The sequence below is a fragment of the Halalkalibacter oceani genome (assembly GCF_023715705.1).
Taxonomy (GTDB): domain Bacteria; phylum Bacillota; class Bacilli; order Bacillales; family Bacillaceae_D; genus Halalkalibacter; species Halalkalibacter oceani_A.
Genome location: NZ_JAMBOS010000027.1, coordinates 1 through 57,321, shown reverse-complemented (window position 1 = coordinate 57,321; position 57,321 = coordinate 1). Strand labels below are relative to the sequence as shown.

Annotated in this window: 49 protein-coding genes, 17 tRNA genes and 2 rRNA genes; 9 read left to right on the top strand and 59 right to left on the bottom strand. The window is 45.5% G+C overall.

Going from position 1 to position 57,321, the window contains the following annotated elements:
• Positions 1 to 310 precede the first annotated feature (310 nt).
• On the bottom strand, positions 311 to 841 hold the full coding sequence (locus M3212_RS18410; RefSeq protein ID WP_251195422.1) for a methylated-DNA--[protein]-cysteine S-methyltransferase: 531 nt from the start codon (positions 839 to 841) through the stop codon (positions 311 to 313).
• A 70-nt stretch (positions 842 to 911) separates the two neighbouring features.
• Positions 912 to 2,051 carry a tRNA epoxyqueuosine(34) reductase QueG gene (gene queG / locus M3212_RS18405; RefSeq protein ID WP_251195421.1) on the bottom strand — a complete coding sequence of 380 codons (1,140 nt, stop codon included), beginning with the start codon at positions 2,049 to 2,051 and terminating at the stop codon, positions 912 to 914.
• A 143-nt stretch (positions 2,052 to 2,194) separates the two neighbouring features.
• Here queG and M3212_RS18400 point away from each other — a divergent pair, with 143 nt between their 5' ends.
• Both M3212_RS18400 and M3212_RS18395 read left to right on the top strand, forming a co-directional pair.
• Positions 2,195 to 2,869 (top strand): B3/B4 domain-containing protein, encoded by a 675-nt coding sequence (locus M3212_RS18400; RefSeq protein ID WP_349774206.1) that lies wholly within the window; start codon positions 2,195 to 2,197, stop codon positions 2,867 to 2,869.
• Positions 2,870 to 2,936: 67 nt separating this feature from the next.
• Positions 2,937 to 3,377: a Dps family protein gene (locus M3212_RS18395; protein WP_251195420.1), complete on the top strand. Its 441-nt coding sequence runs from the start codon at positions 2,937 to 2,939 to the stop codon at positions 3,375 to 3,377.
• Between the two features lie 444 nt (positions 3,378 to 3,821).
• Here M3212_RS18395 and M3212_RS18390 read toward each other — a convergent pair whose 3' ends face one another.
• Both M3212_RS18390 and M3212_RS18385 read right to left on the bottom strand, forming a co-directional pair.
• Entirely contained in the window at positions 3,822 to 5,228 is a 1,407-nt protein-coding gene (locus M3212_RS18390) for an NAD-dependent succinate-semialdehyde dehydrogenase (protein WP_251195419.1), read from the bottom strand.
• Positions 5,229 to 5,321: 93 nt separating this feature from the next.
• The gene (locus tag M3212_RS18385; RefSeq protein ID WP_251195418.1) at positions 5,322 to 5,930 is read right to left on the bottom strand and encodes a DUF3298 and DUF4163 domain-containing protein; all 609 of its coding nucleotides are present in this window, start codon (positions 5,928 to 5,930) and stop codon (positions 5,322 to 5,324) included.
• A gap of 197 nt (positions 5,931 to 6,127) precedes the next feature.
• Between M3212_RS18385 and M3212_RS18380 the strand changes: the two genes are divergently transcribed.
• Positions 6,128 to 6,937 (top strand): sensor histidine kinase, encoded by an 810-nt coding sequence (locus M3212_RS18380; RefSeq protein WP_251195417.1) that lies wholly within the window; start codon positions 6,128 to 6,130, stop codon positions 6,935 to 6,937.
• Between the two features lie 163 nt (positions 6,938 to 7,100).
• Here M3212_RS18380 and M3212_RS18375 read toward each other — a convergent pair whose 3' ends face one another.
• From M3212_RS18375 to M3212_RS18280, 20 genes are all read right to left on the bottom strand, one after another.
• Positions 7,101 to 7,607, bottom strand: coding sequence for a ferritin (locus M3212_RS18375; protein WP_251195416.1), 507 nt, complete (start codon positions 7,605 to 7,607; stop codon positions 7,101 to 7,103).
• A gap of 145 nt (positions 7,608 to 7,752) precedes the next feature.
• Positions 7,753 to 9,039: an MFS transporter gene (locus M3212_RS18370; RefSeq protein WP_251195415.1), complete on the bottom strand. Its 1,287-nt coding sequence runs from the start codon at positions 9,037 to 9,039 to the stop codon at positions 7,753 to 7,755.
• A 36-nt stretch (positions 9,040 to 9,075) separates the two neighbouring features.
• Entirely contained in the window at positions 9,076 to 10,572 is a 1,497-nt protein-coding gene (gene glpK, locus M3212_RS18365) for a glycerol kinase GlpK (protein WP_251195414.1), read from the bottom strand.
• A gap of 253 nt (positions 10,573 to 10,825) precedes the next feature.
• The gene (locus tag M3212_RS18360; RefSeq protein ID WP_251195413.1) at positions 10,826 to 11,158 is read right to left on the bottom strand and encodes a DUF3870 domain-containing protein; all 333 of its coding nucleotides are present in this window, start codon (positions 11,156 to 11,158) and stop codon (positions 10,826 to 10,828) included.
• 83 nt (positions 11,159 to 11,241) lie between these two features.
• The gene (locus M3212_RS18355; protein WP_251195412.1) at positions 11,242 to 12,501 is read right to left on the bottom strand and encodes a lactate racemase domain-containing protein; all 1,260 of its coding nucleotides are present in this window, start codon (positions 12,499 to 12,501) and stop codon (positions 11,242 to 11,244) included.
• A 239-nt stretch (positions 12,502 to 12,740) separates the two neighbouring features.
• Positions 12,741 to 13,724 (bottom strand): quinone oxidoreductase family protein, encoded by a 984-nt coding sequence (locus M3212_RS18350; protein WP_251195411.1) that lies wholly within the window; start codon positions 13,722 to 13,724, stop codon positions 12,741 to 12,743.
• A gap of 555 nt (positions 13,725 to 14,279) precedes the next feature.
• Complete coding sequence (locus M3212_RS18345) at positions 14,280 to 16,334, bottom strand: serine hydrolase (RefSeq protein ID WP_251195410.1); 2,055 nt, start codon at positions 16,332 to 16,334, stop codon at positions 14,280 to 14,282.
• A gap of 93 nt (positions 16,335 to 16,427) precedes the next feature.
• Positions 16,428 to 17,708: a GHKL domain-containing protein gene (locus M3212_RS18340; protein WP_434084062.1), complete on the bottom strand. Its 1,281-nt coding sequence runs from the start codon at positions 17,706 to 17,708 to the stop codon at positions 16,428 to 16,430.
• On the bottom strand, positions 17,695 to 18,450 hold the full coding sequence (locus tag M3212_RS18335) for a LytR/AlgR family response regulator transcription factor (RefSeq protein ID WP_251195408.1): 756 nt from the start codon (positions 18,448 to 18,450) through the stop codon (positions 17,695 to 17,697). The genes M3212_RS18340 and M3212_RS18335 overlap by 14 nt, the downstream gene beginning before the upstream one ends.
• 315 nt (positions 18,451 to 18,765) lie before the next feature.
• A complete protein-coding gene (locus M3212_RS18330; RefSeq protein WP_251195407.1) occupies positions 18,766 to 19,053 on the bottom strand; it encodes a thiamine-binding protein in 288 nt (95 codons plus the stop codon).
• A 140-nt stretch (positions 19,054 to 19,193) separates the two neighbouring features.
• Positions 19,194 to 20,189, bottom strand: coding sequence for an ABC transporter permease (locus tag M3212_RS18325; RefSeq protein WP_251195406.1), 996 nt, complete (start codon positions 20,187 to 20,189; stop codon positions 19,194 to 19,196).
• Positions 20,186 to 21,697: a sugar ABC transporter ATP-binding protein gene (locus M3212_RS18320; protein WP_251195405.1), complete on the bottom strand. Its 1,512-nt coding sequence runs from the start codon at positions 21,695 to 21,697 to the stop codon at positions 20,186 to 20,188. Before M3212_RS18320 ends, M3212_RS18325 begins: the two co-directional genes overlap by 4 nt.
• 80 nt (positions 21,698 to 21,777) lie before the next feature.
• Complete coding sequence (locus M3212_RS18315) at positions 21,778 to 22,941, bottom strand: sugar ABC transporter substrate-binding protein (RefSeq protein ID WP_251195404.1); 1,164 nt, start codon at positions 22,939 to 22,941, stop codon at positions 21,778 to 21,780.
• A 107-nt stretch (positions 22,942 to 23,048) separates the two neighbouring features.
• Positions 23,049 to 24,488 (bottom strand): aldehyde dehydrogenase family protein, encoded by a 1,440-nt coding sequence (locus tag M3212_RS18310; RefSeq protein ID WP_251195403.1) that lies wholly within the window; start codon positions 24,486 to 24,488, stop codon positions 23,049 to 23,051.
• Between the two features lie 15 nt (positions 24,489 to 24,503).
• Positions 24,504 to 25,646 carry a zinc-binding dehydrogenase gene (locus M3212_RS18305; RefSeq protein WP_251195402.1) on the bottom strand — a complete coding sequence of 381 codons (1,143 nt, stop codon included), beginning with the start codon at positions 25,644 to 25,646 and terminating at the stop codon, positions 24,504 to 24,506.
• 21 nt (positions 25,647 to 25,667) lie between these two features.
• Positions 25,668 to 26,744: a zinc-dependent alcohol dehydrogenase gene (locus M3212_RS18300; RefSeq protein WP_251195401.1), complete on the bottom strand. Its 1,077-nt coding sequence runs from the start codon at positions 26,742 to 26,744 to the stop codon at positions 25,668 to 25,670.
• A gap of 235 nt (positions 26,745 to 26,979) precedes the next feature.
• Positions 26,980 to 28,536: a response regulator transcription factor gene (locus M3212_RS18295; RefSeq protein WP_251195400.1), complete on the bottom strand. Its 1,557-nt coding sequence runs from the start codon at positions 28,534 to 28,536 to the stop codon at positions 26,980 to 26,982.
• The gene (locus M3212_RS18290) at positions 28,511 to 30,265 is read right to left on the bottom strand and encodes a cache domain-containing sensor histidine kinase (RefSeq protein WP_251195399.1); all 1,755 of its coding nucleotides are present in this window, start codon (positions 30,263 to 30,265) and stop codon (positions 28,511 to 28,513) included. The genes M3212_RS18295 and M3212_RS18290 overlap by 26 nt, the downstream gene beginning before the upstream one ends.
• Positions 30,266 to 30,330: 65 nt before the next feature.
• Entirely contained in the window at positions 30,331 to 31,455 is a 1,125-nt protein-coding gene (locus tag M3212_RS18285) for a sugar ABC transporter substrate-binding protein (RefSeq protein ID WP_251195398.1), read from the bottom strand.
• A 429-nt stretch (positions 31,456 to 31,884) separates the two neighbouring features.
• On the bottom strand, positions 31,885 to 32,766 hold the full coding sequence (locus tag M3212_RS18280) for a LysR family transcriptional regulator (RefSeq protein WP_251195397.1): 882 nt from the start codon (positions 32,764 to 32,766) through the stop codon (positions 31,885 to 31,887).
• Positions 32,767 to 32,879: 113 nt separating this feature from the next.
• Here M3212_RS18280 and M3212_RS18275 point away from each other — a divergent pair, with 113 nt between their 5' ends.
• Positions 32,880 to 34,106, top strand: coding sequence for an MFS transporter (locus M3212_RS18275; RefSeq protein WP_251195396.1), 1,227 nt, complete (start codon positions 32,880 to 32,882; stop codon positions 34,104 to 34,106).
• Positions 34,107 to 34,372: 266 nt separating this feature from the next.
• Here the strand turns inward: M3212_RS18275 and mbcS are convergent, their stop codons facing one another.
• The gene (gene mbcS / locus M3212_RS18270) at positions 34,373 to 35,965 is read right to left on the bottom strand and encodes an acyl-CoA synthetase MbcS (RefSeq protein WP_251195395.1); all 1,593 of its coding nucleotides are present in this window, start codon (positions 35,963 to 35,965) and stop codon (positions 34,373 to 34,375) included.
• Between the two features lie 144 nt (positions 35,966 to 36,109).
• Positions 36,110 to 36,823: an ATPase gene (locus tag M3212_RS18265; RefSeq protein WP_251195394.1), complete on the bottom strand. Its 714-nt coding sequence runs from the start codon at positions 36,821 to 36,823 to the stop codon at positions 36,110 to 36,112.
• Between the two features lie 113 nt (positions 36,824 to 36,936).
• Between M3212_RS18265 and M3212_RS18260 the strand changes: the two genes are divergently transcribed.
• Both M3212_RS18260 and M3212_RS18255 read left to right on the top strand, forming a co-directional pair.
• Positions 36,937 to 37,197 (top strand): hypothetical protein, encoded by a 261-nt coding sequence (locus M3212_RS18260; RefSeq protein ID WP_251195393.1) that lies wholly within the window; start codon positions 36,937 to 36,939, stop codon positions 37,195 to 37,197.
• On the top strand, positions 37,194 to 37,388 hold the full coding sequence (locus M3212_RS18255) for a DinB family protein (protein WP_251195392.1): 195 nt from the start codon (positions 37,194 to 37,196) through the stop codon (positions 37,386 to 37,388). The genes M3212_RS18260 and M3212_RS18255 overlap by 4 nt, the downstream gene beginning before the upstream one ends.
• 83 nt (positions 37,389 to 37,471) lie before the next feature.
• Here the strand turns inward: M3212_RS18255 and M3212_RS18250 are convergent, their stop codons facing one another.
• Together M3212_RS18250 and M3212_RS18245 are read right to left on the bottom strand one after the other, a co-directional pair.
• Positions 37,472 to 38,329 carry a DUF3221 domain-containing protein gene (locus M3212_RS18250; RefSeq protein ID WP_251195391.1) on the bottom strand — a complete coding sequence of 286 codons (858 nt, stop codon included), beginning with the start codon at positions 38,327 to 38,329 and terminating at the stop codon, positions 37,472 to 37,474.
• Between the two features lie 298 nt (positions 38,330 to 38,627).
• Entirely contained in the window at positions 38,628 to 39,497 is an 870-nt protein-coding gene (locus tag M3212_RS18245) for a pirin family protein (RefSeq protein WP_251195390.1), read from the bottom strand.
• Positions 39,498 to 39,706: 209 nt separating this feature from the next.
• Here M3212_RS18245 and M3212_RS18240 point away from each other — a divergent pair, with 209 nt between their 5' ends.
• Positions 39,707 to 40,357, top strand: a complete 651-nt coding sequence (locus tag M3212_RS18240; RefSeq protein WP_251195389.1) for a helix-turn-helix transcriptional regulator — start codon at positions 39,707 to 39,709, stop codon at positions 40,355 to 40,357.
• 86 nt (positions 40,358 to 40,443) lie between these two features.
• Here the strand turns inward: M3212_RS18240 and M3212_RS18235 are convergent, their stop codons facing one another.
• The 8 genes from M3212_RS18235 to M3212_RS18200 form a co-directional block, all read right to left on the bottom strand.
• A complete protein-coding gene (locus M3212_RS18235) occupies positions 40,444 to 41,922 on the bottom strand; it encodes an aldehyde dehydrogenase family protein (RefSeq protein ID WP_251195388.1) in 1,479 nt (492 codons plus the stop codon).
• 379 nt (positions 41,923 to 42,301) lie between these two features.
• The gene (gene eutH / locus M3212_RS18230) at positions 42,302 to 43,579 is read right to left on the bottom strand and encodes an ethanolamine utilization protein EutH (protein WP_251195387.1); all 1,278 of its coding nucleotides are present in this window, start codon (positions 43,577 to 43,579) and stop codon (positions 42,302 to 42,304) included.
• Positions 43,580 to 43,861: 282 nt separating this feature from the next.
• On the bottom strand, positions 43,862 to 44,158 hold the full coding sequence (locus M3212_RS22170) for a potassium channel family protein (protein ID WP_349774207.1): 297 nt from the start codon (positions 44,156 to 44,158) through the stop codon (positions 43,862 to 43,864).
• Between the two features lie 559 nt (positions 44,159 to 44,717).
• The gene (locus M3212_RS18220; protein ID WP_251195385.1) at positions 44,718 to 46,001 is read right to left on the bottom strand and encodes a hypothetical protein; all 1,284 of its coding nucleotides are present in this window, start codon (positions 45,999 to 46,001) and stop codon (positions 44,718 to 44,720) included.
• 362 nt (positions 46,002 to 46,363) lie between these two features.
• Positions 46,364 to 48,310 carry an FtsX-like permease family protein gene (locus tag M3212_RS18215; protein WP_251195384.1) on the bottom strand — a complete coding sequence of 649 codons (1,947 nt, stop codon included), beginning with the start codon at positions 48,308 to 48,310 and terminating at the stop codon, positions 46,364 to 46,366.
• Positions 48,300 to 49,064: an ABC transporter ATP-binding protein gene (locus tag M3212_RS18210; RefSeq protein ID WP_251195383.1), complete on the bottom strand. Its 765-nt coding sequence runs from the start codon at positions 49,062 to 49,064 to the stop codon at positions 48,300 to 48,302. Before M3212_RS18210 ends, M3212_RS18215 begins: the two co-directional genes overlap by 11 nt.
• A gap of 88 nt (positions 49,065 to 49,152) precedes the next feature.
• The gene (locus M3212_RS18205) at positions 49,153 to 49,362 is read right to left on the bottom strand and encodes an ATP-binding protein (protein ID WP_251195382.1); all 210 of its coding nucleotides are present in this window, start codon (positions 49,360 to 49,362) and stop codon (positions 49,153 to 49,155) included.
• 10 nt (positions 49,363 to 49,372) lie between these two features.
• Positions 49,373 to 49,672 carry a hypothetical protein gene (locus M3212_RS18200; protein ID WP_251195381.1) on the bottom strand — a complete coding sequence of 100 codons (300 nt, stop codon included), beginning with the start codon at positions 49,670 to 49,672 and terminating at the stop codon, positions 49,373 to 49,375.
• Positions 49,673 to 50,041: 369 nt separating this feature from the next.
• On the opposite strand from M3212_RS18200, the gene mntA reads away from it, so the two are divergent.
• Both mntA and hepT read left to right on the top strand, forming a co-directional pair.
• Entirely contained in the window at positions 50,042 to 50,443 is a 402-nt protein-coding gene (gene mntA, locus M3212_RS18195; protein ID WP_251195423.1) for a type VII toxin-antitoxin system MntA family adenylyltransferase antitoxin, read from the top strand.
• Positions 50,433 to 50,837 carry a type VII toxin-antitoxin system HepT family RNase toxin gene (gene hepT / locus M3212_RS18190; RefSeq protein WP_251195380.1) on the top strand — a complete coding sequence of 135 codons (405 nt, stop codon included), beginning with the start codon at positions 50,433 to 50,435 and terminating at the stop codon, positions 50,835 to 50,837. The genes mntA and hepT overlap by 11 nt, the downstream gene beginning before the upstream one ends.
• Positions 50,838 to 51,517: 680 nt before the next feature.
• Here the strand turns inward: hepT and M3212_RS18185 are convergent.
• From M3212_RS18185 to M3212_RS18075, 23 genes are all read right to left on the bottom strand, one after another.
• Entirely contained in the window at positions 51,518 to 51,997 is a 480-nt protein-coding gene (locus M3212_RS18185; RefSeq protein WP_251195379.1) for an RNA polymerase sigma factor, read from the bottom strand.
• A 525-nt stretch (positions 51,998 to 52,522) separates the two neighbouring features.
• Positions 52,523 to 53,728: a M56 family metallopeptidase gene (locus tag M3212_RS18180; RefSeq protein ID WP_251195378.1), complete on the bottom strand. Its 1,206-nt coding sequence runs from the start codon at positions 53,726 to 53,728 to the stop codon at positions 52,523 to 52,525.
• 1 nt (position 53,729) lies between these two features.
• Positions 53,730 to 54,098, bottom strand: a complete 369-nt coding sequence (locus M3212_RS18175) for a BlaI/MecI/CopY family transcriptional regulator (protein WP_251195377.1) — start codon at positions 54,096 to 54,098, stop codon at positions 53,730 to 53,732.
• A 507-nt stretch (positions 54,099 to 54,605) separates the two neighbouring features.
• Positions 54,606 to 55,073 carry a hypothetical protein gene (locus tag M3212_RS18170; RefSeq protein ID WP_251195376.1) on the bottom strand — a complete coding sequence of 156 codons (468 nt, stop codon included), beginning with the start codon at positions 55,071 to 55,073 and terminating at the stop codon, positions 54,606 to 54,608.
• 130 nt (positions 55,074 to 55,203) lie between these two features.
• A tRNA-Leu gene (locus M3212_RS18165) sits at positions 55,204 to 55,288 on the bottom strand.
• A gap of 13 nt (positions 55,289 to 55,301) precedes the next feature.
• A tRNA-Arg gene (locus M3212_RS18160) sits at positions 55,302 to 55,378 on the bottom strand.
• A gap of 22 nt (positions 55,379 to 55,400) precedes the next feature.
• Positions 55,401 to 55,486: transfer RNA gene (locus M3212_RS18155), tRNA-Leu, on the bottom strand.
• Positions 55,487 to 55,501: 15 nt separating this feature from the next.
• A tRNA-Cys gene (locus M3212_RS18150) sits at positions 55,502 to 55,576 on the bottom strand.
• Between the two features lie 13 nt (positions 55,577 to 55,589).
• Positions 55,590 to 55,661 (bottom strand) — tRNA-Gly (locus M3212_RS18145).
• 4 nt (positions 55,662 to 55,665) lie between these two features.
• Positions 55,666 to 55,740: transfer RNA gene (locus M3212_RS18140), tRNA-Gln, on the bottom strand.
• Between the two features lie 13 nt (positions 55,741 to 55,753).
• A tRNA-His gene (locus M3212_RS18135) sits at positions 55,754 to 55,829 on the bottom strand.
• Positions 55,830 to 55,846: 17 nt separating this feature from the next.
• Positions 55,847 to 55,920: transfer RNA gene (locus M3212_RS18130), tRNA-Trp, on the bottom strand.
• Positions 55,921 to 55,923: 3 nt separating this feature from the next.
• A tRNA-Tyr gene (locus tag M3212_RS18125) sits at positions 55,924 to 56,008 on the bottom strand.
• Positions 56,009 to 56,073: 65 nt separating this feature from the next.
• Positions 56,074 to 56,146, bottom strand: a tRNA-Thr gene (locus M3212_RS18120).
• Between the two features lie 43 nt (positions 56,147 to 56,189).
• Positions 56,190 to 56,265: transfer RNA gene (locus M3212_RS18115), tRNA-Phe, on the bottom strand.
• 22 nt (positions 56,266 to 56,287) lie between these two features.
• Positions 56,288 to 56,364, bottom strand: a tRNA-Asp gene (locus tag M3212_RS18110).
• Between the two features lie 7 nt (positions 56,365 to 56,371).
• Positions 56,372 to 56,445: transfer RNA gene (locus M3212_RS18105), tRNA-Met, on the bottom strand.
• 38 nt (positions 56,446 to 56,483) lie between these two features.
• A tRNA-Val gene (locus tag M3212_RS18100) sits at positions 56,484 to 56,559 on the bottom strand.
• 50 nt (positions 56,560 to 56,609) lie between these two features.
• Positions 56,610 to 56,684, bottom strand: a tRNA-Glu gene (locus M3212_RS18095).
• Positions 56,685 to 56,710: 26 nt separating this feature from the next.
• Positions 56,711 to 56,804 (bottom strand) — tRNA-Ser (locus M3212_RS18090).
• A 5-nt stretch (positions 56,805 to 56,809) separates the two neighbouring features.
• Positions 56,810 to 56,884 (bottom strand) — tRNA-Asn (locus M3212_RS18085).
• Positions 56,885 to 56,919: 35 nt separating this feature from the next.
• Positions 56,920 to 57,035, bottom strand: a 5S ribosomal RNA gene (gene rrf / locus M3212_RS18080).
• A 199-nt stretch (positions 57,036 to 57,234) separates the two neighbouring features.
• Positions 57,235 to 57,321, bottom strand: a 23S ribosomal RNA gene (locus tag M3212_RS18075); the annotation flags it as partial.

The following is a 57,321-nucleotide window of genomic DNA, read 5'->3' as shown; positions in this document are numbered from 1 at the left end:
ACCACCTCACCAGAGGGTGAGATGGCTGGCAATCTTCTTTTATGAGTAATTTCTTAAATCCTAGAGAAAAAAGCAAAGGCAAAATAGAAACCCCACTTTTCAGAAGTGGGGTTTCTCGACAATCTGACGAAACCGCTATGCGGTTTCGTAGAATCGGCGTGCGAGGCCGACGCCCTGCCCCGATTCATCCTGAAAATTAATATAATTTCTTATCTTTTTTAGAAAACCACACAGCGGTTTTTCTAATTTGTTCGATCTTCAATCTATTGAAAAAAAAGATGCCCTGAACAGGACACCCTCATTGCGTTTGCTATGAAATTTGTTCAATGGCTCCTTCGAGGCCAAGAAGGATTTCCTTTTTATCAAGGCCGCCTCCATACCCGACCATGTTTCCATTGCTACCAATAACGCGGTGGCAGGGGATGATGATCGGAATCGGATTTTTGTTGTTGGCTCCACCAATCGCCCTGATGGCTTTTGGAGCTCCTATTTCCTGGGCAATCTGTTTATAGGACTTGGTCGTTCCATATTCAATCGTTCGGAGCACATTCCATACCTTCTTCTGAAAAGGGGTGCCACACAAGTCAACCGGAAGATCGAACTCAATACGCTTTCTTGCAAAATAATCCTCAAGCTGCTCACAAACCGGGCGGAGATGATCTTTCGAACGGATCAATTCACCTTTTCGGCCGTTTTTCTTCAACCATGTTTTTATGTTTACCGTACTTGCATCCAGTTCGCCAAAATTGATGTGACAAACGCCTTGATCCGTTGCAACGATTGTAAGTTTACCTATGGGACTATCCATTTCGTCAACAAAATGTGTCAGCTGCGTTGTCATGATATCCCTTCCTTCCAATTGTCCAAGCTTGTTCTAATCTTACCTTACCATATCATGAATTGCTCGCCGCTTACTGTTTATTTTCCAACAAATTTATCGCTTTTTCCAGCTCTCGCACGACTTCTTTGTCTGTTTCGCTGTTTTTCACTTTTTCAAGCTGATTTTTCTCATTTACCGTCCCGATTTCTCCTATTGCCCAAGCTGCGGTTCCTCGAATAACCGGGCGTGGATCCTCCGTGAGCAGCGTACTTAACAAAGGCAATGCTTTTTCGTCTTTGAAATGGGCAAGTGCGATAATCGCATTACGCTGAATCGGCTTTTTCCCACGCCAGGAGCCTGAAATATGACCAAACTTCTCTTTGAATTGCCGGTTCGTCATCGTTAATAACGGCAACAATTTCGGCTTGGCGATCTCTGGATCGGGCTCCATTTCCTCATGTATATGAAAATCTTTTCCTTTGTTTTCGGGACAGACCTGCTGACATGTGTCACAACCGTAAAGCCGGTTTCCCAGCTTCTTTCGATATGGCTCCGGGAGGAATCCTTTTGTTTGTGTAAGAAACGCAATGCACGCCTGGGAATTCAGCTGTCCTCCTTGTACAAGGGCGCCAGTCGGACAGGCATCAATGCATTTTGTACATGAACCGCACTGCTCCGTAATCGGAACATCAGGCTCTATTGCCAGCGTCGTAATAAGCTCACCCAAGTAGACGTAGCTTCCAAACTCCGGGGTAATAATCGCGCAATTTTTCCCGCTCCAGCCAATACCCGCCCGCTCGGCGACAGCCCGGTCAGCCAGCTCGCCTGTATCAACCATCGAAAGTGTCCTTTCGTCAGGAAAGCGTGCCTGGATGAATTGCTCAATTTTCTGTAAACGCTCACGCAGCACATCATGATAATCCTTCCCCCACGATGCCCGGCAAAAAATGCCGCGCCGTTCCTCCTTTGTACTCTTAGGTGGATTTTTCATTTTTGATGGATAAGCAAGCGCAATTGAAATAATCGTTCGGGCTTCCGGCAAAACCCGCCTTGGCTCGACCCGCTTTTCAATATCCGGCTCTTCAAAGCCAGACTGATAGCCAAGCTCCTGTTGCGTTCGCAGGCGGTCCTTCAGCTTAAGAAATGGGTCAGCAGTCGTAAACCCAATCTTATCCACTCCTATTGACTTACTATATGCAATAAGCTCATCCTTAAATTGGGCGTTTGTCATAGCCCTCACCTTTCTTCTATCTTTTTCTATAATTATGCTACAATAGGCGATGTAGCCACTATCTTCCTTGATCTCCTACATACAGCGGACCGTTATCGCTTTTAGAATAATCCAACCTAGCAAGTAAAGGAGGTTCTCTTTCTGTGATTCATGTACATATTCACCAATCACTCAGTCAAATCCTTTCCGGCTTTAAAATCGGGGTCGTCCATTACGAGGACATCGTCGTTAGTGACTCCCCTCAAATGCTAAAAGGACGATTACAGTTTTTTCAGGAGACGATCCGCGTCGAGTTAGAAAACAAGTCCTTATCCGATGTTACTGGAATTTCTGACTGGCGACAAGTCTTCAAGCAGCTCAAAGTTGACCCGGGCCGCTATCGTCCGTCTCACGAAGCGCTTTACCGCCGCATCGCAAAGGGCCAGCCGCTGCCCCTGATTAATTCAGCTGTTGATTTGAATACGTTTTTTTCATTAGAATATACAATCCCGCTCGGCATCTATGACGTGGCCCACATTGATGGCAACGTGACGATCCGCCTTGGGAACGAAACGGATCACTATGAAGGAGTCAATGGCCGAGACAATCAGATGGCCAATAAGCTTGTCAGCGCAGACGAACTTGGCGCGTTCGGGAGCCCAATCGTTGATTCAAAGCGAACGATCGTCACACCGACGACGACCTCAGCGCTGCAGCTCTTTTATTTACGGCCGGCCACCTCAATCGAAGAAAGCGGCAAACTGCTTACCGCGGCAGCGAAGATGTTCACCCAGATTCATGGTGGTGAATTTGCGACCAGTGTCATCAGCGATGAGTAAATAATGTTTAGAATCATTATAAATAGGGAAATAGTATAACTGAAGACAATAAAAGGAGGACTTTCTCATGAGTCAAGAAAAAGTAGCAGCCATTCTTAACAAACAAATTGCCAATTGGAGCGTCCTATTCGTTAAACTTCACAACTATCACTGGTATGTGAAAGGCCCTCAGTTTTTTACTCTACACGAAAAGTTTGAAGAACTCTACAATGAAGCCTCAGTGCATATTGATGAACTCGCTGAGCGTCTGCTTGCCTTAAAAGGCCAGCCTGCCGCAACAATGAAGGAATATTTGGAGACCGCTTCCGTCAAAGAAGCACCGGGCGGCCAAGATGCGGAAGCCATGGTGGCCGAGCTTGTTTCCGATTTTGATACATTAATTGAGGAGCTAAAAGGCGGCATGGAAGCAGCCGATTCACTAGGTGATGAAACAACAGCCGATATGCTTTTAGCGGTACACCAATCTCTCGAAAAGCACAATTGGATGCTTCGCTCATTCTTGAAATAAAAGAGCTTTTACAGAGCTTGAGACAAAACTAGCTTTGGACCTACTGGCAATGGCTTCACACGCCACAAGCCCGTTGTGAGAAACCCACTCACATCGGGCTTTAAAAGATCGTGGCGGTTCCGCTCATTGCTTAAAGGCTGTGACGAAAAGGTAAAAAAACAACCTTTTATCACAGCCTCTTTTGTGGCTTCAAAAGGTGGGGCGGCCGCTCCGTCCTGCACAAAGTGAGAAGGAAAGTGGGTTTCTTTCCTTCTCACTTTCAAACCCATGTGCAGACTCCACTGTCCGCTTCGGCTTGTGCTGGTTCTTCAGAAGAACTGGTCTCGAATCCGCTCACTGCTCGTCAGCTGGGATACGTGGCAACGGCTTCTTCCTGCGCAGACTTCGCACGCTGCTTCGAGGTTGTCTAAAAAGGTCAAAAGCGTACCTTTTTAGACAACCTCTTTAAAACGCGACGGAGATGTATTTGACTTCGACGAATTCTTCCATTCCGTGGTGTCCGCCTTCGCGGCCGATGCCGCTTTCTTTCCAGCCGCCAAACGGCGCCTGGGCGGAGGATGGAACGCCATCATTGATGCCGACGATGCCGTACTCCAGCTTTTCACTTATCCGGATCGCACGCCCGATATCACGGGTGAAAAGATAGGCGGCAAGGCCGTACGGACTGTTATTGGCGCGGCGGATGACCTCCTCCTCTGTTTCAAAGCTTGAGATCGGAGCAACCGGGCCAAAGGTTTCTTCCTGCATGCATTGCATCTCTTCCTTCACCCCGCTGAGCACAGTCGGTTCAAAAAACAGCCCATCGATCTTCTTTCCTCCGACTACGACAGACGCCCCTTTTTCGGTCGCATCTTTAATATGCTCCTCAACCTTGTTGAGCGCATCTTCATCGATCAGCGGACCAAGATCATTTTCCTCCATTCCGTTTCCGGTTTTCAGTTCACGCACAGCTTTGGCGAATTTCTCGGTAAACTCATCCTTTACCGCTTCCGCGACATAGAGACGGTTGGCGCAGACGCATGTCTGGCCAGCATTGCGATATTTCGAGGCGATCGCCTGCTCGACAGCAAGATCAAGATCAGCATCATCCATGACAATGAGCGGGGCATGTCCGCCAAGCTCAAGGGAAATTTTCTTTACCGTCTTCGCCGCACCATTCATTAAATGCTTCCCTACTTCGGTCGAGCCTGTGAACGTCAATTTCCGTACCCGTTCATCCTCTTGCCACGCATCGACGATCTCACTTGACTTTCCAGTCACAACATTAATCACACCCGCCGGAATTCCGGCCTCCTCCGCCAGTTCAGCCAGCCTTAACGCCGTAAGCGGTGTCTGACTCGCCGGCTTAATGACAGTCGTACAGCCTACCGCCAGCGCCGGGGCAACCTTCCGCGTAATCATCGCCGCAGGAAAGTTCCACGGTGTCACCGCCGCGACAACACCAACCGGCTGACGCTGAACAAAAATCCGTTTATGTTTCGCCGAAGCGGGAATCGTCTCACCATAAAGCCGCTTTCCTTCTTCGGCATACCATTGAATAAAGGCACTTGCGTATTTCACCTCTCCTGTTGCTTCCTTCAATGGCTTCCCCTGCTCCGTCGTCATCAGCTCAGCAAGCTCCCGCTCATGCTCTTTAATCAATTGAAACCAGGCCATGAGCAGCTCACTGCGTTCATTTGCGGTTTTGCCCGACCAATCGGCAAATGCCTCATAAGCAGCATCAACAGCCTGCTGCGCCTCTTTCCTCCCACCATTTGGAACGCGATCAATTACTTCTCCTGTCGCCGGGTTAAGGACGTCCTTTTGCTCTAACTCCCCACCAGTCCACTGGCAATTAATGAACAACTTCATGCAAAAATCCTCCTCTTAACCATGATGTGAACCTTTACCACGTTTGAGAAAAATTAAACCTGTCCCGGCGTCTTTTACACGATCAACAGCAGGTCAGTCGAACATTTTTCCTAAAGGTCCATCTTCCGCGGCAATATTCTGAAGCTCATAGACTGGGATGACAAAGTAAGGAATACCAGCGGCATAGGGAAGCAGTTCGTACAATTGAAAATAAAGAACGAGCGCTTTATCAGCGAGATAAAAATATTGATTCGGTGCAATTCCCTTAAACTCAGACAGCAGCGGCAAATCTCTCTCTTTTATTTGCCTTTTGATAATCGCATTTAACGCCTTCGTATAAGTAGCCCCCGGCTTAAATAAATCCTTTAACGCATAAGTGTCCCCAGTCACCGTATTCATCGTTAGTGAGCGTTGCATCGTTAAACCATGCGCCCCTCCCGAATAGGCATAATGGTTGTTTGTTAAACTGATGATATCGCGTTGGTTCGTTTTCACTTCAAAGCCGCCTGTAATTACCGTCTGCGGCTCTTTTTCGTAGCCCTGCTTCTGAATCATCGTCATTACCTGTTTTACGATTCGTTTATTCAGCTTTTCCTGAACCTGCTGATTCGCCAAGCCTGACAGCTCAGGGTAATAAATATCAAGGCGCGGTTGAACAAGGTGGCGAGCAATAACCTGCGCAGGTGATTGCCAAGTAGTCATCTCACGTTCCCTCCTCCTGTCGATTCTCTAATATATATGACAGACAAACGTCCTGTAGGTTTAATTTTTTTTCTGATTAGGAAGGAAATTGGCAAATCAACTAGAATTGTTAAGGTAAGGTTAAGAAGAACGTTTATTCCATCGGACTCTTTTATAAGTGGAACGATTATTATTCAAGTAGGAGCGACACAACTTCAATGAACCTATCATTTATAAAAAAATGGTTTTCCAGAAAAAGTGAGAATCAGGACCACGAGGAAAAACATGACGAAAAGCAAAGTGATACTTCCTCAAATGAATCGGCGCAGCCTGCAAATGAGAACTATCACGCCGTCATCGGCAGAATGTCAGCTTTCTTTGCCCACGAAATTCGCAATCCATTAACATCAATTATCGGGTTCGCTGAATTTATGGAACAGCACCCCGCCATTAAAGCCGATCCAAACATCGCTCACTATACGTCAATTATTCGCGAGGAAGCATTGAAGATGGAACTGCTGATCCAGGAATTGTTAAGCCTGTCCAAATCACATCTGGATCACGATAATCTCTCCATTATCGACGTTAAGCAAAGCGTAAACAAAATCATCACCATTTATACGATGAAGGCTGATAAGCAAAATATCACCTTCCAGACTCATATTGAAGAAGATGTATACATAACCGGCAATGCCAGTCGCTTTGAACGAATGATTATCAATTTAATCAATAATGCGATCGAAGCTATTCAAGAGGAAGGGACCATCGAAATTCGCATTGTAAAAGAACATAAGCATGTGTACATTTCGATCATTGACAGCGGTCCAGGGATCGACCCTGATCAGCTCGAACAAATCTTTTATCCTTTTTATACAACGAAGGATGAAGGCACGGGCATCGGGCTGCCGATTTGCAAAACGATTGTTGAAACATTAAATGGAACGATGGACATTACGAACCACCCAACAAAGGGCGTTCACGTAAAAATGAAAATCCCCTACAGCGAACACGCCACCCGTAATAACTGAATGGAGCTGGGTAAAAGGTTGTTTTTCACCTTTTGCCCAGCTCCTAAGCACTGTGCGGAGCCAGTGCCCTTCCTCGAATCAACCTGAATATTTATAAACTCTCTAAAAAAAAGCAATGCCAGTAAGGGAAGCATCCCCTCTGACATCACCCTCATTTTTTTGATTAATCATCGCTTGCCGTAAAAGATCGCTTGGAAAATTCATTATCCAGCATAAAAAAGGCGTTGCTGTCATTGTCAATGCGCTTCAGCTTCTGAATAATACTGTCAAATAAATCCTCCTCTTCGACCTGCTCCTCAATAAACCATTTCAAAAAGTTTATCGTCGCATGCTCGCGCGCGTCCCACGCCAAATCCGATAAGTGGTAAATTTTCTTTGTCACTTCTTTTTCCTGAACAAGCGATTTTTCAAAAGCATCGAGAATAGAGGTGAATTCATTATTCGGGGCAGGCAGCGCCTGAATGATCGCTCTTTCTCCAAGAACATTAATAAAGTTGTAAAACTTCATCGCATGGAACCGTTCCTCTTCAGCCTGGACGAGAAAGAAGTTGGCAAATCCATCGAGGCTTTGATCAGAGCAGTACGCTGCCATCGCCAAATAAGAATGGGCGGCATAGAATTCGTAATTCATCTGATCATTTAAAGCCGTTAGCAGCTTATCATTTAACATGTTCGTCCTCCTTTGTTTTACTCAGGTTAACTGTTACATTACCCACTTCTTTTTATTTAAAGCCGTTAGCAGCTTATCATTTAACATGTTCGTCCTCCTTTGTTTTACTCAGGTTAACTGTTACATTACCCACTTCTTTTTATTTCTAAACCCGGCTTGCTTTTTCCTGCTTCGGCAAAAGAAAGCTCATGCATGAGGCGAAAACACAAAGCCCAATCGCCATATAAAACGTCACATCATAACCACCCGTCAGATCAAAAAGCACGCCCGGTACGTACGCTCCTAAAGCCGCTCCCACCTGATGGCTAAAAAAGAACAGACCGATAATAAACCCGAGCGCCTGCGGGGGAAAATAAAGGGATGCCAGCTTCATCGTCGGCGCAACAGTCGAAAAGTCAACAACACCAAATGAGACCGAGAACAGCATCAATAAGAAAGAATGACCAAGGGCAAAACCAAACAAAACCGGATCATGAACAATCACTAATAAAATGACAATCGTCAAAGCGCGTATACCATACAAGCCGCCAAGCATATAGCGGCTGTCCCATTTGTCAGAGAGATAGCCAGAAAGAATCGTACCCCCAAAATTAAACAGAGCCAACGTGCTTACCGCCGTACCGGCTACTGCCGCCGAAAACCCGCAAAACTCGGCAAATGGAACGAGGTGCGTATCAATTAAACCGCTCGTTGTAAAGCCGCAGACGAAAAAAGGAAGCAACAGGAACAAAAAAGCCCGTCTCCTGAATAACCCGCCAAGCACGGCAAAAAGGGAAGGCCGCTCTCCCTCCTCCGTCCCGGCGTGGCGTGGATCAGTCTGCTCTCCCGTCCCGCCATATGGCCCGAGACCCCGCTCCTCCGGCAAAGAAGCATAAAAGAAATAAATGACCGGCACCATGACGACCAGCAGCAGAAGACCTAACATCATGACCGCCTGACTCCAGCCAAAGAGATGAATCAGAACAATCGATAACGGCACGATCAAAAACTGTCCCGACGCGGTTCCCGCCGTCATCATGCCGATCGCCAACCCCCGCTTCACCGAGAACCACTTTGTCACGACGACCGTCCCCAAGACATTCGACGCCCCGCCAAAACCGATCGAGGCAATGACCCCGTAAATCAGCATTAAGTGCCACGGCTTCGTCACCAACGCTGTTAAAAGCATTGAAAGCGAGACGACAAGTACACTGAGCATTAGCACTTTCTTGGCGCCGATTCGATCAATCAAACGGCCGATAAAAGGCTGAAAGAGGCCGAATACGAGATAGCTGACGAGCGCGACTGCCGAGATTTCAGCGCGGCTTGACTGGAATGCTTCCTCCCATGGCGTCAAAAAGGCCCCGAAGGAAAGACGGATCCCCTGGGCCAGCATCAGGGAAGCGAAAGTAATCAGCAAAATGATCCACGCATAATGTATATTTTTTTTCATAATGTTCTCTCCTGTCTATTCCTCTCCAGAAACGCTCTATGATTTAAACACCATCGCTGCTTCCACAGCCTTTTGCCACCCTTGATAAAGCGCTGACCGCTCGGCCGCTTCCATCTCCGGTGAAAAGGTCCGCTCCACCGCCCATTGCTGGGCGATTTCGCTTTTATCCTTCCAAAAGCCGACGGCGAGCCCTGCCAAATAGGCCGCCCCAAGCGCGGTCGTTTCCTGGATCATCGCCCGTTCAACCGGGACATTGAGCAAATCACTTTGAAATTGCATCAAAAAATTGTTGGCGACCGCCCCGCCATCAACGCGCAGCGTCTTCACCGCTATACCCGAGTCAGCCTCCATCGCTGTCAGCACATCCTTTGTCTGATATGCCAGCGACTCTAACGTCGCCCGAATAAAATGCTCCTTGCTCGTTCCGCGCGTCAAGCCGAAGACGGCTCCGCGGATATCACTGTCCCAATATGGAGTGCCGAGACCGACAAAGGCCGGAACAACATAGACACCGTCAGTCGACGTGATCCGCGTCGCATAGTGCTCACTATCCTTCGCTGCTTTAATCATTCGCAGGCCGTCCCGAAGCCATTGAATCGCCGAACCGGCGACAAAGACGCTTCCCTCTAGCGCATACTCTACCTTGCCATCAACGCCCCATGCCAATGTTGTCAGCAGACCGTGCTTCGACGTGACCGCTTTTTCACCCGTATTCATCAGCATGAAGCAGCCCGTACCGTATGTGTTTTTTGCCATTCCCTCCTCGAAGCATGCCTGCCCGAACAAAGCTGCCTGCTGGTCCCCGGCTGCCCCGGCAATCGGCACCTGCAGCCCGAAGAAATGATAGTCTGCCGTCTTGCCATAAATCTCGGAGGAAGGCCGAACCTCAGGCAGCATAGCTTCAGGTACATCAAGCATGGCGAGCAGATCGGCATCCCATTTCCGCTCATAAATGTTATACATTAACGTTCTCGAAGCATTTGAATAATCCGTCACATGCACCTTTCCGCCCGACAGCTTCCAGATCAGCCACGTTTCGACCGTACCGAAGAGAAGCTGCCCTTTCTTCGCCTTTTCCCGCGCTCCGGCAACATGATCCAAAATCCACTTCAGCTTCGTTCCCGAAAAGTACGCATCAATCAGCAGGCCGGTTTTTTCTTTGACCATCTGCTCATGACCCTGCTGCTTCAACTGTTCACAGATCGCCGCCGTTTGCCGCGATTGCCAGACAATCGCCTGATAGACCGGCTGTCCGGTTTCCTTATCCCAGACGATTGTCGTTTCCCGTTGATTGGCGATACCAATTGCCGCGATCTCATATTCCCTCACATTCGCTTTCAGCATCACGCCTGACATCACCGCGAGCGTCGAAGCCCAAATCTCGTTCGCATTTTGCTCAACCCAGCCCGGCTGCTGATAAATTTGCTTAATTTCCTTCTGCTCCACCGCCATTTTCCGACCGGACTGATCAAATAAAATGGCGCGTGAGCTTGTCGTTCCCTGATCCAATGCCAAAATATATGACTTTTTCATTTCCTTCCTCCTATCTGCGTAAGAAAAATGCAACTACTGTATTTACCTGCCTGTCGAGCGAAGTCTATTTCAGGAGCGACGGATTCCCCTCTTTTCATTTATTCGGATAGTCAGATAGAAAATACATTTGACCAAGCTTCGTTTTTTCTTAGATCGAATCAACACGCAAATTTTTATCCTTTCGAAATGAACCATGTGAAAAAGCTATTAGCAGAGCGCGATTCGTCGCTAATAGCTTTTTCCTTCCGCCTTCTTATTGGGTTGTTTCCTCTATTTGCAGCTGTACAAACTGCTTATGTAAATCCTTCATCGCCGCCACGAGCGCATTCGTCGCTTTCCCTTTATAATGCCGTATAATCAGCTCGACCGGCTCCTCAACCCCATCCTTCAGACTGACTCCCCGCAGGATGCGGTCAATGTATTGGCGACTATGCTCGGTTGCCAACGTACAGGAAGCCTGAATAATAACCCCGTATTTCCGATCAACTTCGGCGGTGATCGTTAGCGTTTCGAATACACTTTTCGCCGCCATCCCTTGCGGTAGTCGGGCATGACCGGCAATAAATATCGTATTAATCGTGATCATCACTCCACCTTTTCGTTATCATTCTTCTTCCTATCGCTACTTCTACAGATCCATTTCCATTTCCTGCTTTCGTGATGGAATTCTCAAGCAGATGTCAGCTTATACGCCAAGCTGCCGTACGTATCGAAGCGGAGCTGTCTCTTTGCTTCGATTTCAAACTGGACAGCGGACCTTTCCATTTGTTCAAGCACTGGTCTGGAAACGAGAAGATGGTCAAGATGCAAAGTATTTGGTACTTGCACCAGCCTGACGCGAGTGAGATCGACCTCAGGACCTAAGCTGTCGCAGGCACTTTCAATCGATTCCCGTTCGTCATCATAGATAAACGGCAGCATCGCCCTTTGTAAGTACGTGCTCGTGATTGAATTGGTATACGTCGCTTTCCGGTCAATCCGGTCAACAAGCCGTTGGGTCGTAAAATCAGCAAGCCCGACCCCTTGAGCATTGCCAAAGGACTGCTCCGTCAAATCCAGCACCACGATTCGTTTGACGTCAGGTTTTTCCGGTTCTGGCACACCTTCAATCCGCCAGCGCCCGATAATGTTCGGATCCATCCCCGTCCCGCTGAAAATCTTCCCCATCTCTTCGACAATCAGGACATCAATCGTATCGACGGGAAGCCGCGGCATCATTTCTTTTGCCCGCTTCAGCAGCCCAGCTTCCACCTCGAACCACTCTTCCGTTCCGACCCCGACAATGTCGGCCGTTTGATCATAGCCATTCTCAATAATCGCCAGTCCCATCACTATCGGCGAATGCCGGAGCGCGCTGGCACAGACTGTCTCAATGTTTCTCGCCATATGCAGAGCGCCATTAGCATGGACAAAGCTCGCGCCTTTTCGCTTCCCCAGTCCAATTGTCACCATTTTGCTAAGTCCGCTCTCAACCCGGCCGCGAAAGGCCGTATGCGCTTTGATCCGATTGATGACAATGACACCGTCGGCCCCGTAGGCATGCGTATCCATATAAACCGGAACACCATCGGCCGTCTTGGCGATTTGCTCAACTTCCATGGAAGAACGGATTTCAGCTCCGACGGATTCAGCCGTTATCCCGAGATGATGAAGCACCTCCACCTGGCCATCCGCCGTCGCTCCACCGTGGCTGCCCATCGCCGGCACAAGAAAAGGGCGATACCCGAGACTCTTTAATGTCGAAACCGTTTCCCGCAAAATCAGCACAATATTGGCGATTCCTCTGCTCCCTGCGGTAATCGCCACCTCCGCTCCCTTTGGCAAAGCAGCCAGCGCTGAATTGTTCATCAGTTCTCTTTGAATCGTCCCGCTAATATCGGCAAGCTTGTCATCGCGAAATTTTTGCCGTATTTCATACATTTCCATCATGTTATCAGCTCCTTTCCAGCTGGCAGAGGGACTGTCTCAAACGCTCATTAAGAAAGAATATCTGCCCTTCCTTCACGCTCAAAAGAGGTAACCTCCCAGTCCTTCACCACTAAAAAAACTCTCTACTCTTCTTTTAAGTTAGGAACTCTACCAGCTATTTTACCATGAGAAGCTGCTTCCGAATTGTTTATGCAGCTGTTACACCGTTAACAGGCCAGACTAATAAAACGCTTACAAATTTAAGGGATTAGCAGAATCTTTCCCGTACTCTTTCTACTCTCAACATGGGCTTGTGCCTGCCCGGCTTCCGCCAATGGAAACCGTTCGGAAATTTGCATCTGGAGCTTTCCCCCGACTAATAACTGAATCAGCTGTTCAGCACTGTCTCGCAGAAAAGCGGGTCTTCTTTTCCGGTACGTACCCGTACTGTAGCCAATTACCGTCCGGCAGCTCGAATGCAGGGCATTCGTCTTCACTTCGCCGGGATGAGATCCGTCATTGGCATGACCGAAATTAACAATCCGTCCGAAATGGCTTAGACATTCCATACTCCGGTTGAAATTGTCGCCGGCAACCGTATCAAGAATTACATCCACACCTTCTTCCTTCGTTAGTTTCATCACTTCATCGACAAAGTTCTGCTCGCGGTAATTAATAACATGATCAGCTCCAAGCGATTCGACAAGCTGTTTTTTTTCGTCGCTGCCAACCGTGCCGATGATGGTTGCCGCTCCGAAAAGCTTTGCCAGCTGAACAGCCGTCGTTCCGATTCCGCCCGCTGACGCATGGATCAAAATCGATTCGCCTTTCATGAGCCCTGCCATTTTCTTTAGCACATTATAAGCGGTAACGCCAACCGTTAACGAAGCGGCAGCTGTTTCACTGTCCAATTCATCGGGAAGTGCGTATGTCAAAACAGGATCAGCACAGACATATTCCGCATAGGAGCCGCCTTTTGGAAAAGCCATAACCCGCTGCCCTTCTTTTAAATCACGAACCTCCTCGCCTGCCTTGACAATCACCCCGGCACAATCTAGTCCGGGAGTAAAAGGGAATCCGGTCTGTCCATGATACTCGCCCACCCGCGCTTTAATATCAGCGAAGTTGACACTTATCGCTTCAACCTTGATCAATACCTCTGTTGCCGAAATTTCAGGAATCTCCCGATCTTCAATTCGCAACACATCAGGTCCACCATGCTCTGCCACAACAACCGCCTTCATCCTTTTCACCCTTTCCGATTTTCATTCTCTCCAATTGTAAGTATAGCGGTTATTATTCTGAAAATAAATCATATTCTGAATAATAACCTTGAAAATAGCCTGGTCTACATGCTTTATACTGACGCAGCTACTACTCTTTCTTCTTAAATATAAATTCAATTTTTCATGAATTATACCTTTAAATCTTTGTTTTTTTGAAGCTGCTGAAAAAGTACGATTTTTACTTTTTCAGCAGCTTTTCAATCATGAGCGTAGCCGTTGCCTGATTTTGAAAGCCTTGCTACGAGTAGATTTCTCGTAGCAAGGCCGCAACGTGCGGAGCCATGACTCTTCTTCGAGTTACGAAAAAGGGACTTTTTCAGCAGTCTCGTTTTTTCGAATGAATTTGCATAATAGTTTGATTCAACGTTTTGCACCCGGAGGCTTCCTGTAAATTGTTCAAAAAAAAGTAAAGCCACCTGCCCCCTCGACTCTGAGGAGATCAGGTGGTTCACTCACTTATCACTTTCCTAATTGTTCTACTCTATGTCACCATCCATCCCTTACTAAACTTCCTTACTCACTCATCCGAATATGAAAGACATCTCCTGCATTTCCTCCGAAGACAACTTTTCCCCCCGTTGACAGTTCAACCGCAGCTTCATCACTGATAAGGGACGAATACAGCAATGTTCCGTCTGCATCATAGACGAGATAACCACCATTTCCTTGAATGTCAACGATCATTTTTTTATCAGCGGACTCTTCATCAATCGTATACCATCTTGCATGACCATCTGACAGGATCGTTGTGATCGAAGACTGACCTCCGTAAATCGGATTGATGGAATCCTCACTTATGAAAGATTGGCCATTAACCGTCAAGTACTCGGCATCATTCCCTTCATGGAAATGAAAATCAAAGGCGTCTCTTCCGTTCATATTTGGTATTTCAACAGCATTCACCGAATGGTTCGCATCCACGATCTTTGTGGCATTCGCATAACCTTGTTGCAAATCCAGAGATACGGTTTTATTCAGTAGTGATGAGGATAAGTAAAACAATGAATTGATCTTTTCTTCAAGGGCATAATACGTTTTTCCGTCTCTCGCTTGCCATTTCTCTTCCACTGCCTCATTCAGAGGGTTTACGTCCAGCTTTTGATATTCATAGGATACCATCCTCATTTGAGAAAGCCCGGGAAAGTTCAAATAGGCGTCCAGCTTCAAATAAGTATGGCCGTTGCTCTCCTCGACAAAGCTAATGGAGGCACTTCCGTCGCTGCTCGTAAACCGTCCATCGCCTGCATACATGTAAGTCTGCGCTGGAATGACGCCGCCCAATTGCGCCGGCATCTCCACCTCACCTTGTTGAATGTTTACCTCAATGGTTTCTCCCACTAAACCATACACTCCCGAATAAGCTTGGATCTCCTCGCTTGGCTGTTCTGCTTTTTCTGGAATGTCAAAAGCTTGATCCGGTTGAAGCTCGTCAACTATCTCTTTTTCGATCATGTATTGGAGTAATGCTGCAGTCGCGAATGCATTATTATATAACGAGCTTCCTCCCGATGATAACGCCACGATCGAAATATTATATTCCGGAACGGCGATCAGAGCAGCATGATACATTACCGTATCGCCGCCTTTGGACAATGCAGTGATCCCATAGTCGCTGAACGGCGACAAGCTTACAGAATCCCAGCCGAGACCATAGTTGAAAATATTCGTCTCCTCTTCAACCCAAATTCCATTTCGATATTCATCATTTTTCATTACGTCTGCGGATCTTTCTGATAATAAATCCGGCCGGTTCCCCATTAACAGTTCGGCAAACTTTGCCACTTCCTCGGCCGTGGAATAAATACCGCCAGCGCCAAGAACATTGGCATTCTCTGCCGGTAGCGCTTTGTCTATCCCGGGAAAATACGTTTTAGCAAGCCTTTCTCGATCAAAGGTATCAAGCGGTGTCTTCGTCGAATGTAAGTCCAGCGGTGTACTGATATACTGATCAACAAATTCGTTATAGGTCATCCCGCTCACCCGTTCCACCAATATTTCCAGCAACGTAAACCCGTCATTGCAATAAACAGAATACTCCCCCGGGTCAGATTTCAGATGTTCGGTTCTCAGTTTCTGCAAAAGCTCATCATGGCTTTGCGTATCATTATCATCAAACAACATAATGTTTTCATAGTGAGAGCCATATAAGCCTGACGAGTGGTTTAATAACATCCGTGGTGTAATTTGCTGATAACGCTCATCCGCCATTTGAAAGTCCTTAATATACGAGGTCAATGGTTCATCGAGGTCCACCAGGTTTTTATCGACGAGCATCATCGTTGCCGCTGATACATACATCTTACTTACCGAACCGATGCCATACATCGTGTCCTTCGTAACAGACTCTCCCGTGGCCTGGTCGTTTACTCCGGCATGATCAGATAATTGAATCTCTCCTTGATCCATAATCGCGTACTGCAAACTGGACACGTCATAATCGGCTATGACCGTAGAAGCAAGAGCGTCAATTTTCTCCTTAAACGGCTCATCTTCATGTGCAAAGCTTCCTCCTGCTGTCGGGGTCAATATGAACAGACCAGCCAAGAGTCCTATCAGATATTTCTTCAAACTCGTTTCCTCCTTGTACCTATTTTTGATTAGGTACTAAATCTTACATTAAAGAGAGGAAGTGTGGGGTGGAACCGCCCTGAAACGCAAAAATCAACCCCCGAGTGGCAAAACCGCCATTATAGTAAACGTTGTCTTGCTCGTTTCGATGGCCATACTCCCACCATATTTATCACAAATATTAGAAATATTCGTTAGGCCGATCCCATGATACTCTCGGTTTGGCTTTTTACTTTTGAAACTGGTAACCTCCCCCTCTGTATGATTCATTACTTGGATTGATAAGGCGGTTTCAGTTGAATGAATCCGAACCAGAATGTAGCGATCCCCCACTCTTCTCACTCTCTTAGACGCTTCCATTGCATTGTCGAGCATATTGCCGAGGACGACACATAAATCGTAACGTTCAATGTTCAATTGCTGAGAGTGTAGACTCAGCTTCGTATCCACTCTGATCCCGCTTGTCTGTCCAATATTCAAGGCATTTGTAACGAGAGCGTCGATTACCAGATTGCCTGTGTTTACTCGATGATACGTGTCTTCCACTTTGTTCAATGTAAGCCTAATATGGTCTACAGCCAATAAAGGTTCATTTCTCTTGATACATTCTTCGATATATAAAAAATGGTGATTTGTATCATGGATAATTTGTTTGATCGATTTGAAGTTATGGACGGTTTTCTCGTAGTTAGCTTCTTGGTATTCCATCTGTTTTTTTAATTTATCCTTCTCTTGCCCAAGCCGTAATTTCTCCATCATTGTTTCAAACATATAAATGACAAACATATTCAAGAACAGCAGCCCAATTACCGAAATGAAAAAATGCGTATTCTTCTCGCTATAATACGCCAATACATTTACCAGATAAATGCTTATCCCCGGTATAAACAGAAACAAAAAGTAGTAGCGATAAGGTAACGGAGACAGCTGTTGCTTGACCATCAACCGTATGAACTGAATGACGGCAAACATCAGAATACAGCTAAGCAGGAGAGACTTTCCGGTAGTCGAAAGATTGACCGGTTCAAAATTAAAAAAACTATCGGAATCGATTATAAACAGAATATAAATAGAGATAAAATTCACAATAGACATCAAAACCGCGTACAAAATGGAGTGAAGGATTTTGTTTTTCAACTCAACCTGATATAAATCGGCAAGACTATATACTAAAAACAGAGCCAGAAAAGAGGAAAAAACCGCCCCCAGATCAATTGCCAAATAAAGCATACTTAATAGCCCGAAGACAGTGAAGTGAAAAAGCCCTCGTCGCTTTCGAGCATAGCTGCCAAAAACCGAGTCAAAGTAGAGCAGGAGTTGAAAACCCAGCGCAAAGGTTATACTCAAAAGAATGGGAAAATTAAAGGGAGCCAAATGAATTCCCCTTCAGGACCATAAATTTCGTGTAGCATTCTTTCACTTCTTTGACTTTTGATCGGCCAATCGGCATTCTTTCACCATTGGACATCAACACGTTAGGTCCGGCGAATTTCACGACATGAACCAAATTAATGATAATTGCGCGATGGATCTGCAAAAAATTACTGCTCTTCAACGTATCCGCATATTTCGAGATTAGCCCTTTGCTCTCAATAGTTTGATGAACTGTTATGAATTTTAATTTGTTTTTTACCGTTATACTTTTGACTGATTCGATTGCTATGATATCGTCGTATTTCAAAACCACTTTTTCCGGTCCCGACTTAATCACCAGAAGCTTTCTATCCATAGCTTGGAGATATGTACATAGCATCCCTACTTTCTCCTCAAGAACCTCAGGTGCCACAGGCTTTAGCAAATACTGAAACGTAATGACATTAAAGCTTTCCACCATGTATTCAGGGTAACTTGTTAAGAAAATGATTTGTTCATCCAAATGGCCCAATGCTCTTATCTTCTGGGCAGCTGCAATTCCGTTCATTCCGCCCATTTCAACATCTAAAATGAGAATATGGAACGGCAGAGAGCCTCTCTCGTAGTGAGCTACGAGCTGCTCCCCCGATTGAAATAACTCAATTTCAAAATCAATACCGGCTTTGACCGACAAAGCAAGCAATAGCTGCTTAACATGCTCCCGTTGTCGCTCGTCGTCATCACAAACAGCTACACGAAACATTCTCAAACCACCTCCAGCCTTTATAGCAAAAACAGTTGTAATACCGAGTAAAACCCTGCTTTCCTTGGCTATTCATCGCCCCCGTTTTCCGTTCTACTCATACTGTATCACCACTACCCATGTTTTTACAGACATCCAGTCTAACTTCTTTCAGCTATGCCCTCCAAGAATACTAGACACCTGGCATATTGTCTTCAACTACGTTTAACCGCTCCACCTTTTTCCATTCCACAAAAAAGCCCTATAGATAGACCGCTTTATTTGCGTCTACTCTATAGGGCTCTTGACCTCATCTCCAAGCTGGAAGACTAGGACTTAATTAACATGCGTCATCTTATCTTCAATCGAAACGCCGTCGGGATTGTAATGGATCTTAATGTTCGTCAAAACCTCAGAGGCGCCAAGCTCGACTCCGAGCTCCTGTGTTCGTTTCAGCAGGCTAAAGACCTCATCAATGTTGCCCTCAACGACCGTCTCCATCGGTCCGACGTGATAGCGCAGTCCCGACTCCTTCACCACATCAACAATTCGTGGAATCATCCCATTCGTATCGACATCCTGTCCATTCGGCAGTACTTGAAAACCGGCTGTCACATTATTCATCTTCATCGCTTCCTTTCTTATTTAAATAAGAAATCCTCTAGTATACCGTTTCCTTTCCGCCGTAAAATTAAACATCCCCTCCATTCCAATCGAAGATAAAAGGCTATTCCGAATCGTTGAACGGAATAGCCTTTTTATCTTTAAAAGCGCAAATATCTTGTTTTTAACGCATCAACCATAACGGCAACGAAGATCATCGCCCCTCCGACCATCGTGACAAAATAGGAGGAAATGCCAAGCACTTGCAGTCCAACCTGGATCACTGTCAACAGCAGGACGCCTCCAAGCACACCGGAAATATTGCCGCGTCCTCCGGTCAGACTCACGCCGCCGATCACCGCGGCAGCAAGTGTATACATTAAGAAATCCTGACCAAATGTCATCGTTACGGCGCCCATATAGGCAGCGAGCAAGTAGCCGGAAAAGCCGGCAAGCGTCCCAGAAATTGTAAAGGCGTAAATTTTGACGCGGTCGACCGGAATTCCACTTACATGAGCGCTTGTCGTATTGCCTCCCGTCGCAAACAGGCTGCGGCCGAAGACGGTTTTTTTCCAAATGAAATAAATGAGCACATAGCAAAGCAAAAAGGGGATCGGCAGCACCGGCATGCCTAAAATAGAGCCTTTGCCAATCCACGTAAAGGCTTCAGGAAAATTAACAATCGAACGCCCCTGCGTTAAGGCCATTAATGCCCCTTGAAGGATCAGTCCCATCGCCAATGTCTCAATCAACGCCGCGGCTTTCAGCTTCGCTATCAAAATGCCGTTAATCAGACCGATCAGCAGCCCGAAGAGAACGATGACGATAATAGCAATAAACCAGGGTAAGCCATTATTCATTAAGAAGGTTCCAAGCCCAGCACTGAAAGCCAGCACACCGGTAACCGACAAATCAATTTCACCGATAATTAACACGTGAGCCAGACCGGCGGTTAACACTCCTAAAACGGCGGTTTGCACCAGAATGTTTTGCAAGATGGAAACCGAAAAGAAAATCGAATTGATCGAACCCATAATTAAAATGGCCGCGATTAAAAGGAACCAGACAATATTATTCGCGCTAAATTCCAGCCAGTTGCGATTTGCCGTTAAACTCTTCTGCTGCTGAACGGCAAGATTTGTTTCTTTGACACTCATGACGCCTCACCTTCCTTTGCTTCATCCCTGATTCCAATCACCTCATCCGTCGTCAGGTTGAGATTCACCCTTTCCGTCACTACCTTTCCACGGTCAAAGAAGAGCAGCCGGTCAGCAATTCGTAATAATTCATTATAATCATTCGTTAAATAGAGCACGGTCAGTCCTCTCACTTTCGTCAATTCATGAATTAAAGCGAGAATTTCTTCCCGGCTTTTAACATCGATTCCGACAGTCGGTTCATCAAGAATAAGCACTTCGGGCTGACAGCTGAGCGCCTTTGACAGGACGACCTTCTGCTGATTCCCACCGCTCAACTGACCGACAGCTTCATTGACGGAGCCGGCGAGGATATTCAGCTTTTCAAAGTATTCCCGCGCGTTTCTGTCTTCCTGTCTTTCATCTATAAATCCGAACAGCCGCTTCAATGACGATTCCAGAATCGACAAACTCATATTTTTCTTGATCGACAGCAGTTGGACGACACCTTCCTTATGACGATCATAGGAAACATAAATGATCTTCTGCCTGACAGCCTGAGCCGGGTTTTTAGGGAGCGGGATGTCGCTGCCATTGAGCTTGATGTGCCCGGCGCTGATCGGATGCAGGCCGCTGAGCGCACGTGCCAGCTCTCTTGCTCCAGAACCGGGGAACCCTACCAGTCCGAGTATCTCGCCCTTGCCTGCTTCAAACGATATCCCTTGCATTCCCTTCCCGCTAATAGTTTCGCAGACGAGCAGCGGTTCCTTTTTCTTCATCCGCTCCTCCTCTGGACGCGAGCTGAGTTCGATGTTTTTCCCGACGATTAATGTCGACAGTGTTTCTTCATCAACTTCGCCCTTCTTATAGCCCGTATAGCACTGGCCGTCACGGTTGACCGTAATGGTATCGCACAGCTTTAAAATTTCCTCCAAATAGTGCGAGATCAGAATAAAGCTCGTGCCTTTCTTCCGTAGCTCCTCAATAAAATCAAAAAGGCTGTCTCTTTCCTCGGCCGATAAAGCGGTCGTCGGCTCATCTAAAATAACGAGCTTTGCCTTACTAAATAAGGCCCGGACAATATTGAGCTTCCTCTGCTCCACTAAGGACAGCTTCTTCCCTTTCATCGCCGGGTCATAAGGGAGTCCGTATTCTGCCAGCGCTTTTGCGGCATTTTTATAAAGCTCCTTCCAATTGACCTGCCCGAACCTATCCCGCGGCCAGGTGCCTAAAAAGATATTTTCAGCGATGCTAAACTCAGGAATGATCGCCGCATGCTGCGGCACAACATAGATTCCTTCCTGCTGTCTTTCAATTACCGAAAGATGGTTAATCGTTTTATCATTGAACAAAACATCACCTTCATAATCGGTCAGCACCCCGGAAATGATTTTCACGAGCGTTGTTTTGCCGGCTCCATTTTTCCCGACAAGACCGTGAATTTCCCCGTGATCCACCTCCAGATTATTATCAAAAAGGACCCGCTTGTTACCGTAGCTTTTATAAACATGATTCACCTTAAGCAGCATCTATCTCCCTCCTGACCTTGCCAAAAGAGAGCCCCAGCTTTTTCCCTTGGGGCGCCTCTCTTTCAGCTTGCTTTACCGCCTTAATAGCGAATCCCATACTCGTTCCAGGCTACATTTCCCCAATGAGTAGGATCATCGACATTGCTTGCATCAATCACATATGGATCTATCACCATATGAGGCCCGGCTTCGCCTTCGATAATGTCAGCTGATTTCCAGTAATATTTATCATTTTCATACGTGGTGCCAACCGGAACTTCTTTCCCTTGCAGTGTATATTCAGCCAGCATCTCCAGCACAATTTCTCCATAAGCGACACAATCCTGATTGATCGTCGCATCATAATAGCCTTCCTCCACCCGTTGGAGTGCAATCGGCTCAGCATCAATTGTGACAAAAATCACATGCCCTTCTTCGCCAACCTTTTTTAAATGACCGGTCTGCTTTAATGCTTCATACAATCCCATAGCCGGAGTGTCACTCGGCGCATGGACGGCATCGAGGAAGCCATGCTGGGCGATCGCATTTAAGGCGGCATCCTGTGTAAGTCTCATATCACCTTCAGCTGGCATCGCCAAGTAAGTGATATTGGGATACTCCGCCATGACAGCGTCAAAGCCTTCCTTACGCGCTCTCCAGGCAGAGCTCGACATCGCCCCGTAGGCATTAAGAACGGTCCCTTTCGCTTCACCGTACTTCTCCACAAGACGGTCGACAATTTCCTGAGCCGCCATTTCTCCAGCCTTATAGTTATCAAAAGCAATCGTAAACGCGACATCCCCGCCTGTTGTCGGCGTATCAAAGACACCGACAGGAATCCCGGCATCCCGGGCCTGATCAATCGCAGTAATTAATCCTTCACTATCATTTGGATCTGAGATAATCGCCAACGGTTTCTTTGAAATAAAGTTAACGAATTGATTCATTTGCCGCGCTGAATCGAAATCGGCGACGGCCGATTCAAATTGCCAGCCGTATTCCTCCGTTTTCTTCTTGGCCGCTTCCTGCATCGCTACAAAAGCATAGTAATCAAGACTTTTATGAGATAGGGCAATCAGCCCGTCATCCGGCAGCTCACCTGTCGCCTGTTCAGTTTCATCGCCACCTGCCGGTTCCTCTGTTTCCCCTTCTGGTGTCGGCGCCTCTCCTTCGCCTGTGCTCGCTTCTTCCCCGCCGCATCCAACTAAAACGAACGCTAGCAGCAACGAAAGAAGGACAGCCGTTAATCCTTTCGTAAACGTCATCATCATCCCCCCATATTCTTGATTTCAGCGGGACTTTGGCAAAAGTCTGATCGCTTCCCTTTTGCCCAGTCCCGTCGCTGTGGCCTAATGACCTGATCCACTTCGTCTTAGTTCATCACTCCACGCAGAACAATGCTCTTCAGCTGAGTCAGCTCCTCAAGCGTATACGCCGATCCTTCACGGCCAATGCCGCTTTTCTTATAACCGCCGAAGGCACTGCAAAGCGGTCGGTAGCAAGTTCCACCGTTAATCGAGACGATCCCCGCCCCAATCCGATTGCCAGCCTCTATCGCTTTGTTCATATCACGGGTGAAAATCGAAGAGTTCAGGCCGTACACCGTATCATTGACAATCTCAATCGCTTCATCAAACGTTTTAAAAGAGATGATTGAAAACACAGGACCGAAAATTTCCATATTCTTTGCCACATCCATCTCTCTTGTCACACCTGTAAGGACAGTCGGTTCAATAAATGTACGGTTGATGCGGCGTCCTCCGAAAATCAACTCGGCCCCTTGCTGCACCGTTTGCTGAATCTGCTGTTCAACCCGAACTGCCGCTTCTTCGCTGACTAGTGGACCAACATCTGTATCCTTCTCCAGCTGATTGCCGATCTTCTTCGTATGCAGCTTCTCCGTTAAACGGTTTTGAAAGGCCTCTAATACGCTTTCATGAACAACAAGCCGCTTATTGGCGCAGCACACTTGACCATTGGCAAGCAGGCGCCCTTCTATCGCATGATCGACCGCACTTTCAATATCGCCATCCTCGCAGACGATCAGGGCATCATTCGCCCCGAGCTCAAGAAAGACACGCGACAGGTTTTTGGCGCCACTTTCGTATATTGCCGTTCCTGTTTCCGTACTTCCGGTAAAACTGATCGCGTCAACGAGCGGGCTTTTTGTTAAATAAGCCCCTACGTCCTCCCCGTAGCCCGTCACAACCTGCAGCACATTTCCAGGCACTCCCGCTTCATGGAGCATCTCCACCATTTTGATAATTGTCAACGGATCATCCTCCGGCGGTTTGATCACAATTGCGTTTCCGGCGGCGAGCGCCGCCCCGGCCTTATGAGCGAACAACTCGACCGGGAAGTTAAACGGCAGCACCCCGACTATCACTCCTAACGGCTCGCGCTTTGTAATCATCAGGTCCGCTTCAAGACCTTCCTGGATTTCAAGTGGAATGGTCTGGCCGAAAAGCCGCTTCGATTCCTGCGCGAACTCGTGAAAAAGATTAGCCGCGACGCCGACTTCCCCAATCGCCTGAGCGAGAATTTTGCCGTTTTCGGCACTTAACAGCCGGCCAAGCTCCTCCTGCCTCTCTCGTAAAGCGCTTACAAAACGTTCAATGATTTCCACTCGCTTATAAATTGGCGTCGCTGCCCAGAGCTTCGCCCCTTCCCGCGCCGCTTCCAACGCCTCCTGCGCGTCTTCAATTGTTGCCTGCGGCACTGTATCAATCAGCTCCATCGTCGCCATATTGCGGACTTCAATCACTTTTTGTGAAGCGGCAGCTCTTTGCACGCCATTGATGATCATTTGCATACTATCTCCTCCTTCTTATTGATTCGCCAATGCCTGCCAAGGGTCGATCGCAATTTTAATCACTTGCTCCTTGCCATCAAGAGAGTACCCTTTTTTGCTCATCGCCTGAATCGCATCTCCTATCCGGTCAAGCGGCAGCTTATGAGTCACAAGCTGGTCATAAGGTAGCTCAAGCCGTTCGATAATTGAAAGCGTCATCTCCATATGCTCAACATCACTTCCCCAAACGCCGCGAATATTGGCATTGTTCCGCAATATATGCCAATGCGGATTGATCTCAACACCGCCAACATCCGTAAAATGACCCAGTTCAATGTATTCCGCGCTGTCCCGAAGATAGCTCAAGCCTTCCGGTACGGCTCCCGGGAAGCCGGCGCATTCAACGACCATATCAGGCCCGCGTCCACCCTTTGTTTCCGACTTGACCAATTTGATTCGTTCCTGTGGATCTTTCACATCGTCAATATCAATCACCACATCGGCCCCCATCTGCTTCGCCAGTTCAAGACGCCGCTTTGGTCCGCCGACAGCAATCACTTTTGCCGCACCCGACCGTTTTGCAAAGGCAATTGCCCCAAGACCAATCGCTCCCGTTCCCTGGACGAGCACCGTGCTGCCAAAGCGGACACCACCCGCGCGCTGAAAGCCGTGGACACAAATCGAAAGCGGCTCGGTTAGTACAGCGATATGCGGCTCCAGCTCCGTTTTGAAAAATGATGTATGTTCATACTTGATATGAACATATTGACTGAACCCCCCTGATAGTAAGTGCGGTTCCCGATTCGGCAGGAAGCCATAAGCTTGAACATGACTGCAACGGGTCGGCGTTTTGGCGATTTTGCAATAATAGCATTCACCGCAGCTGACACCAGGAACGATTACCACCCGATCTCCTTCCTTCACCTGCTGCCCGTTGCTGTCAACAATATCGGCTGATCCGAGCTTTTCAATTTTCCCGCAAAATTCATGCCCCATCACGATCGGATATTCCACCGTATTTAAATGACCGTAATACATATGGACATCTGTCCCGCAAACACCAGCATACTCCGTCCGTAAAATAAACTCCCCTTTCTTCGGTTCGGGCACTTCATATTCCTGAATATGAAACTGGCCTTCAATTCCATCAAGTACAGCTGCTTTTGACACTAAGCTCATGCTTTCTCCTCCTGTTCACTTCTATGGTACTAGGACAACCTTGATCGCTTTTCCCTTCCGATTTACAGAGCAGGCCAGCGCCTCCTCCACATCTTCCAATGAAAACTGGTGGGTAATCATCTTTTCAATTGGATACATACCACCCGCGATAATCTGAATCGCGCCCTGATAAGCCCATGCACTAAGAAATGACGAGCGGATCGTCAGTTCCTTAAAGGTCATTTGCTTATCCGTTTCAATCTGGACCGGCTGATTGCCGGTCAGACCGAGATAATTGACGACGCCTCCAGGTTTTGCGTATTCTAGGCTTTGCCTTTGCGCCAGAGCCGTACCCGCTGTTTCAAAGACAATGTCAGCTCCTTGTCCGCCTAAATGCTTCTGTAATGTTTCAAGCACATTTCTATCACGGTAATCAAGAACTTCATCGGCCCCGAACTCTTTTCCGAGGGCAAGCCGTTCCTCACGCGAGCCGATCAACATAACCGGGGAAGCTCCCGCCGCCTTGGCAGCGACAACAGTCAGTAAGCCAATCGGTCCGGCACCAACAACGGCGACGCTGTCTCCAAGCCTTGGCGGTGTCAAATTGACCGCCCTGACTGCGACAGCAAGTGGCTCAGTCAGCACGGCCCGTTTTAACGGAACGTGAGACGGAATTTTATGAACAAGGGCCTGAGCCGGCACATATAAATACTCCGCCCAGCCTCCATATAAATGGGGCTGCCGTTCACTGCTGATGTTGCAGCCATACTGCCGACCCTCCTTGCCGTCATACACGCAGAGATTGTACAGCCCTGCCCGGCACGGCTGACATGTCCCGCACGGCAAAATCATTTCCACCGCGACTCTGTCGCCAAGCGCCACTTGATGCTTGCGCAGCGCCCTCGATCCTGCTGCTTCGACTATCCCGATAAATTCATGTCCTGGAATCAAAGGGTACGGCTCCCCCCAATCCCCTTTAAAAATGTGCAAATCTGAGCCACATACACCACACATTTCAACTTTTATGAGAAGGTCTTCCTCATGCAGCTCAGGGAGAGGAAATGTTTGCAAACCGATTTTTGCTTTTTCGGTTATCACCGCGGCCCTCACCTGCTTCACCGGCATCCCTCCTTCCACCAATCTTTTGCGCCTACAGAAATCGTCTGTTTTTCTGTATGGATAAATCTTAATCAAAAAGCGGAAAGATGGAGTTAGCCAAAATTTCAAATTAAGTGGACATTTTTTTGGTAGCGCTTACTCGGATAGCTGAGGTGGTTTATATTTGTAAAAGGTGGAAAATTTTTAAGTGAACAAAAAAAGCCGGAAGATCAAATGCTGACCTTCCGGGACTTTCTTATTGCAAATAGATGGAGCGAAAGCGATTTGGAGACATTCCAGTCATCCGTTTAAACTGTTTACTAAAATATTTCGGGTCATGAAAACCGACCTTTTCGGCTACTTCAAAAATTTTATAATCAGAGTGCAAAAACAGCTCCTTCGCTTTTTCAAGCCGAACATCATTTACATATTCAACAAAGCTTTTTCCGGTTCCTTTTTTAAACATCGTGCTTAAATAGCTTTTGCTCAGGCCAACCTCCCGGGACAACTCCTCCAGTGTCAGGTCTCTGGCGTAGTGCTGTTCGATAAAGCTCACAGCCTGACGAATGACGTGATGACTCCCGCCGATAAATTGTAGACGGCTGTCTTCCAGCTGCTCGAGTCCGTGGTAAAACCAGTTTTTCACATCCTCAAACGTCTGGAGCGCTTTCACTTTTTCCTTATAATCAAGACTGTTGCTACCCCAATTTTTCGTATGGAGATTGCTATTTGACCTCAAGCCGAGCATCACGGTCTCGACCATCGTCATTGTCGCCATCTTAACTGTATCAACATCGGTCTGTTCTGTTTCAAACAGCAAAAAGATCTCTTCACACTGTGCCTTCAGTTGAATCCAGTCTCTCATAATTGTTAATTGATGTAACGAATGAAAATCAAGCACCGGCGGTTCACATTCAATACTTCCGATCGCCTCGGCCGACACGAGATGACCGAATCCATTATAAAAACAGTGCGCTTCAGCCATGATACAAAGCGACTGATAAGTTTTACAAAGAGTATCGAGCTGAAAGGATATACCTTCATAAAGGTTCATGATTCCTTCCAGCTTCTTCAATTCAGCAAACAGCTCTCCAGCCATCCTTGCCTTCCACTCAAGCATTTTTTGCTGACTGCTTCCTAAATCAGCTGGAAAACCGGCCAGAGCAAGAAAAGAATGGTCCTCCGGCTGAAAAAGAAAGGAGATGTCCCTGGCGAACAGCCGGTAGAAAATTTGTTCAACATCTTCAAGCGAAACATGTTGAGCAAACACGATCTTGAGCAGCAGATGGGGAGCCAAGAGAAAGCTGAGTTCCTGATGAGTAAGCTCCGGTTCCCCTCCCTTCAAAATGCTTTTGATTTGTTTTTCTTTCATCAACGCTGCCGATTCCCGCGCACTCATTTCCAGTCTCTGATAAGATTCCCGCTTTTCCCGCTCCTGCTGAACCTCTTTGGAAATTTTTTGAAGTTGCTTTTCCAGACTGCCCCCTTCCAGGTCGGTTTTCAATAAATAGCCGGACGCTCCAAGCGCCACCGCCTCCTGCACATACTCAAAGTCATCGTAGCAGGTGAGCAGCATCACCTTCATATCCGGATAGCTTTCCTTCGCTTTTCTCGTCAGCTCAATTCCATCCATCAGCGGCATCCGAATATCAGTAACGATCACATCAATTTGATGCTCCTCCAAAAGCGCCAGGGCGTCCTTGCCGTTATTCGCTTCTAATAAAACATTCATTTTGTAATCATCCCAATTGATCATCGCTTTTAGCCCCTGACGGACGATAAATTCATCATCGACTAATAAAACGTTTAACATCCTCTTCACCATCCTCTTTTTCAAAAGATATCGGTAAATAAAGATCGATAGTCGTTCCGTTCTCCTCCTGGCTCGAAATTGCAAGTCCGTAGCTTGAGCCGAAATAGAGCTTGATTTTGTCATCGACATTGTGAATGCCAACCCCACTCGACATCTTTCCGCTATCCGGCTGCTTTTTAGCCATGATCCTCTCGATTGTTTCCGCCGACATCCCTCGTCCATTATCCTGCACCCTAAGACGCAATAAACCGTCCTCTCGTATAGCGGCAATTTTGATGTCGCCTTTCCCATCAGAAAATGCGTGGAAGAAAATATTTTCAACTAACGGCTGCAAAATAAATCGTGGGACATAGGTAGATAAGAGTTCCTTCGGAATATCGTACGAAATGGTATAGCTGTCCGGATAGCGAAAGTCCTGAATTTTCAAATAAAAGCTCAGTACCTCCAGCTCTTCTTCAAGCATATGAAGATGATTCGTTGCATTTAAACTTGTCCGCAGTAATTTAATCAAGTTTGTCAGCATCTCGCTTATATCAGGTACGTGATGAAGCTTCGCGATCCATTGAACTGAATTTAGCGTGTTGTATAAAAAATGGGGGTTGATTTGGTATTGAAGTGACTGCATTTCGATTTGCTTTTTCTTTTTCTCGTTAATCGAGATTTGCTCAATCAGCGTTTCGATTTCCCGCATCATTTTGTTAAAACTGCGGCTCAAATCGCCTATTTCATCGATACTCGTAATCTCTGACCTGATCTGGAAGTTTCCTTTTTCAACTTCGCGGATATCGCGCTGGAGCTGACGAAGCGGGTTAATAAAGCGCGTTGAAAAAAGCCAGGCGAGCACGGTCGAGATACAGAAAAAAACACCGAGCAGAATAAAAACAGTGAGTCTAATCGAATGAAAGCTCTCATTAATAAGCTCTTCCGGAATGAGCGCCCCAATTCGCCAGCCGCTGAAAAAATTAATATCATAGATAAAGCGGTTTTCCTGATTCAGCTGTTCAAACAGATTAATCGTATTAATATATTGCTGGGCGCCATCTTCCAGTATTTCCGGATCTGTACTGAAGATCACCTCTCCAAATTTATCAATCAACAGCAAAGTCCCGAGGTTTTGCAAATCCGGTCTCGTAAAAAGCAGGTTCAGCTCCTCCTGTTTCATCTCAATAATAATCGTCACGATCTCGGCGTCATCGTGAATCGAAAAAGGATGAACGAGAGAAATGACCTCCCCAGCCAATGGTCGGACTGTATATTCATTTTGATGGGGACCGACCCATGTTTTTTCCCCTATTCTCGTCAGAGCGTCCGAAAACCATTCCGTCGCTTCCAGCTCTTCCTTTTTTAGTCCATTGGCCGTTGTCGCCTGCTGGTTTGCAGCCACGACGTGTATATCTTCAATAAACGGCCGATTGTTTTTTAACTCCATTAACAGTTCTTCTGTTTCTTCCTGTTGAAAAAGAGCATCATCGTTGGCAGACTGCTCATCCTGGTTGACTGAGAGCTGAAGCTGATAATAGATGATCCGGGCCATCAAATCCATTTCTTTTAAATAATAGGTAATATTCTCATTAAGCTGATTTACCGTGCTTTGCGCAAATTCTAGCACCTGCCGCTGTACAATTTCCTGCGATTTGTAGTACGGGATAAAACCGACAAGCAAAATAGGGAGAAGGCTTATAAGTAGAAAATACGCCAGCAGACGGACCTTTATACTTTTTCGAAACATCAAAAAAAGCGCCTTTATTTCTAACATCTCCTTTTTAGAAACAACAACACCTCTGGTCAATTAGATTAAACATATTTAATTCCCCACTCCTTTAAGGCAATATTTGCCCAATGTCTTTTATCATTCACATTGCTTTGGTTAACCTCAAACGGGGGGATAACGAGCTGGGGACCGGCGGCGGTTGGGCGCAGCTCAGCCTCCTGCCAGTAATAGCGATCATTTGAATACGTTTTAAATGGAATCGGCTTGTTTTGGATCGTATACGTATCAAGTAATTCCACACATATTTCCGCATAAGCAATCGGATCCTGAGATATGCTGGCATCAAGCGAGCCTTCTTTGATCCACTCATGGGCGATCGGTTCACCGTCAATCGTCACAAAGATAACATGCTCGACGCTCCCGGCCGGATGAAGTCGTTTTCGTGACTTCAACGCCTCGTAAATACCGCGTGCCGGCGTTTCAGAAGCAGCGTGCACTGCATCCAGATTTGGATAATCCCGCAATGTTTCTTCTGTCACCTCGTACATTTTCGTCACATCGCCTTCAGTCGCTTTGCTAATTAATTCGATATGACGATATCTTTGCAGTATTCTCTCAAACCCTTCCTTTCGCAGCTTCCAGGCGAGACTGCTTAATGAACCGTAACAATTCAGCACGACTCCGCGGGGGGAGCCGTATTTTTTGATTAATAAGCGGACGATCTTCTCGGCCGCCATCATTCCGCCTTTATAATTATCGAATGCCACCGTAATCGAGACATCCCCTTTGTTCAAAGGGGTATCAATCACTCCAACGGGAATCCCCTGCTTTCTCACCTCTTCAATGACCTGAATAAATTCTTCATTGCTGTCAACGGGATCGCAAATAATGGCGACCGGCTTTTTCATCGCCGCTCGTCTGACCTGCAGCGCCTGCCTTTCCGCATTGAAATTTGAAATCGCCGCCATAAATTCGAACCCGCGCGCTTCCACTTCCCGGTGCATCGCTTCCTGCTGTATAATAAAAAAGTAGTAGCCTAAGCTTTTATTCGCATAAATAACCTGTCCCCTTCCTTCCAGGACCGGCTCATGCCTGGCAGACAACGCACAAGCGGACAGCAATTGAGCACCCGCCAACGCCCCTGTGCCAAAGGCTCCCCACTGTGCCGTTCTCTTTAAAAACTCTCTTCTACTCATTAAATTACTCATCAGGCTCCTCCATCTCATTATTTCTGTCATCAAACCAAAGCATAGCGAAACTTTTGCATCACCTCACTATTCTCAGGAAATTATCAGACATGATCCGCCCAATGAATGCGCTTACAAATCAGAGTATGCCAACCCTTCCTTTCCAACTTAAAACCATGATAGATAGCATCTATTCTCTCAAAAATTCAGACTATTTTCTGTAGGCTCTTTTATCGTAAACGATTGCAGAATGAATTGCAATTGGTTTTGGAATCGATGATCGACTAGTCAATTGCCCTGTTTCTAAGTGGGCATTTACTAGCATTAGGAGATTCTCTTTCTCCCAGACTATGAAATGTTCATGGCTGTAGAAACACGTGTTAACGGTCAGGGGGACTCCGCCCTGCCCCGAAAAGATCGAATCGGCTTTTTTCGGGGCAGCTTCCCCTTTCAAGCTCTCCGATACAGCTCCACAATAAAGTCCCGAAACTGCTCCACGACCTTAGGTGTAAAGCTTTTCTTCCTCCAGACGATCCCAATCGTCCGCCGGCAGTCGACATCACGAACAGGAAGACAGGAGACTTGATAGGCGTCCATCCTGCTTCGCTTCGGCACCAGGCTTACGCCAAGACCAACGCCGACTAGTCCGGCCACTGTTCCGACTTCCTGTCCTTCAAAGGTGAGCTGTGGAGTGAAGCCGCTCAGCTGGCAAAGCCGATCCGTTATACTGCGCAGACCCGCTCCTTTTTTAAAGCCGACAAAAGGCTCGTTGGCGATGTCCTTCAGCCTGATTTCCTGCCGGTTTGCCAATGGATGGTTCTGCGGAACAATGACGAGTAATTCCTCAGAAAACAGTTCAACCCAGTGAATCTCCGGATCTGGCTCCATAATCGTCGTCAAGCAGACGTCAATATCGCCTGCTTTCAATTGCTCAATTAAATCATGTGCCGTATTTTGAAAAAGCTGAAAGGTAACATCCGGATAAGTAGCGCGATACCTTTCAATTAATTCCGGGACGAATTCCGTTCCCAATGTAGGTAAAAAGGAAAGCGTAATATTGCCGCGGTTCGGACTCATTTCACTTTGCAGCTCCTGCTTTCCCTCCTCAATTACCTGAATTGCCAAGTTCACTTTCTCCAAAAACAGCTTCCCGTAACGATTCAATTGCACCGTTCTTCCCTGCCGTTCAAACAAAGGAACGCCGAGCTCCTTCTCCAGTCTGGCGATTGAACGGCTCAGTGCCGGCTGGGAAATAAATAATGACTGGGCGGCCTTTGTCACATGCTGCAGCTGGGCGACTCGTTGAAAATACTCGAGCTGTTGCCATTCCATTTCCTCACCTTCTCTACTCATAACTTAGACGCATGAAAACGATAAAAATTATAAATTAGACATTATCATTTGTCAAAAGTATGCTAGTGTATAGAAAGAAAGTGAGGAGCACCATGACGTATTTAATCAAAGGAAAAAAAGGTTACTATCAAGCTATTTCAGCTTTATTTTTAGGAAGCTTTGTCAGCTTCATGATTTTATATTCCGTTCAAACCCTTTTGCCAAACTTTTCGGCTGATTACCAGGTTTCCCCGGCCGTGGCAAGCCTGGCGCTTTCCATCTCAACCGGTTGTCTCGCGGGTTCGATGCTGCTTGTCGCCCCATTAGCCGATGCGGTCGGTAAGAAGCGGCTGATGACGACCTCGCTGTTTTTAACATCCATTCTCTGTGTGCTTGTCGCATTCAGTCCGAATTTCTCAACATTGCTTGGCATTCGGGCCGTTCAGGGAATCGTTCTCGCCGGCTTTCCAAGCATTGCGATGGCTTATGTCAGCGATGAATTTGACCCGAAAACGCTCGGGACCGTAATGGGTCTCCATGTAAGCGGCAATACGATCGGTGGATTGACCGGCCGCTTTTTAACCGGGGTGCTGACCGAATGGGTTTCGTGGCAGTTCGCTCTGCTGACAATAGGAATTATCAGTCTAGTGATCAGCTTTTTCTTTTTAAAACTATTGCCGGAATCAAGACAGCCGGTAAAAGAGACACCTTCGTTTCGGACATTCGCAGCCTCTATTGTTCAACCATTAAAGGAAGGCCGGCTGCTCTGCTTATTCGCCTTCTCCTTTGTCCTGATGGGAAGCTTTGTCACCGTCTACAATTATTTAGGCTTTCGGCTGCTCGAGCCGCCCTTTTCGCTAAACCAAACATGGATCGGCCTGATTTTCTTCGTTTACTTGGTCGGTACGTTTAGCTCGACATTTATGGGGCAGGTCAGTGACAAGGCCGGCAAGGCAAGAACGTTGTCTGTCAGCATTTTGATTATGCTCATTGGGGCCGGATTGACCTTAAGCCATCAGCTGCTGTTCGTTATTCTCGCGCTTAGCATTTTCACCTTCGGGTTCTTTGGCGGACATTCGATTGCCAGCAGATGGGTTGGTGAAGTGGCGTCACGCTACCGCGCTCAGGCAGCCTCATTATATTTGTTTTGCTATTACCTCGGCTCGAGCGTGATTGGTTCAAGCAACGGATATATTTGGGAGCATTTCAAATGGGGAGGAATTATTACCGTTGTCTGCACGTTAATCGGGCTGGCACTGGTTCTCATCGCGATCTTCCTCACACTTCACAAAAGGCAAAGCGCACAGCCACCTGCCACTTTAATCAAAAAGGGAAGCTAAACAATAAGCGTAAGTGCCCGTTGAAGAGCAACTTGCTCACAACGAAGCTGCTGAAAAAGGACGATTTTCACTTTTTCAGCAGCTTTTTCGTAATGAGCGTAGCCGTTGCCTGATTTTGAAAGCCTTGCTCCAAGTGGTTTCTCAAAGCAAGGCGCGAAACGCACGATAAGGAGTTTTTCAGTGGCCTTCTCACAACGGCTGTTGACGATTGGGGGATTGCCATTATCTCCAGGCTGCTTCTGTCTCCAGCTCAACACTGCTTAGCTTTATAAAACAGTTCCTTTTCCCTGCTTCTGCTCGCGCTGTCTTAATTCGACGCGACGTATTTTACCGGAGGCCGTTTTCGGCAGTTCCGTCACAAATTCAATTATCCGAGGATATTTATAAGGGGCTGTCATATACTTCACATGCTCCTGAAGCTCTTTGATGAGAGCTTCACCAGCAAGCTCCGGCTGCTTTAGAATGACAAACGCTTTGACGACAGAGCCCCGTATCTCATCAGGAACCGCCACGACGGCACACTCCTTGACAGCCGCATGCCTGACGAGCGCGTCCTCTACTTCAAATGGCCCGATCGTATAGCCGGAGCTGATAATGATGTCATCGGAGCGGCCCTCAAACCAGAAGTAGCCATCCTCATCCAGCCTCGCCTGATCGCCTGTTAAATACCAGTCTCCGCGGTAGGCGGCTGCCGTGCGCTCAGGATCATCAAGGTAACCTTTAAACAGAGCCGCCGTGCTTTTATGGACGGCGATATCTCCTACTTCTCCTACCTGAACAAGATTCGCCTCTTCATCAATGATCGCGACATTATTTCCGGGGGTCGGCTTGCCCATAGATCCCGGCTTCAGTTCCATTCCCGGCAAGGTTCCGACCAGTAGCGTATTTTCCGTCTGCCCGTAGCCATCCCGCACCTGCACTTGAAAATGCCGCTTAAACGTCTCGATCACTTCCTGATTCAATGGCTCACCCGCGCTGACCATACTGCGCATAGCAGGCAGCGAAAAGCGCTCCAGTCCGTCCAATTTTGCCATCAGCCGATATTCGGTTGGCGTACAGCAAAGGACATTCACTTGATAGCTCTCCATGAGTGACAAATATTTCTCCGGCTCAAAGCGCCCATTGTATACAAAGCCTGTCGCCCCTGTTCCGAGCGTCGACATGAACGGCGTCCAGTTCCATTTCGCCCAGCCTGGAGCCGCCGTCGCCCAAACGACATCTCCTTCCTTCACATCAAGCCATTGAGACGCCACCGCCTGATGAGCATAGGCCCAGCTGTGCGCATGTATCACGCCCTTCGGGTTACCGGTCGTCCCGGATGTGTAGTTTAAAAAAGCAATATCGTCGGCCCGCGTCTGGACGATGGAAAACTCTGCTGACTCTTCCTTCACCAGCTCTTCATAATGAACCCAGCCGTCGACCTTCTCACCAACGGAAATAAAATGGCTCAGACTATCCGTCTGTGACCGAATCTGCTCAAAGCTCCCGGTCAGGCCGGCCAGGCAAATGGTTGCCTTCGCTTTAGAGTGCTCCACCCGGTAGAGCCAATCCTTCTCCCGCAGCATCTCCGAGCCAGGCGAAATAATCAGTCCAAGCTTTAACGCCCCGAGGTAAATGCTGTACGTTTCAGGAATGCGGGGCAGCGTGACGATGACTTTATCGCCCTTTTGCAGCCCAAGCTTTTTCAAGCCGTTCGCCAGCTTGTTTGACTCCTGGCGCAAATCGGCATACGTCTTTTTCTGTTTGTTCCCTTTTTCGTCCTCCCACAGCAAAGCTACTTTCTCCGGATCCTGTGCGTGACGGTCAATATCCTCCGCCATATTGTACATGTCAGGCGCATATAGATCAGCTTCGTTCATGCATGACTCCTCCTCACCATAATTTGGAAGCGTTTTCTCTATTGTATGAAGGTCACTCTCCACATTACTACTTTTCTCGCTCTTTTCCGCTTCTCCTTCCGTGATTTAACAAAAATGGTTGAAGGGGACAAGTATCCCCCGCTTTTAGCCCATTTTCAGCGGTGTGAGCCAGCCGGCAAATTCACTGCCCAGCTCTTCCTTTTCCGCCTCATTAAAGCTGATGATCACACATGTTGCCGGCCCCGCTGATTTACGGACGTCAAGGCGATCACCCTCGGCACGGAGATCGTTTGTTACGCCCCACACCTGTTCAAGCTCATGCTTAACTCCATTTGACCCGACTGGCACTACTTCGTAAATGGCAGGATGTCTTAGTAAACGCAAAAAGAGATCTAGTGGAAGAACGTCATCCGGCCTCGTCAGCACCTCTTCTCCGTACAAAGGCAGACCAGCCACGGCAAACGCAGCGTCATCCGGCGTATTCCCGACTTTCTTTTCATCCTTGGCGACTTTTCCAAGGACGGTGATGCCGAGCGCCGATTGAACGAGCGGCATATTTGATTCCGTGCTGCCACCGATCTCAAGCCCGGTGAGACCAATCTGCTCTGACATGCTTCTAATTTCATTTATCACCATTTGCCAGACTTCGTCAGAAATAAAATTTTGAACAAGTACGGCAAACGGAACAGCCCCGACGGCCAGACATTCCATTAATGCCACACGATATGTATACTGACTCAAAATTTGATATGACGTCTGAACGACATCCTGCTTCTTTTCCCCTATCCCCCCGGCTCCGTCGGCAGCAATCACTAATTCTTCATGTGCGGAAAGAGGAATGAAAATTACATCTCTCATCATCGTTTCTCCTTTATCGCTTACTTGGCTTGTCTCTCTATTATACTGCTTGCTGACATTCCCTCGTTATATAATAAAATCATTGGTACGAAAAATAGAATGGAGGCATGTAGATGAAAACTTTGGAGCAGATGTTTTTGCATTTGAATTGGGCTAATCAGCGGATTATTGAAGCATTGCACACGAACAAGACCGAGGATCAGGAAGCTCTCCGCCTTTTTTCACATATTCTTTTAGCGGAACGTATCTGGCTAACTAGATTAGAAGGAAAAGACAGTACGCAACTGCCGATCTGGACGGAGGAAGGCTTAAGTCGCTGCCAGGAGAGGGCAAGGGAAAACAAGAAAAGCTATGACGCTTACCTTCCAATTTGACAGAGGATGCACTCGACGAACCGGTCATCTATAAAAATAGCCGGCAGACAGAGTTTCACAGTTCGATTCGCGCGATTTTAACTCATGTCTCCCTTCATGGACAGTACCATCGCGGTCAAATTAACAGGCTTCTCCGCCTTGCCGAGGCTGAGCCTGTAAACGTTGATTTTATTACTTTCATCCGTTCATAGATTTCCTATAGGGCACTAAATAGCCGTCAGCCGGGAAAACGCTCCGCTGACGGCTATTGCCCAATGCTTAAAAGAAAACCTGATTACTCCACAACTTGAATAAACGCCGCTGAACCCTGGGCGGGAAGCGACTCAGCGACTCCTCCTTCGACCCAAAGTCGTACCGTGTCGCCTACATTCAGCTCGTCAAATGCGATTTCCCCGCTACTGTTGACGATTACAGCGTGCTTTGACGAAGCATAAATCAGGTTATCAACGAGCACAACCTTACTTCCGCGGTTCACTTCAGTAATGGGTCCCGTGATATACGGCTCGGCAGTCGGCACGGGCACCTGATCATCGTTCAGGCTGGCCAGCGGTCCTTCACTAAACGTAATAAAATCCGTATGACCAAAGCGCTCGGCAAGCGCTTCAAGGTCGACATCTTCAACCCGGCTGACATCTAACACGAGCTTATTCGACCAGGCGTCAACATAAGCCCCCAAAACTTTGCGCTCCCCTTTAAAAAAGCGACGCTCCTCCTCGAAAATTTCATCTTGTGCCTTTTCGAGAAAGGCTTTTGAATACGTAACATGATCGATATGCACCTTAAAGGCTTGGCCATCGGTTTCAGGAAGGTAGCTTTTCAATTCATCGGCCACCTCTGAAACATCCGTCTCTTTTGTCACCTGAATCACAAAATCACCTTCGCGCTCATCATGATTGAGATAAAATTCTCCCCTCTGTTCAGAAGCCAGGTTCTCATTGATAAAATCTTTCAACTTCACCACTAGCTCTTCTTGGTCTTCTCCATACACCTCAACATAGTCCTCGTATTCAATTACCGTGTCGTCTGCTTTTTCTCTATTTGCTTCAGTGCTTCCCATGCCAGTGCTTGTGGCATTGCCCTGACCACAAGCACCGACGATAAACAGGACGCTGATGAGCAGCAGCTTTCTCATTGATCTTCCCCCTTAATAAATGCCTTTTTTATAAGACTGCCGCAAAGGTGAACAAGTTTCACTGCCTTTTCCTATGAGCTCCTACATTCAATTTGACTTTTTTAGTAATTGCTATTTCAAATAGAGAGAAGAAGCCAGCCTTCATCAGAAACTCTCCTCTTTTATCCACACCAAAAAACTGGGCAAAAGGTGATGGTTCCTCCCTTTTGCCCAGCCTTGTCTTACAACGAGCTTGTCGCTGACACCGTTGCCGCCAGTTTTTTCAAAACACCAATTGTGTCTGTATAAAGCGTAGCCGCTAAACAGCCGGCGGCCCGAACTTCCCGTCATGATAATCGCGATAAGCCTGCTTAATTTCTTCCATCGTATTCATCACGAACGGGCCGTAGGGGACAATCTCTTCCTTGATCGGCGCGCCGGAATAGATCAGGAGTTTGGCCCGTCTGCTAGCCGATGTTATGTTAAATTCACTGCTGTTTGCCGGATTTCCGTCCTCTTGATACGTCAGCGTGGCAACGCCGTGCTTGGCGAGATGAACGGTCTCTCCTGCCCCAAGTTCCAGCTCACCTGATAAGACATACAAAAAGGCATTGTGATTTTCCGGTAAAACATGCGTATAGCTCGCCCCTTTTTCAAGATTAATTTCGACAAGCGTGATTGGGACAACGGATTGAAGCGGACCTTTCACGTCGCCGAACGCTCCGGAAAACACCTTTACCGAGCCGCCGTTCACGCTGATAACCGGAGCATCCTCAGCATAAATGTTTTGATACGATGTTTCTGTTTTCCGTTTGCTTTTTGGCAGGTTCAGCCATAGCTGCAGCGTATGAGCGATATCATCGTCAACGCCTTCCTCGGCGTGTCTCGCCGCCCAGCCGGCATTCATGTACTGAACGTCGCCGGGCTGCAAAATATCACGCCCGCCCCCGTTATCAATATGCTCCAATCTTCCATCAATGACATAGGTGATCGTTTGGAAGCCACGGTGTGGATGATCAGAAAAGGCCCCTCTTTTAAACCAATCTTCCGCCATCAAAATAAATGGATCGAAGTCCCGCCAGCGGTCTACCGGCAGCACCCACCCCTTTTGAATAAAAGGAAAGGATGCTTCCTCGTATTTGACATACCAATGATCTTTGACAGCCCGTTGAAACATGTTTGTTTCCATCTTTTCTCCACTCCTCCTATTTACTTTTTATACAAAAAAGTATATTAAATTAGGTAAATCATACATGACTCTGACTGAAAATCGCAATTTTTTTGCCTGCCGCCTCAGCCACCGAACGGCTCAATCCCTCATTCTTTCCTTTTTTTATACTTCCTAGTATAATTAATTGTCATAGAAAGCAATCCAAGAGTAAGAATCGAGGAACCAATATGAATAAAACAAAAAAGACAACAAAAGATAAAATACTCGAAGCGTTGAAAATCGACGTTTCATTAACCGTCAACGATTTAACCGAACGATTAAAGATCACCCATATGGCCGTGCGCAAGCATCTCTCAACGCTTGAGAAGGATCAATTGATTCAGGCTAAGGAAGTCAAACAGCCAATGGGTCGGCCGTTGCAAGTATTTTCGCTCTCTCCTGAAGGAGAGCGGCTATTCCCCAAAAACTATGAAGGGATCAGTGTTGAATTCCTGCAAGACATTCAGGACTTACATGGAAAAGAATCGATCGACCTCTTATTCAAAAAACGCGAACAGAGACTTACATCAGAGTACAAAGCAAGAGTCGGGCAAAAGCCGCAGTCTGAAAGAATCTATGAACTCGCCCGCATTCAAAATGAAAAAGGCTACATGACGGATGTCAATCAGCTGGACGAGCAGACATTTGAATTAGTCGAGCACAACTGCCCGATCCTGGCGATTGCCAAAGAATTTAAGACAGCCTGTCACTGCGAAACGGCAATGTTCAAGCAGGTGGTCGGCACAGAAAATGTTGATAGAGTCTCCTGCAAAACAGAGGGAAATGACCATTGTAAGTTTCGCTTTTCTTTAAAAGATGCTCTGCCGCACAGCGGTTAGAGTAAAACCTTTTGTACGCTGTATCGGATCTTAAGAAGAGGTCGGACAAAACATCCTTTTGCCCGACCTCTTTTATTTTTTGATAATTATTCCGGAATATATGGAAGCTCGCCTTTTTTCGGAATGTTGATAATATGAGTATCCGTATACGCCAGAAGCCCTTCTCTTCCGTATTCACGGCCGATGCCTGACTGTTTCACTCCACCAAACGGGAAGCGGACATCAAGCCCCTGGACGGCGGCAGTATTAATCATCGTTGTGCCGGCCTGAATCTGCTTGGCGACTTCAATCGCATGTTCTTCCTCGCCCCAGACAGAGCTGGTCAAACCGTAAATGCTGTCATTCGCTAATTCAATTGCGTGCTCGTCTCCATCGAACGGCAGAATTGGCACAGTTGGTCCAAATTGCTCCTCCACTACGATCGGATCATGGTAATCAGCTCCTAGCACAACGGTCGGCTGAAGGAAATAACCTTTTTCAAATACATCCTCATCGACTACTCTTCCAAGCTTGACAGCCGTTGCCCCTTTGGCAGTAGCATCATCAATCAGACTTTGTACAAACTCTGCCTGCTTTTTGTTGTTCACTGGGCCGATTGTGACGTCCTTATTAAATGGATCACCTACGCGAATCCATTTATTCGCGGCTTCGATATATTTTTCAACGAATTGCTCGTAAATCGAACGGTCAACATAGATTCGTTTCGCGATCATACAAATTTGACCGGCTGTTAAAAAGTTAGAAATGACGAGGCGGCGCATCGCCCGTTCATCATTGACGTCAAAGTCGTTCAAAATGATCGCCGCATCGTTTCCGCCCAATTCGAGCGTCATATTTTTTATCGTATCAGCCGCCGCCTTCATAATGTGCTTCGCGGTTCCCGTTCCGCCTGTAAAAGCAATTTTTGCCACTTTCGGATTCGTCGTCAACTCAACACCGACGTCGGCTTCCCCATGAACGAGATTTAGCACGCCGTTTGGAAATTCCGCTGCGATCATCTCCACCACTTTGCTGACAGCTAAAGGAGCGAGCGGACTTGGCTTCAGCACTATTGTATTGCCTGCGAGCAATGCTGGAGCGATTTTGATCGTTGAGAGTGACAACGGATAGTTCCATGGTGTAATCGCCGAGACAACGCCGATACCGTCATGGGCGATAATCGTCTTCCCATTCTCGTCCTCTCTCATTTCATTTTGCAAAACGTCCTTCGCATTTTGGCAGGCGAACTCCATCCATGCAAGAGATACGCCGATTTCCCCCTCGGCATCATAAAGCGGCTTGCCATGCTCCCTTGACAGCAGCTCGGCAATATCAGGAGCAGCGGCTTTAATGTTTTGAATCGCTCTTTCCATCCGCTCAATTCGCTCTTCGATGGCCACTTTCGTCCAGCTTGCGAATGCGGTATGAGCCGCATCAATTGCCCGGACTGCGTCCTCGCGTGTATTAATCGGCGCATAGCCGGCAACCCGCTCTGGATGGGTTGGATTTTCCCGCGCTTCATATCTCTCCGCTTTTACTTCTTCTCCATTAATAATCGCTTCAACCTTAATTTGATCGTTAAACATCGTCTGTTTCTCTCCTTTTTTATCTTAAAGTCGATATAGTTGCTATAGCAACTATATGGGGAAATAAGTTCCTTACCTTCTATATTCCTACCGAAGTGTACCCTAAACCTTAGATCAATGACAAATAGTTTGCTTTATCAGCACAAGAAAAAACTCGCCTGACTGCTCCTTTCCCTCTCATTATTCCTTTCCAGTCAAATCTTTTCCGACAATCAACCTCCTCTCTCCATACTTTTTAAACAATAAAGTATAAATAGTATAAAGGCAGTGTAGCTCAAATTATTGAGAGGTGCAATAATTTTGCTTCGCTTTTTAAAACATTAAAAGTGCCGCAAAAGGAAAACATCCTTTTGCGGCAGCTCTTGTATATTGACCACGTCTAACCGATCTTCTGTTCAGCTTCCACTTTCACGGGGATTTCTTCTTTTTCGATGTACTCATTTTCGCCGATAATCCCCAGTCTGCGGTCCTCTTCTTCAAGCTGCAGCGCCTTCTTTACACAGAGCCAGTGCGCTAGTGCAATCGCCGCAAGGCCTGCCAGAAGTTTTCCGGCCACGATCGGCAAAATCAGATTCGGCTGGAAATTCGCCGTAAAGGAGAGATGGTCGCCAAGCAGGAAAGCGGCACAGACAGCAAAGGCAATATTAATCACTTTATCCTTTGGCCGCATCGTTTTAACGAGGCGGAACATCGCCAGCACATTCGCACTTGAAGCAAGAATCCCGGCACTTCCAATGGCGTTTAAACCGACTTTCTTCCCGACCACTTCAAGCGGCTGCGACAAATACTTGCGAATCAAATAGACCATCGGGAACGCCCCTGCCAGCATAATCCCGATATAACCGGCTGTTTCAAGGGCACGGAACTGATCTTGCTCATCCGCAATAATCGGATCAAATCCCCAAACGCCAAATACCGTTGAGAAAAAGCCGGTAAAATATTCGACAATCGAAAAGCAGAGAACAAGCTTGATCCCGGCATCCATCCCCTTTCCAAAAATCATAAAGCCTTTGACCATCATATCAGGATAGAAACGTAACCCAAGCGCAATCACCAACACTAACACAATCAGCGGAATTAAATTAACAAAAATAGCACCAAAGCTTAATGCTAACTGATAGGTTGCTTCTGAGCTTGTTGAAATCACATCACGCACAACAGGATTGCCAAAAGCCATCATCGCGCATGAAATCAACACCCCGATCGGGATTGATAAAATGCCGGCCATGACACCCAACGCCATATATTTATGGTCGCGCTGATCAAGCATCGCCAACCCCATCGGAATGGTAAAGACGATCGTCGCCCCGGCCATATAGCCGACTGTCATCGCCATAATCCAGCCTTCGTGCGTCTCGGCCAGCGCCTCCGCCAGCTGGTATCCCCCCATATCAACAGCGATAACAGCTGTAGCCGCAATCGCCGGATCGGCCCCCACTGTGGCAAAGATCGGACCAAAAAAGCCCGAAATAAAGGTCGACAAATACGGAATCGATGCCATGATGCCGGCAGCCGGAACGAAAATATGGCCAACGGAATGCAGCCCCTCCATAAACTCCTTCCCGAGACCTGTTTGCGTGTTTTTTATCGAAGCAATCGCTCCAATTACAGCACAGGCCATGATGACATAGATGACGTAAGTCCCTAAATTCTCCATCCACCTTCCTCCTCACTTTGCAGCTCCAAAAAAGACAAAAAGGTGCCTGATTCCAGCTCGTCACGATTTTCGTCACAAAGCAAGCATCAGGCACCTTTGCCTATTTCGATTCACTTATTCACTGCGATTTACTTGACCAGCTCCATTGCCGATCAGCTATAGCTACATGTTACAGAAAGGTTGGATTCCTTTGTACTTTTTCGTCAGATTATCTGACTGAAAAAAGAACAGGTCATTTTTTATAGAGAATGTACATGCTCCTCCCTTATCCGGCAACATTTGTCAAAGAACATTGTTCCTCTTATAGCTGTCAATCAGCATTTTCACCTTTTCGATTTCCTCATCCGAAAGCTCTTCCAGGTGATCAATCTGCTCCTTTAAATAGGCAACTGTCGCATTTTCTTTTCCTTTTTTGTTTTGCGAAAAATAAGCGGCAATCGAGCTTGTCACCAAGCCGAGCAACCCAATCCCAAACACCATCAAAATAATGGCGATCAGTCTGCCGACAACGGTGACAGGAGAGATATCGCCATAGCCGACCGTGGTCGAGGTGACAATCGCCCACCAGACCGCGAAAATTTATAACCCAAAATGATTATCTATTTTCAACTCGAATCATAGTCCACTTTATTATCGTTTGGATTATCAGAAATATCGAAGTACTAATAATAGACAAATTAAAGTAATATAATAGAAAGAAAGAACCCGAAAAAGCTATAGACATTAATATGCTAGCTAAAACAGCTAATCCAAAATATGAAATGGCTGTACTAATTACTACCTGTTTTCTGCTCGTTCTAAATCGATTAATGATATACCTATCAAGTAAGGGAGATAACACTCCTCCAAAAATGAAGAAGATAAAAAAGCTTGGTACAAATAAATAACCAAATATTGAAACAAAAGACCAGTATCGATCACCCTCAATTGCTGTACTTTGCTCTAAATAGAGAATCAATGAATAGGATAAACTAAACAAAAGAGAAGATATTATAACTGTGATGATTTTCATTGAACCGCCTCGACTCTTCATTATCAACACCCTTTCTTTTAGTAATGCTACCCTACTCTTTATAAAAGACATTAAAAGCATTCCATTATTGATAGAACAACAATGGAACGCAGAAGTACAATCATGCTATGATCTTCCACTAATTTTAAACTGCCTTGCAAGTGCACTTGGAGCTCCTAAGTATTCAAAACCTTCATTAGGGTGAGCAAAAATCATTCTATTGCTTTCTCCGTTATTTATTATTAAATACAGTTCATGTGAAGGAGCTCGATCATGAAGTCCCTCAAAACTATAGGTTCCGTCCCTATTTGTAATTACCCGCATTTGGATGTCAATTTCTTGACCAGAAGCATTCCCACCTAGAATATACGGATTTCCAACTTTATGATAATAGGTGTAATCTGCCCTGTTCGAACCATGGGAGTTTCGTATCGCATTCACAAAAGTATCAGAAGCTGTTCTTGAACCTATTAATCTATAGTTACTGTCATATGCTTGTGTTGCACCTACAACCTTATCAAAATCAAATTGAGAAACATGGTTACTGTGAAAAGTAGTTTTTGACCACATTTTCGTGCGAACTTGATTAGATGTAAAACTAAAAGAGCGATTATCACCACCAAAATATCGAACATTTCCAAGTGGTATTGGGGTAGGAACATATTGATCAGGAATAAATGTTTTATACTCCCAAGAAAAACTTTGATTTACTGTTGACATGGGTGCAAAATCACCCTTACTAGAGGGAGTATCAACGAGTCTCACAAAACTAACTGGTTTCTTTAAGTCCTCTTTAGTGTACTTGATATTATTATCTTCAAAAAAGGATACTACCTCTTCAACCTCACTTGAATTCATCGGTAAGTTAAATTGAACCTCATAAGTATAGCTTGTTTCAGCAGCTACATCAAAATCTATATATTCAGATTCATATACTGTATCAATTAGCTCCTGATCCCTATAAACTTTAAATTCACTCACATCTGGGAAGTCAGCCCAATCTAAATATACGCTATCTGTGGAAGCAATGCTAGTTAACGATGTATCAATTTCTAAACTCACTTCATTCTTCTGATTTCTTAAGTTTAATAGTGAGACACTTTCTTTATTATCAACAGATTGTAAAATACTGTAATATTTCTGGTTGAACTCTTTATCTGTTTGTAATACGGAGTAAAAATTCAAATCTGAACCTTCTTCATTGTGTATTAAAACATCAGTTCCCTTCCCCTTATATAGTATTTCTCCACTGCTATCAAAAATAGTGTAATTTTTTACGCTATCTTTAAGCGATATTACTGTTTTGTCTTTTTGATAATCAACTTCAATATCATTACTTTCCGCATAAACATTTAGCGAGATTAAAGATAAGGCTAAGATAAAAGTTAATAAAACACATATTTTTTTCATAGTCAACCTCCTTCAAAATTTTCCCTTGGAAATAATTATATAATTTTCAAGACTTCAAATCAACTACCATATATATCTTGCTCCCTCAGCTCTTTGCTACAATTAAATCGACATTAATAGTACAAGAGTCACATTCGATCTATTTTATAAAATCACAGATGAAATTTTTAACAATGGCTCTTCCTAGAAAAGAACATGTTGATAGATTCTGATATTCTAGAAAACTTATATAAAAACATTGGTGTAGCTTGTTTTTAAGTATCTTCAAAAGGAAGTTGGTTATCAATTTAAGATCGACATTCAGAGACTTTTGGATAAAAAGCGCTTATTTTTTCCACGAAGCCCCTCTCACGCCTGCTGTGTTATTCAGCCATCACCCGAGCAATCATCTTCTTTCTCACGTAAAGATAAAACCCGATTTGGATGATGTGATAAATCGCTGCGATGATCAGAAAATGCAGGAGGATAATCGGAGTCTCCAGCACACCGCCGACGTCGCGGGCCATCGCCACAAGATAAAGAAACGCTAATGTCGTCCCGATCAATGTCGGAAAAAAGAAGAGGGCTGTCATTTCCTTTGTCATGATCGCCCGTCCTTCTCTTGCCGTGATTCCGATCTGATTCAGCTTTTTGAACTTTTCTTTTTCCTTCTCGATTCCGGAAAAGAAATTCAAGGATAAGAGAATAAACGAACCAAAGAAGAACAAGATACTTAGAATCGTTGTCACAAAGAATAAAATCCCATTCGAGCTTTTATTCGCGCTATATCCTTCTACTTTTGAATCGACATAAAAGAAAGACTGCTCAACATCTCTTTCTCCCGCAACATCGATCATCGCTGGTGTCCGTTCATTGTAGCTGCTAAACTGTCGTTGCAAATCTCCAACGACATCCGTCGTTTCCTTCCAGTTCTCTACATTAATTAAATGCATTCTCGCTTCAAAGCCATCGACCTGCTGTTTAACGAACTCCAGCTGGGAATGGTTCAACACAATAAAGGGACCTGAAAAATTCATCCGCTTTTCAATGATTATTTCTTTCAGCCTATACGGTCGTTCGTCGGGTAACGGCAGAATTTCAGCCTTAATATAATCAGTGTCACCACTGTATGCCGGATCCATATCCAAGTAGTAAAGAATTTCATCATTCTCCAGCATAATCTCTCTTGCAGTGAATGTATTAAATTGATCAAGGGACATGAAATGATAGAAATCAAGCCCACCGTAGGACGATTGTTGATAGTGAGAATAGACGGGAATGATCAGATGCTCACGTACCGGATTCTCATCTTGATCGATGATCGCATAAAGCTCCGTCTCCGTGAGATGATTTTTCTGATCCGTTTCGATAAAAGATATATCATACGGGTATTGACTTATCACTTCTTCCCCCGTCGCCTGGTATGTAAATAATAGAATCGTGCTGTACAAAATCGTCACCATAATCATCACCGAAACGAGCATCAGGATCGCTGTCAGCTGCTTGAATTTATAATCCAGAGCAGTTAACAGCAGCAGACGGCGGTAATAGTATGCCTTGTTCTTTTTAGCCAGCTCAATAAAGAAACTGGTGAACTGATAAATGCTAATATAGAGACCTGTTAACGTAGTCAATGTCCAGAGAAGCAGAAACTCACCGCCATTATTGGAGGTAGCATAGGTATAATAAAGACCGACAAGCGAAACGATCATAATGATGATTCCCATTGCACCGAAAAGCGGACTTTTCAGCTTGAGTGCCTCAGCCACTTTGTCGCTTTTCAGGCTGGTAGCGAGACTTTCATTCAATATAGAAAAGAGCGAGCGCCCGACTGCGACTGAAAAGACGAGCAAAAAAGCAATAATCGTATAAATCCACATCTGACTGTTTAGATGAAAGGAGACTCCCTTAAGACCAACACCGCTCATTAACAGCAAAAAGAATAGCCGTGAAAAAACCGCTCCGGCCAAAAGCCCGGAAAGCAAAGAGACAGCGGCGATTATCACATTTTCCAGCAACAGCAGCCTGGCGATATCACGGTTCGCCATCCCTAATGTGAGAAAAAGCGCAAACTCACTTTTCCTCCGTTTGATAAAAATACTGTGCGCATAACTGATGAAAAACACGGTAAAAACGAGTAACGCGAGACCCGGAATCGTCAAAAGATATTGAATCGATTCTGTCTGCTTCACCTCGACTACCTGTTCATTAAAAAACACCGTCGCGAAAATAAAGAAAAACATCACAGCAAAACTGTTGCAGAGATAATAAAAGATATACTTTCTGTAATGGACCTTTGCCATTTTCCAGACGATCTGATTAAAAGACATCTGTTCTTCCTCCCAAAACAGCAAGATTATCCATTATTTGATGCAAAAACTCCTTTCTGCTTCCTTTCTTTACAATATGAGAGTGAATCGCACCGTCCTTAATGAACACCACTTTCCGGCAATAGCTCGCCGCAAACACATCATGAGTGACGAGCAGAACGGTTGTCGCAAGCTCATCAACAACCTTCTCAAAGCATTCCATGATTACCGTGGATGATTTCGAATCCAAATTCCCTGTCGGTTCATCCGCTAAAATGATGCTCGGCTCATTCACTAAAGCGCGGCTGACGGCCGTTCTTTGCTGCTGGCCGCCGGAGATATGATACGGATATTTATCGAGGATCGGCTCAATCTCAAAAACACCGGCAAGCTCCGCGACCCTTCGATCAATATCGTCCGTCGCTCTCTTCTCAAGCACCATCGGCACCATCATATTTTCCTTCACGGTTAAACTGTCGAGTAAATGAAAGTCCTGAAAGACAAAGCCCAATTGCTGCCGTCGGAAAATTGCTAATCGATCTCCAGATATCCTGCTTATTTCTTCCCCGGCGATCCTCACTTCCCCGGATGTCGGCTTATCCAATCCGCTTAACACATTCAGCAAAGTCGTTTTGCCGCTGCCGGACGGCCCCATGATCGCAAGAAACTCTCCTTTGCGGATTGAAAGATTCACCCCGTTTAAAGCGGTTGTCGAACCTTCCCCGCCCAGTTCTCCGTATATTTTTACAAGATTAGCAGCCTCTAAAATCGCCATTCGTCTCTTCCTTTCACAGTTGAAATCATCTTTCCCCTAATCCTAAGCGATAAAGAGAGACAGAGCCATCGCCCATGCTAAAAATACCTTACAAAACTGTAAGGTATTTCTGTTGCATCGTCTTCGTCTCCGCTCCGGCTATCCATCTGACCGTGACCGTCGTCCCTTTGCCCACGGCCGAATCAATCGTAATCGTCTGTCCTGCTTTATCAGCAATCCTTTTGCATAAATAAAGTCCAATTCCGCTTGAGTTTGAAAATTGCCGGCCATTCTCCCCTGTAAAAAAAGGCTCGAACACTCTCTCAAGATCATAGCGCGGGATTCCGCATCCTTCCTCTATGACCGATAGTGTGCTTGTCGTGATTAACAATTAACTTGATCACTGACACCGGTGTTTTCAAATCGTGCATCCAGTGCGAGAAAAAATATAACCGTTCCTCATTTTGCTGTTTCATCTCATCATAATGAGCGTTCTGTTCCATGATCGTCTTATGTACTAACTGCTGAAACGCTTTCTGTTCCTCCGTATATGGCTCCAATTCGGCAGCCTGATTGGAGCGAATTAATTGATAGTAGTGTACCCAGTCGATCAGTAAATAAACAACCAATAAAAACAAACAATTGATAAAGGGTAAAACCATTCTGTCTTTAACGGTTCATTAAGATGGAAAAAGGCAATCACACAAGTGATGTTCAAATGATACTCGGTTCATTTACTAGGGCGTGGCTAATAGCGGTTCTTTGGTGGTGGACGCCGGATAAAAGTATAAAAATAACTTAAATGAAGAGGTAACGGGTTTTCAGTGGAACCTTACCAAATCATTTTTACTACTTTGAACATGTGTACAAATATACTCATTAAGCAGGATAGAGAAATAGATGAATAATGTCACTGCCTGTCTGGTATAATAAAGAAGATGATAGAATGTCGCTCTTTTTCTATATTCATAGAAAGGCTGGAGGGATTTGGATTGAATATGGTGAACGAACAGCTCATTATCGACAAGCTTGTTGCTTCTTTGTCTCCGTTCCTCATCGTCTTGTTCGGCTCACATGCAAAAGGGACGGCGAATCAAGATAGTGATATCGACATTGCCTTTTTAAGCGAGCAGAATAAAGTAGACTCTTATCAATTGTTTATGGTCGCGCAAGACCTCGCTGCGAAGCTGAATCAAGAGGTTGACCTAATTGATTTACAAGAAGCAAGCACGGTTTTTCAAGCGCAAGTGATCCAGACTGGCAAAGTCATTTATTGTTCAAATCAAGAAAAGAAACAGCAGTTCGAAATAAAAGCATTAAAAATGTACACGAAACTAAATGAAGAACGCGCTCCTATTTTCAAAAAGATCGCTGAAAGTGGGTCAATCTATGAAAAATGATGTTGTCTTGAATAAGGTTGCCATTATCGAACGTTGTATCAAACGAATTACAGAGGAATATCAACAGAACCCAGACCATTTAAGAAACTATACAAAACAAGATTCGATTGTGTTAAATCTCCAACGTGCATGTGAAGCCAGTATTGACCTTGCCATGCATATTGTTGCCGAGAAAAAACTAGGTATTCCACAAACGAGTCGTGATGCTTTTTCGTTAATAGAAGAAGAAGGGATCCTTCCCGCCTCACTTTCTCATAAAATGAAAGCAATGGTTGGCTTTCGAAACATTGCCGTGCATGATTACCAGGAGCTTAACTTGAGCATCTTACAACAAATACTTGATAACCATTTACAGGACTTTACTGACTATACAAAAGCGATCCTTTCTTATTGAGATAGGGGGTGTCATAAAGGTAGATACTCCCAACGAGTTTCCCTCGAATGTTGATGGCCCGATTTCGTCGAACGCCTCCTCGACCTTCATAAAATCGTCAGGCTGATACACGTCATAGCCATACCGCTCCAAATTGCCCCGCACAAGTTTACTTAGCTGAACATCACCGACTATAAGCATCACTTTATACATATCCCCGCTCCTTTCTCTGCTCTTATTTGATCAAGCTGAAGACAGAAGCAAAACCTGTTTAATCACAAAGAGCCTGAAGCTACATGTTTGTGTCATGTTGCATTTTCCATTAACCTAAAGCCCGGTCAAAAAAACGTTATTTTTAGGAGCGAGTCACATCGGCTTATCCAATGCAGAAATGCCTCAATGGCGAGGGTATTTCAGATGTCGCAGTGTCGATATAGTAGATTGGCGCCTTACCAAAGCCACAGCAATGACACAAAAACAGTTGATACATCCAAAGTTACACTCGAAGAAGACTTACGGTACATTTTCGAAACGATGAACGTATAGGCTAACTTTCCAAATGTGGACGGCTGCTACGGGGGTGACGCCATTATTCCAGGGTAATGCAAAGCGTTAAACCGCAAGCACGCTATGCCGTTATGTTAGAACGTATACTTGTTCTACTCCTTCAACCTTTAATAATCAACATAAACATACTAAGATTAGAGGTCCCAGCTATCGTACGAATGTTCCGCATTTTTTTCTAGCTGTTTTTTTAACTTCTGCTTCGCTCGTTGGACTCGTTTTTTACAGGCTTCTATAGAAACCCCAATTTCTTGTGCCACCTCCGTTATCGACTTCCTATCTATAACAACCTTTTTAAGTAAATTGAATTCTTTATTATTAGAAAAGTCAGAGTATAAAACCTCAACATTCAGAACATCAATCATTCCTGGAACAATACCTTTATCTATGTCTAAAGAAGTAACAACAATATTTTTGTGAGATGCTTGCTTGCGAATTTTATTTCTACTAACATTCTTTAACGTATTTAATAACCAGCCTTTCGGATTAGGACTCAATAAGAAATTATCGGCTTTAGTACACGCAATTTGAAATGTTTCTTGAACAGCATCTTCGGCGATGGAGCGATCCAATTGCATATTTTGTGCATATGCTAATAAAAAATAGTACATTTCCATATAAAATTCTTCAACGATACAACGTTGGTACTATTCAGCACTATCCTCACACCACCTTCCATCAAAATTCTGATCTAAGGTATGTTGTAATTTAACACAGATACTCTCGGGGTTATTATTCTTTAGAAGAAATGGAGTGAATGTAAGAGGGGATTCTCCATATAATTAAGAGATATTCTGTGACGGCTTGCTTGTTAAACTCTTCGATATACCTTTTGTTCCATACAATTAAGAAATATCTTAGATGAATTTACCGAGATCCCCATCCCCCTATTGTCTGTAAGAATTCCATATGTTATCGATATGCCTAAGCACTTTACACTGTAAATTTATGACATTGACTTGATAAGGAGGGCAACCTAAAGGAGTTTTTTCAAAGAAAGGATCAAATCGTGGCAATATATATTTTAAAATTCATTTTGCTTTAAAGGGCTCATAAGCTTTCCTGAGACCACTTTCAGTAAATAAGATCTATACGAAGTATTGCAGGGAAGAAGATCCATACTTGCCTCTTCCCAAATGACACTACTTTAGCTTCTTGTTATTGTAAAGCTGTTGCAACAGCTTTTTGAAATGAGCTACTTCGCTATCATCTTCCTCCACATCACCATCATTGTAATATGACCAAGTAACAAAGGTATCAGACATTTGCGCTTCACCATCTGCTTTGTCAACGGACAGATCACTGAGGGCCTCTTTTAAACGAGAGACTTCATGATCATCAATTACGCTGTTATGAGGTCCAGCAACAACTTCAGTAACATTAGAGTTGGCGACAGCCGTCAGTGCTCCGCCACTTATCAGCATCCCTACCAACGTCATACAAAGGATGAAAGCACCATTCTTTTTCTGACTTAGGTCCACGATTGAAGAAAGACGATTTTTCATACTTGTTTTCCCTCCATAAAAATTATTCGCTAATGTTGTTCTTGAGTTTTTCCCATTCCGGATAAATTTAATTATAGCTTCACCATATTTTATTCGTTGTTGAAAATCTACGTTTTTTACAACCAATGCGTCACAGGAGATTTCACATTGTTCTACTACAGCTTTAGCCATTATATAGACTACTGGATTGAACCAATGAAAGGCCGTTGCTACTACTATCACTGCCTTATACCAGAGGTCATGCCTTTTAAAATGTATCAACTCGTGCTTTAAAATCATAGAGAATATATCAACTGAAGATTTAATAGGTGGCAGTAAAATAGCGGGACGGAAAAAACCGACGAGCATAGGATACGTAACACCTTTACACGTACTTAACCTTATATGTTTTTTAATTCCCAGTTCCGTCTTTAACCTATTCAAAATTTCTAAAGCTCTTGTATCGGTTAAAGGCTCACTCCAGCGGTCTACAAACTTTACAAAACGATAATGTCTCAGAATATGATACAATAGGGTACTTACGACACCTAAACCCCACACCCCAGCAAAAAGCCACCATAAAAAGGCAGTCTCTTGTTTATTTATCGCTCCTCCTACATACACAGGTATGACATTGATCGTTGAGTGAACAAAAGCTATAGACTTATCGAATATTTGGAGAAATGGAAGATCAATCCATAACCAAAATGGGAATATCCAACCAATTGCAATCAACAACCAAACTATATAATTCCACCTTGCAGTGTATCGTTTTGATAAAATAGGCATTATTGCCGCATAAACGAGCGTAACTAATGACATAGAAATAGAACACTGAATCAGGATAACTAAAAACTCCTGCATATCAATCCCTCTGTTCTTTCAGCCACTTTTCCAATTGGTCAAGGTCTCTGTCCTTTAATTTGTTTCCAGAATATAACGTAGCAACTAAGCTACTAAAAGAATTAGCATGAAAGCGTTCAATAAAGTTGTTTGTTTCAAATTTAAGGTATTCCTCCTCACTAATAAGGGGATGGTAATGCCGCTCTTTTCCACTTTTTTCAGATCGGATAAAACCCCGCTTCACTAACCGCGACAAAAGGGAACTCACTGTCTGCGTTTTCCATCCCTTCTCATTACCAAGTTCTTGCATAATCAGATTGGTCGTTATAGGCGAATCATTTCCCCATACCACCTTCATAATGGAAAATTCAGTATCCGGTAATTTATTCACTGTTACGCAACTCCTTTGAGACAATTGTCTACCTTATACATATTACCACATATTCTACATTTGTAGAATATAAAAAGCAATATAAAATCTTGCTTGTGACAACATTAAAAATAGTTGTCCCAAAATTACACTGTTAATACATATACAAATGAAGAGTGATAACTCTTTATTTATGCTAAAAATGGAGGTGATTTCGATGCCAATCAATATAAGCTTTTTATATTAACCAAGATTTAATAGGAACTGTACTTAGATTTTAAATTTAGAATTGGAGGGTACTGTTATGAAACAAATTACTCTATCAGTCTTCTGGTTTCTCTTTCTAATCGCCCTGCTCTCTTCTCCAAGCCTTACATTTGCAGACGATCAACAGGATTACTTAGCTTCTCTTACCTCAGAGGAACTTGCATATTACGATCTTAATCTAGCTCCTACAGAAGAATGGAAAGAAGCCATATTAGAGGCTAGAAATTCCATAATTTACAGCACCTCTTGGACTGTTGACGGTCAGGTATCATATGGATTACCAGATGGAACTATTGAAAAACTCCCTGAATTTTCGGAGTTGTTTCCAGATTGGGAGGTACCTAGATTAAATGACTCCGTGCGAACTGAATGGTTATCCACACAAGACTTATATAGTTGAGGAAGTGGCTCTCGGAATAAACCATTATCAGCAATATTTTTGTCAATCTCCACTAGGGGAGATCCTACTTTTATTCCCGCAGACATTCCTTCTACATCAGAATAAGCATTTGCTAATTCTGGAGGTACATAAATTAATTCTTGGTTTAAAACGGGAAGTTCAAGTAATAATGCGATTCTATAACTTATATATTCATGAAGAAGAGCCCTTGTATAACTATCTGGATAATTAAACTTAACAACCCGCATTACATTATCGCTACAAAGCATTTTCTTAGGCTTTGAAATCCCATCATCCATATTACCAAAAAAACCGACTGCTTCAATCATTATATGTATATTCCCCTCCTCAGACCACCAGTAATTTCATAATAACCTAAAAACAGCAGAGTCTATTTCACTCTGCTGCTAGTAATTATCGTTTTCTATAATAATATTCTGTTATTTGTGTGTTTAAAGATGGTACCGGTGGTCGGGGTCGAACCGACACTCCCGAAGGAACACGATTTTGAGTCGTGCGCGTCTGCCAATTCCGCCACACCGGCACATCAAATATTATGGCGCGCCCTGAGAGATTCGAACTCCCGACCTTTTGATTCGTAGTCAAACACTCTATCCAGCTGAGCTAAGGGCGCATATGGGGTTGTCCTACTCTAATGCCGAGGGCCGGACTTGAACCGGCACGGTAGTCACCTACCGCAGGATTTTAAGTCCTGTGTGTCTGCCAATTCCACCACCCCGGCAGGGTAAGTAAATAATGGAGGCGGTACCCGGATTCGAACCGGGGGATAAGGGTTTTGCAGACCCGTGCCTTACCACTTGGCTATACCGCCGAATAAAAAACAAAGCGGAAGACGGGATTCGAACCCGCGACCCCCACCTTGGCAAGGTGGTGTTCTACCACTGAACTACTTCCGCAAAATGGCTGGGCTAGCTGGATTCGAACCAGCGCATGACGGAGTCAAAGTCCGTTGCCTTACCGCTTGGCTATAGCCCATTACTGTATAAAATGGGGCGACTGATGGGAATCGAACCCACGAATGCCGGAACCACAATCCGGTGCGTTAACCACTTCGCCACAATCGCCACATGATCAAATTAATTGGCAGGGGCAGTAGGAATCGAACCCACACCGGAGGTTTTGGAGACCTCTGTTCTACCGTTAAACTATGCCCCTAAATGGTGGAGGGGGACGGATTCGAACCGCCGAACCCTGAGGGAGCGGATTTACAGTCCGCCGCGTTTAGCCACTTCGCTACCCCTCCAAAGACACATTATCTATATTACACAATATGTTATCTTCAGTCAATATATGAATCTAGAGTAAAAATGCCGGCCAGAGGACTTGAACCCCCAACCTACTGATTACAAGTCAGTTGCTCTACCAATTGAGCTAGACCGGCATAATAAAAACTGCCGCACATACACAAAATCAGTAGTTATAAATGGTGGCTTGGGACGGAATCGAACCGCCGACACATGGATTTTCAGTCCATTGCTCTACCGACTGAGCTACCAAGCCGTTTGTATTATTAAGGAATAAATGGCGGTCCGGACGGGACTCGAACCCGCGACCTCCTGCGTGACAGGCAGGCATTCTAACCAACTGAACTACCGGACCAACGGTATTGCGGGGGACGGATTTGAACCGCCGACCTTCGGGTTATGAGCCCGACGAGCTACCAGACTGCTCCACCCCGCGTCGTTATTAAGTATTCGGATGACGTCTCTCAAACGTTATGGTGGAGGATGACGGGATCGAACCGCCGACCCCCTGCTTGTAAGGCAGGTGCTCTCCCAGCTGAGCTAATCCTCCGACTCTTAATGGTTATGTATAACAATCAATAAAGCTTCTATATTTAAAAATGGTGACCCGTACGGGATTCGAACCCGTGTTACCGCCGTGAAAGGGCGGTGTCTTAACCGCTTGACCAACGGGCCACATATCATATGAGCAAAATTGTTACTGGCGGAGAGCGAGGGATTCGAACCCTCGAGACGGTTTTACACCGCCTACACGATTTCCAATCGTGCTCCTTCGGCCAGCTCGGACAGCTCTCCGTGGTTGGCTCCACAGGTAGGACTCGAACCTACGACCGATCGGTTAACAGCCGATTGCTCTACCACTGAGCTACTGTGGAATGTATATGATTTTGCTTATGTAAAGAAATAAATCGCCCGGCAACGTCCTACTCTCACAGGGGGAAGCCCCCAACTACCATCGGCGCTGAAGAGCTTAACGACCGTGTTCGGCATGGGAACGGGTGTGACCTCTTCGCTATCGCCACCGGACATTTGATCTTCAGATAACCGGCGACCTTCTTTGTCAGCTTCATGGTCTTCGGTCATGTCACGTACTTATGTACGCTCCATTCCTCAGCCATTTGCTTCCTCGAATGTCTTGGTTCTCTTTGATCAAGATGATATGTTTAAAAAACATATCTTGATTCTTTCAAAACTAGATCATGATTGTACAAGTATCAAGAATTGCTTGGATAAGTCCTCGACCGATTAGTATCTGTCAGCTCCACGTGTCGCCACGCTTCCACACCAGACCTATCAACCTCATCATCTCTAA

Coding starts and splice junctions, on each gene's coding strand:
- M3212_RS18305 (WP_251195402.1), bottom strand. CDS start 25,646: ATGAGCTTAGTGTCAAAAGCAGCTGTACTTGATGGAATTGAAGGCCAG.
- M3212_RS18330 (WP_251195407.1), bottom strand. CDS start 19,053: ATGAATAATGTGACAGCCGGTTTTCAAGTACTGCCGAATGGACAGGAT.
- mntA (WP_251195423.1), top strand. CDS start 50,042: ATGGTGAACGAACAGCTCATTATCGACAAGCTTGTTGCTTCTTTGTCT.
- hepT (WP_251195380.1), top strand. CDS start 50,433: ATGAAAAATGATGTTGTCTTGAATAAGGTTGCCATTATCGAACGTTGT.
- queG (WP_251195421.1), bottom strand. CDS start 2,051: ATGACAAACGCCCAATTTAAGGATGAGCTTATTGCATATAGTAAGTCA.
- M3212_RS18360 (WP_251195413.1), bottom strand. CDS start 11,158: ATGATCACGATTAATACGATATTTATTGCCGGTCATGCCCGACTACCG.
- M3212_RS18285 (WP_251195398.1), bottom strand. CDS start 31,455: ATGAGTAATTTAATGAGTAGAAGAGAGTTTTTAAAGAGAACGGCACAG.
- M3212_RS18390 (WP_251195419.1), bottom strand. CDS start 5,228: ATGAAGTTGTTCATTAATTGCCAGTGGACTGGTGGGGAGTTAGAGCAA.
- M3212_RS18240 (WP_251195389.1), top strand. CDS start 39,707: ATGAATAAAACAAAAAAGACAACAAAAGATAAAATACTCGAAGCGTTG.
- M3212_RS18295 (WP_251195400.1), bottom strand. CDS start 28,536: ATGTTAAACGTTTTATTAGTCGATGATGAATTTATCGTCCGTCAGGGG.
- glpK (WP_251195414.1), bottom strand. CDS start 10,572: ATGAAAAAGTCATATATTTTGGCATTGGATCAGGGAACGACAAGCTCA.
- M3212_RS18355 (WP_251195412.1), bottom strand. CDS start 12,501: ATGATGGAAATGTATGAAATACGGCAAAAATTTCGCGATGACAAGCTT.
- eutH (WP_251195387.1), bottom strand. CDS start 43,579: ATGGAGAATTTAGGGACTTACGTCATCTATGTCATCATGGCCTGTGCT.
- M3212_RS18220 (WP_251195385.1), bottom strand. CDS start 46,001: ATGAAAAAAATATGTGTTTTATTAACTTTTATCTTAGCCTTATCTTTA.
- M3212_RS18385 (WP_251195418.1), bottom strand. CDS start 5,930: ATGACTACTTGGCAATCACCTGCGCAGGTTATTGCTCGCCACCTTGTT.
- M3212_RS18250 (WP_251195391.1), bottom strand. CDS start 38,329: ATGAGAAAGCTGCTGCTCATCAGCGTCCTGTTTATCGTCGGTGCTTGT.
- mbcS (WP_251195395.1), bottom strand. CDS start 35,965: ATGAACGAAGCTGATCTATATGCGCCTGACATGTACAATATGGCGGAG.
- M3212_RS18280 (WP_251195397.1), bottom strand. CDS start 32,766: ATGGAATGGCAACAGCTCGAGTATTTTCAACGAGTCGCCCAGCTGCAG.
- M3212_RS18320 (WP_251195405.1), bottom strand. CDS start 21,697: ATGCTGCTTAAGGTGAATCATGTTTATAAAAGCTACGGTAACAAGCGG.
- M3212_RS18290 (WP_251195399.1), bottom strand. CDS start 30,265: ATGTTTCGAAAAAGTATAAAGGTCCGTCTGCTGGCGTATTTTCTACTT.
- M3212_RS18260 (WP_251195393.1), top strand. CDS start 36,937: ATGAAAACTTTGGAGCAGATGTTTTTGCATTTGAATTGGGCTAATCAG.
- M3212_RS18335 (WP_251195408.1), bottom strand. CDS start 18,450: ATGTTTCGTGTAGCTGTTTGTGATGACGACGAGCGACAACGGGAGCAT.
- M3212_RS18210 (WP_251195383.1), bottom strand. CDS start 49,064: ATGGCGATTTTAGAGGCTGCTAATCTTGTAAAAATATACGGAGAACTG.
- M3212_RS18310 (WP_251195403.1), bottom strand. CDS start 24,488: ATGCAAATGATCATCAATGGCGTGCAAAGAGCTGCCGCTTCACAAAAA.
- M3212_RS18325 (WP_251195406.1), bottom strand. CDS start 20,189: ATGAGTGTCAAAGAAACAAATCTTGCCGTTCAGCAGCAGAAGAGTTTA.
- M3212_RS18370 (WP_251195415.1), bottom strand. CDS start 9,039: ATGAAAAAAAATATACATTATGCGTGGATCATTTTGCTGATTACTTTC.
- M3212_RS18180 (WP_251195378.1), bottom strand. CDS start 53,728: ATGCAGGAGTTTTTAGTTATCCTGATTCAGTGTTCTATTTCTATGTCA.
- M3212_RS18235 (WP_251195388.1), bottom strand. CDS start 41,922: ATGTTTAACGATCAAATTAAGGTTGAAGCGATTATTAATGGAGAAGAA.
- M3212_RS18410 (WP_251195422.1), bottom strand. CDS start 841: ATGACAACGCAGCTGACACATTTTGTTGACGAAATGGATAGTCCCATA.
- M3212_RS18215 (WP_251195384.1), bottom strand. CDS start 48,310: ATGTCTTTTAATCAGATCGTCTGGAAAATGGCAAAGGTCCATTACAGA.
- M3212_RS18315 (WP_251195404.1), bottom strand. CDS start 22,941: ATGACGTTTACGAAAGGATTAACGGCTGTCCTTCTTTCGTTGCTGCTA.
- M3212_RS18380 (WP_251195417.1), top strand. CDS start 6,128: ATGAACCTATCATTTATAAAAAAATGGTTTTCCAGAAAAAGTGAGAAT.
- M3212_RS18245 (WP_251195390.1), bottom strand. CDS start 39,497: ATGGAAACAAACATGTTTCAACGGGCTGTCAAAGATCATTGGTATGTC.
- M3212_RS18350 (WP_251195411.1), bottom strand. CDS start 13,724: ATGAAGGCGGTTGTTGTGGCAGAGCATGGTGGACCTGATGTGTTGCGA.
- M3212_RS18275 (WP_251195396.1), top strand. CDS start 32,880: ATGACGTATTTAATCAAAGGAAAAAAAGGTTACTATCAAGCTATTTCA.
- M3212_RS18265 (WP_251195394.1), bottom strand. CDS start 36,823: ATGAGAGATGTAATTTTCATTCCTCTTTCCGCACATGAAGAATTAGTG.
- M3212_RS18170 (WP_251195376.1), bottom strand. CDS start 55,073: ATGATTGAAGCAGTCGGTTTTTTTGGTAATATGGATGATGGGATTTCA.
- M3212_RS18375 (WP_251195416.1), bottom strand. CDS start 7,607: ATGTTAAATGATAAGCTGCTAACGGCTTTAAATGATCAGATGAATTAC.
- M3212_RS18185 (WP_251195379.1), bottom strand. CDS start 51,997: ATGGAAATGTACTATTTTTTATTAGCATATGCACAAAATATGCAATTG.
- M3212_RS18395 (WP_251195420.1), top strand. CDS start 2,937: ATGAGTCAAGAAAAAGTAGCAGCCATTCTTAACAAACAAATTGCCAAT.